Source organism: Arthrobacter ginkgonis (assembly GCF_039540195.1).
Classification (GTDB): Bacteria; Actinomycetota; Actinomycetes; order Actinomycetales; family Micrococcaceae; genus Zafaria; species Zafaria ginkgonis.
In genome coordinates, this window is the sequence record NZ_BAABEO010000008.1 from 512,871 (window position 1) to 567,679 (window position 54,809).

Below are 54,809 nucleotides of genomic sequence, written 5' to 3' on the forward strand. Positions count from 1 at the left end.
GGCGATGGCGGTCGGGCCGGCAAGCTGGCCATCGAACGCGTCGATGCCCGCTTCCTTGGCTGCAATACCAGTCAGGGTGTTCTTCACGACCGCGTACTTGGTCTCGAGACCAAGCGAGCGGCGCAGTTCCTTGAGCTGTGCAACGGAAAGCCCACGGTATTCGGTCAGGACAGCGGCGGACGACTCCTTGAAGTCGGCGGTGATTTCAGCGACAGCGGAAACCTTGTTCGGCGTTGCCATAACCCTCCTTCCGGGGAATTGTTCGGTGCCGGTCGTTCCGGTTCCCCGGCCCTGGGGCCACATAAAAAACGCCCCGCGCAGATGCACGGGGCTTCGTCCTCGCCCGGGCCGCAAAACGGCCCTGAAGGATAAGTTCGTTCACCTGCGCTGGCCGTCCTCTGCGAGGAACTTTCGGATCATCCACCCGGTGCAAGCACAGGGAGAATCATCGACCGACGGTCTTTGGTGCCTTAACCATACCCCGGGGCCCGGACGCGGGCCAAATCGGCGCCGCCGACGGGTCCGGGGGCACAAAAAAAGCGCGGCGGACCGCGCACGAACTTCGGGGCCAGACGTGGGGCCTGCACCCACTTCGGACATGCCGGGTGCAGATGGGCCCGGCACAGATGCGGGCCGTTCCCCGCCACTTGGGGGACGGCGGGGAACGGCCCGATCCAATTCGCCACGGTGCGGCTTGGGGGAACGCACCGTGACTCTTCCATGCCGGAGGGCTTGGGGGACCAAACCGACATGGTGGCGCTAAGCGCCTGCCGGCCTGTCGAAGCGCCAACGGCTAAAGCGTAGCAGGTCCGGGCACCTCACCTCCAGCACATTCCTCCCCGTGCGTTACGGAATTGGAAAACTTTTCGCGCTGACGGAAAAGGGCCCGCCCGGCGGATGCCGGACGGGCCCCAAGGTCCCGGGGACTAGGCCTCGATGACGACCTTGGTGACGTTCGGGTCAAGCGGGATGCCCGGGCCGAACGTGGTGGCCAGGGTGGCCTTCTGGATGTAGCGGCCCTTGGAAGCGGACGGCTTCAGGCGCAGCACCTCTTCGAGGGCGGCGGCGTAGTTCTCGGCCAGCTTGGTGGCGTCGAACGAGGTCTTGCCGATGATGAAGTGCAGGTTGGAGTGCTTGTCGACGCGGAAGTCGATCTTGCCGCCCTTGATGTCGTTGACGGCCTTGGCGACATCCATGGTCACGGTGCCGACCTTCGGGTTCGGCATCAGGTTGCGCGGGCCGAGGATCTTGCCCAGGCGTCCGACCTTGCCCATCAGGTCCGGGGTGGCGACGGCCGCGTCGAAGTCGGTCCAGCCGCCGGAGATCTTCTCGATCAGGTCGTCGGAGCCAACGAAGTCGGCGCCGGCGGCGATCGCGGCCTCGGCCTTGTCGCCGTTGGCGAACACCAGGACGCGGGCGGTCTTGCCCGTGCCGTTGGGGAGGTTCACCGTGCCGCGGACCATCTGGTCGGCCTTGCGCGGGTCGACGCCCAGGCGGAAGGCGACCTCAATGGTGGCGTCGATCTTGGAGGGGTTGGTCTCCTTGGCCAGCTCGATAGCCTCGACCGGTGCGTACAGCTTGTCGCCATCGATCTTGGCTACAGCTGCCTCGTATGCTTTGCTGCGCTTTGCCATCTGCGTTTTCTCCTTATGCAGTCGTGGTCTCGAATGGGTCGCGCTCGACCCTGCCACTGCGACGGCGCGGTTCCCGCGTACGGTGCGTCCCGCCGTCGTTCTTTGTTTATGGGGTGGGGTGCCTGGAAAGGCGGTGGGGACTAGCCCTCGACGGTGATGCCCATGGAGCGGGCGGTGCCGGCGATGATCTTCGCGGCGGCGGCGAGATCGTTGGCGTTCAGGTCCTCAAGCTTGGTCTGGGCGATTTCCTCGACCTGGGCCTGGGTCAGCTTGGCGACCTTGACGGTGTGCGGGGTGGCGGAGCCCTTCGGGACGCCCGCGGCCTTCTTGATCAGCTCGGCGGCCGGCGGGGTCTTGGTGATGAAGGTGAAGGAGCGGTCTTCGTAGACCGTGATCTCCACCGGGATGACGTTGCCGCGCTGGGCCTCCGTCGCGGCGTTGTACGCCTTGCAGAACTCCATGATGTTGACGCCGTGCTGACCAAGCGCCGGACCGATCGGCGGGGCCGGGTTGGCGGCGCCTGCCTGGATCTGCAGCTTGATGAGGCCGGTGACCTTCTTCTTGGGGGCCATTTCGGGTCCTTCTACTCATACGTTTCCCCGATGCACAGGAGCGTGCCCGGGGGGTTGGCCGCCGTGGCGCGGCGGCCGGATCGTCCCCTCCCGGTAAAGCGGCCGGGCGGGGACGAAGACTGTGTTACTGGATCTTGGTGACCTGGCTGAAGGACAGCGTCACCGGGGTCTCGCGCTCGAAGATGGAGACGAGGACCACCAGCTGCGAGGACTCCGGCTTGATCTCGGAGATCGTCGCCGGGAGGGTCTCGAACGGGCCGTCGTTGACGATCACGGATTCGCCGACCTCGAAGTCGATGTTGACTTCGGTGATCGGGATGCGGACCGCCTTGCCGGTCTCCGCGGCGGTGGCCTCGGCGATGACCGTGTGCTCCAGCATGGAGAAGACCTCGTCCAGGCTCAGCGGCACCGGGTCGTGGGCGTTGCCGACGAAGCCGGTGACGCCCGGGGTGTGGCGCACGGCGCCCCACGAGGCGTCGGTCAGCTCCATGCGGACCAGCACGTAGCCGGGAATGCGCACGCGGCGGACGATCTTGCGCGTGGTGTTCTTGATCTCCACGACCTCTTCCATGGGCACCTGGATTTCGTAGATGAAATCCTCCATGCCCAGGGTCTGGATGCGGGTCTCCAGGTTCACCTTCACGCGGTTCTCGTAGCCGGCGTAGGAGTGGATGACGTACCAGTCGCCCGGCTGGCGGCGGAGCTTGGCCTGGAAGTCGGCGACCGGGTCGACAGGCTCGGCTTCGGTCTCAGCTGCGTCGGCTTCAATCTCGGCGGAGCCCTCGGAGGCGGAGTCCTCAACGACGGAATCGGCCGACGCCTCTTCGGCGTCGACCTCGGCGGCCAGCTCAACGACCTCGTCGTTGGCCTGCGGTTCGAGTTCCTGCTCGGACACTGCGGTTCCTGCTTTCTTTGACTGGTTCACCAGAACTGTGGCGGCGCGGACGCCCGACGGTCTACTGCTCGGTCGGGTTCGTGAAGATCAGGATCGATCCGTTGCCGAACACGTAGTCGAGGGCGCTGACGATGAGCATGACCAGGACCACGAAACCGAGCACCACGAGCGTGTAGTTGACCAGTTCGCTGCGGGTCGGGGTGACGACCTTGCGCAACTCGGCAATCATCTGCCGAAAGAACAGCGCGATGCCCGCAAAGAAACCGGTCTTGGCCTGCTTCTTGTGATGGGGTGCCCCTTGGGAGCTACCTGCGGCCGTTTCGGTCACTGTCCCTCGTTTCACGTTCAAACCGTACTGAAACAACACGGTGTGCCGCAGCCTCAAGGGCTACGGCACACCGTGACTTGGATTTCGCCGAGCCGCCCCTGGGGGCTGCCACTGCGCAGGGCAGACAGGACTCGAACCTGCAACCTGCGGTTTTGGAGACCGCTGCGCTACCAATTGCGCCACTACCCTTCGGGCCAAGGCCCGTGGACGTCCCGCACCGAGCGCGGTCCATCCGCGGCGCTTTCCAGCACCGAGGAAACACTCTACTGCACATCAGGCCCGTAAGTCGAACCGGGCCCCGGAAGGTGTGTCGCAGAAGCCGCGACACAAGGTGACCATGGCGCGCGCCCGTGGCTAAGCTGGGAAGCGCCCAGCCCCTTTACCCAGGAAGCGCCATGTCACGCATCTCCCGCCGTATCGGTTCCATCGCCGAATCCGCCACCCTCGCCGTCGACGCCAAGGCGAAGGCCCTCAAGGCCGCGGGCCGCCCCGTGATCGGCTTCGGTGCGGGCGAGCCGGACTTCCCCACCCCCGACTACATCGTCGAGGCCGCCATCGCCGCCGCCCGCGACCCGCGATTCCACCGCTACTCCCCCGCGGCCGGGCTCCCCGAACTGAAGACCGCGATCGCCGCAAAGACGCTGCGTGATTCGGGCTACGCGATCGAGGCGTCCCAGGTCCTGGTGACCAACGGCGGCAAGCAGGCCGTGTACAACACCTTCGCCACCCTGCTCGATCCGGGCGACGAGGTCCTGGTCCCGTCGCCGTTCTGGACCACCTACCCGGAGGCCATCCGGCTGGCCGGCGGCGTGCCGGTCGACGTCTTCGCCGGGCCGGAGCAGGGCTACAAGGTCACCGTTGACCAGCTCGACGCGGCGCTGACGGAGCGGACCAAGGTCCTACTCTTCGTCTCCCCCTCCAACCCCACCGGCGCGGTCTACTCCCCGGAGCAGGTCAAGGAGATCGGCCAGTGGGCCGCCTCCAAGGGCCTCTGGGTCGTCACGGACGAGATCTACGAGCACCTGACCTACGACACCGCCGAATTCACCTCCATCGCCACCGCTGTGCCGGAACTGGGCGACAAGGTGGTCATCCTCAACGGCGTCGCCAAGACCTACGCGATGACCGGCTGGCGCGTGGGATGGATGGCCGGCCCGGCCGATGTCATCAAGGCCGCCACCAACCTGCAGTCCCACGCGACCTCCAACGTGGCCAACGTCTCCCAGATGGCCGCGCTCGCCGCCGTTTCCGGGCCGTTGGATGCCGTGCACGAGATGAAGAAGGCCTTCGACCGCCGCCGCCGCGCCATGGTCGAGGGGCTGAACGCCGTCGAGGGCATCTACTGCCCGACGCCGGAGGGCGCCTTCTACGCCTACGCCGACGTGCGTGCGCTGCTGGGCCGCGAGATCGCCGGCGCCCGTCCGGAAACGTCCGCCGAACTGGCGGCGCTGATCCTGGACAAGGTCGAGGTCGCCGTCGTTCCGGGCGAGGCGTTCGGTCCGTCCGGCTTCCTCCGCCTGTCCTACGCGCTGGGCGACGATGACCTGGCTGAGGGCGTGGGCCGCATCCAGAAGCTGCTGGCCTAGCAGCCTGCTCAGGCCAGAATCCCCCGGTGCCACGCACCGGGGGATTCTGCACTTTCCCCCGCATCCGCAGCTGAAACGCTCCTCTCCAGCACCAAAAGTTGACTCCTGCCACACCGGGTGCAGAATCGTCAGGATCGCTTCCCCCGGAACCAGGCTTCCACCTCACGGACCACGGCCTGCGGATCCTCCAACACCCATCGGGCCGGAATCCGCATCACAAACCGCCGCTTGAGGCTTGCGGCGTTTCCGCGACGCCGGTCCTCCTCGAAATCACGCGCGTCGGAGTGGTAGGTGCGCCCGTCGATCTCCACGAGCAGCACGCCGTCCACCTCGAGGTCCACGTGCCCGACGCCGGCAACCGGCACCTGGCTTCGCACCCGGTACCCCGCCCGCAGCAGCGCGTCCCGGGCCAGGGTTTCGGCCGGCGACTGGGCCTTGGGATCCACCTTTCGTACGATGCGCCGGGTCACGTCGCTGCCCCGACCCCGGCAGTCGTCGCGCAAGGCCGCCAGCGTCACCCGCTTCTTCACCACCGCCGACTCGACGATCACCAGGGCCTCCGGCTCGGGCAGGCACCGCATCACCTGCCGCAGCATCACCAAGTCCGGGACCAGGTATCCGTGACGCGCCTTGGTCCGGTGCATGACAATCCCCTCGGGGCACTCGAACGTTGTCGCCGAACTCAAATGCGTTCCGGACGGCGCCTTCCAGACCCACAGGCCCGTTTCCTTCGCCGCGCTCACGCAGGCCAGCGAGGACCGCCATGTCACGGTGTGGAGCAGTGCCCCGTCCACACCCGGCAGCAGATAGACGCCCGGGTTGCCCTTCCAGACCCGTCCCTCGGCGACGGCACGCTGGAGCGCTGCCGACCCTACGCCCAACCGGGCCAGGTCGGCGGCCCGCGCCGCGCCGCCGCGGCTGTTCAGGGCTTCCACCGGATCCCGTGACTTCATTCACCCAGCGTGCGGTCTTCGGCACCGCGTTGGGCTGGCCAAGCGGGGAATGTGGACAACAAGAATCTGCACTCGCGGCCGGTCTGGCCTGAAATCGCCGTCACAGCAGCCCCAAGGGGTTACCCCTTTCACCGCAAGTGCAGGATCGGCCTAGAGGATGCGCCTGTCCACGGCCCAGCGGGTGAGTTCGTGCCGGTTGGACAACTGCAGCTTGCGCAGCACCGAGGACACGTGCGTCTCCACGGTCTTCACCGAAATGAACAGGTCCTTGGCGACCTCCCGGTAGGTGTACCCGCGCGCGATCAGCCGCATGACCTCCAGCTCCCGCGCGGACAGCAGGTCGAGTTCGTCGTTCGAGCTCACCGCCTGCGTGCCGAACGCGTCCAGCACGAACCCGGCCAGTCGGGGGGAAAACACCGCGTCCCCGCCGGCCACGCGCTCGACGGCGTCGGAGATCTCCTGCCCCGACACGGACTTGGTCACGTAGCCGCGCGCGCCGGCCCGGATCACGGACACCACGTCCTCGGCGGCGTCGGAAACGCTCAAGGCCAGGAACCTCACCTGCCCCAGCAGGCCGCCGCACCCGGCGATCACTTCCGCTCCTCCCCCGCCGCGGCCGCCCGGCAGGTGCACGTCCAGCAGCACGACGGCGGGACGCAGCTCGTGCACGGTCCGCACCGCCTCCTCCACGGTGGCGGCCTCGCCGACCACCCGGATCCGCGCGTCCAGGTCGGCCTTCAGCCCGGACCGGAAGATGGCGTGGTCGTCGACCACCACAACGTCGATGGGTTCGTTCACGGGGTGTCCCTTTCCATGGGCATGTGCAGCTTGATTTCGGTGCCGTCGCCGCTGCGGATGGTGGCGGTGCCCCCGTTGCGCCGCATGCGCCCGACGATGGATTCGCGCACCCCCAGTCGGTCCTCGGCTACGGCGTCAGGATCGAACCCCGGGCCGCGGTCGCGGACGAAGACGTCCACGCCCGCGGGGCCCGCCTCGACGTACACGGAGACCGTGCCGCCGGCGTGCTTGACGGCGTTGAGCATGGCTTCCCGGGCGGCCTGCAGGAGCGCGTCGTGGCCGGGCAGCCCGGTCAGGGAACCGACCGCGACGACGTCGATGACGGCGCCGCGGCTGTCCTCCAGCTCCGCCGCCACGGCACGGACGGCCTCGCAGATCTCCCCCTCCGGGGCGGCTTCGTCCGTGTAGAGCCACTGGCGCAGCTCGCGCTCCTGGGCGCGGGCCAGGCGCACCACCTGGGCCTCGTCGCCGGCGCGCTTCTGGATCAGGGCCAGGGTCTGCAGCACCGAGTCGTGCAGGTGGGCGGCGATCTCCGCCCGCTCCGCGGCGCGGATCCGGGAGGAGCGTTCGGAAACGAAGTCGCGCCAGATGCGCACCGCGAACGGCAGCGCCACCAGGGACACCCCGGCCAGGACGGCCAGCGCCACGAGCAGCCCGGTCCACAGTTCCTCCCACGCGACCGCGCCGGAGACCAGCACCACCAGCCCGGCCACCACCAGGCCGAGTCCGGCCGCCAGCCGGACGACGCCGGCGGCGCCCGTGGCTCCCGCGCGGCGCCTGAGCCCTTCCCGGCTGACGGTGTCCAGCTGGAGCCACGCGATGATGGCCCCTCCCAGCACGGCCAGCACGGGCCAGAGGATCTGCCAGGCCACGTCCACCCCGGCCGCCTGGGCCGCGAGCAGCCCGGCCAGCAGCAGCAGCACGGCCCCAACGAGGATCTCCTTGCCCCCGAGGGCGCTTCCGGCCGGACCGGCGTACGGCACGCGGCGCAGTCCGGCCCGGCCCGCGGCGTCGCGGTCCGCCTCGCGGGCGGCGTCCTCGACGCTGGGGACCAGCAGCCACAGCCACACGTACAGCAGGACGCCGGCCCCGCCCAGCAGCGCGGAGGCCGCCATCACGATCCGGACCACCTTCACGGGCAGGCCCAGGTGCACGGCCAGGCCCGCGCAGACCCCGGCCAGCACGCGCGGGGTCCCGCGCAGCAGGGGCGGCCTGGCGTGGGCGGTTTCGGTCATGCTTCCATCCAAACACGTCCGGGCAGGCAGGGGGCCTTTTTCCGGGGTACCCCGGGAAGGATCAGGGACGCCTCAGGGGGTACCCCGATGGTGGCGGCCCCCGCCGCGCGGAACGATGGTGGGTATGAACACCGCACCTGTTGAACCCCCACCTGTTGAACACGGATTCTTCCGCTGGATCCGCGGCCTGGGCTTGCAGCGCAGCCAGGACCGCTGGATCGGCGGCGTCGCCGGGGGGCTGGGCCAACGCTTCGGGATCGACCCGCTGCTGGCCCGCGGCCTCGTCGTTGTCCTGGCCGTCTTTACGGGGGCCGGGCTGCTGCTGTACGGGCTTGCCTGGGCGCTGCTGCCCGAGCCGGACGGCCGCATCCACCTCCAGGAGGCCGGGCGCGGTCGCTGGACCGCGGGAATGTCCGGCGCACTGGTCTTCTTCCTCCTGGGCCTGATCGACCGCCCCACCCCGTTCGGCCACTGGAACGACGGCTGGTGGTACGGCACCCTGTGGACGCTCCTGGTTGTCGGCGGCGTCATCTGGTTCATCGTTTCGCGGCAGAAGCGGAACGACGGGGGCTCCTACCCCGGGGCCACGTTCCCCGCGGCGCCCTACCCGGCCGGCCCCGTGCCTCCGAATGGCGCCGCGTCCCCCAATGACACCGGGTCTTTCAACGACACCGTGCCCCTGAACGACGCCACACTCCGCAACGACACCGTCCCGGTCGGCCAGCCTCTGCCGCCGGCCGGTCCGCCCTACCCGGCCGCCTTCACCGCTCCGGTGCCGCAGGCGACCGGCGCCCCGTGGCCGCCGAACCAGCCACCCACGAAGGAGCCCCACCATCAAGGTCGGAGCTTTCAGCTCGCTGGAGGTGCCGGTCCCGGACAGCCGCCCGTGAAGCAGCCCCGCCCCGAACCGCCGCTGCCCGGATACAGCGTGGCCGTCGTCGTCGGCGTGGCCGTGCTGGTGGCCGGGACGATCGCGCTGCTGCACGTGATGGGCGTGGTCTCCCTCGCCGGAATCGTCGTCCCCGTCGCCATGGCCGCCGCCCTGGTGGTCATGGGCCTGGGCCTGGTGGCCGCGGCCCTGCGGCACACCACCGGCGGCGCGCTGACCGGCCTGACCATCGCCCTGCTGGTCTGCACGGTGCTGGCCTCCGGCGCCACGCTGAACAAGCCGCAGTGGGGCTGGGGCACGCCGATCACTGAACAGCAAGGCAACTCCTACACCAACGTCTTCGCGAACGGCACGGTAGACCTCAGCGGCTACTCCACCATCACCTCCGACACCACCGTCCAGATGGATGGGGCCTTCAGCTCGCTGGAGGTGCTGGTCCCGGACAACATCCCTGTGGTCGTCACCGGCGACGGCGCCTTCTACTCGCTGGAGGTCACCACCGAGAACGGGCAGCAGTCCCAGTCCGGCATCGGCAGCACCAGCGACATCGTCCTGAACGAGGGCGCGACCGGGCCGACTCTCACCGTCGAGATCGACGGCGCCTTCAACAGCATCACCGTCGAAACCGCGAAAGCGCAGGTCACCCCATGAGCGAACACACCACCCCTGAAACGCACGACGCCGAATCCCCCCGGGTGCCGGTCGGCACCCTGGTCTTCGGCTCCGTGGTGGTGGTCCTCGGACTGCTGCTGCTGGGCGGGCTCCTGTACGGATTCGCGCTCAACCCGGCGTACGTCGCCGTCGGACTGCTGGTGGGCGCCGGCGCCCTGATGATCATCGGCGGCATAGCCGCCGGGCGGCGCAGCCGCCGGTGACGGTTCCCCCACCCGTCTCCCTCGTGAAAGGCTCTACCCCATGGATAAGTTCTTCGATTCACTCCACGCCTTCCCCTTTCACCGGGGCCCCAAGCGCATGGTGGCCGGCATTGCCGGCGGCATTGCCGACAAGTTCGGCTGGGACGTGACGCTGGTGCGCATCGGCATGCTGCTGGCGTTCCTGCTTCCGGTGGTCAGCATCCCGCTGTACCTGGTGCTGTGGCTGCTGATCCCGGACCAGAACGGCACGATCGTGCTGGAACGGCTGATCGGCAAGCGCTGATTTGCTGGTCGCCATTGGGCCCACTGGCTAGACTCGTGACCGGTGGGCCCAGTGACGTGCCCCGGCACCTGCCCGCGCTGGCCTGGATTCCGGCGGGCACAGACCACTGACGAAAGCTGAGCCTGCGATGCGTATTGGAATCATGACCAGCGGCGGCGACTGTCCCGGCCTGAACGCGGTGATCCGCGGAGCGGTGCTTAAAGGCATCAAGACCCATGATCATGAATTCGTCGGGTTCCTCGACGGCTGGCGCGGAGTGGTGGAGGGCGACATCATCGACCTGCCGCGCGCCTCGGTGCGCGGCATCTCCAAGCAGGGCGGCACCATCCTGGGAACCTCCCGCACCAACCCGTACGACGGCGAGCAAGGCGGCCCGGACAACATCCGGGCCACGCTGGATCGGCTGGGGATCGACGCCGTGATCGCGATCGGCGGCGAGGGCACGTTGGCGGGGGCCAAGGAGCTGACCGATGCGGGGCTCCCGATCGTGGGGGTCCCCAAGACCATCGACAACGACCTCGACGCGACCGACTACACCTTCGGGTTCGACACCGCCGTGCAGATCGCCACCGAGGCCATCGACCGGCTGCGCACCACCGGCGAATCCCACCACCGCTGCATGGTCGCCGAGGTCATGGGACGCCATGTCGGGTGGATCGCGCTGCACGCCGGCATGGCCGCGGGCGCCCACGCCATCCTCATCCCCGAACAGCGCGTGAGCATGGAGCAGATCACCCACTGGGTCCGCGAGGCGCACGACCGCGGCCGCGCCCCGCTGGTTGTCGTCGCCGAGGGCTTCGTCCCGGAGGGTTCCTTCGAGCCCTATGCCGACCGCGGCCGCGATGCCGCCGGCCGGCCCCGGCTGGGCGGCGTGGGCGAGCGGCTGGCCCCGCTGATCGAAGAGGCCACCGGCCTTGAAACCCGCGCCACAGTGCTCGGCTACATCCAGCGCGGCGGAGTGCCCACCGCGTTCGACCGGGTGCTGGCCACCCGGCTGGGGATGGCCGCCGTGGATTCGGTCACCGACAAGGCGTGGGGAACCATGGTGGCGCTACGCGGCACCGACATCCACCGCGTGCCGTTCATCGCCGCCATAAACAACCTCAAGCGCGTGCCGCAGCACCGGTTCGACGAAGCCGCCGTCCTCTTCGGCTAGCGACTACCGTCCTCCCCGTTCACGGCCTGCCCCACACGCTTCGCGCGCGGGGACCCCTGGCTGCTCTCTTCCCTCGCTTCGCTCGGGGCGGGGCCCTCGGCCGCTAGTCTTAGGTTTTATGGACTTGGAGACGGGAACCCGCGCCATCATCGCGCTCGCCTGGGCACGCCGGTTCGGCCTGCCCGACACGGAACTGCACTACGCAGCCATGGGCGAGACGGCGCCGCGGGTCCTGGCCAGGGACGACACCACCGACAGCGTGCGGTTCCTGCGCCTGCTGCGCGGCTCCGCGCTCCACGGGCCGGGATGGGCGCTGGACGCGGCCGAACGGTACGACGACGACGAACTGGGCCTGGAGTCGACGCTGGTGCGGCTGGTGCGCGAGCACGGCGGGGGCAGGGACGCCCGCGGGCTGGGCGAAACCGCGCTGTATTATCTGGACGAGCCGCTGGACGTGGCCGAATCCGAATCCACGGTGGTCTCCTTCGACGTCGCCCACGCGCGGGAGCTGGAAGCGGCGTGCCCGCGCGACGACGTGGCGGAGGTGCGGCTCTCCGCGCGCGAACACCCCTTCACGCTGCTCGCCGAAGAGGGTCACAAGCCGCTGGCCGGGGCCGGATACGACATCTGGGAGGGAATGGTGGCCGACCTTTCGGCGCTCACCGCGCCCGCGCTGCGCCGGCACGGCCTGGCCTCCTACATCACCGCGGTCGCGATCGACGACGCGCTCACGCAGGGCCTCATTCCGCAGTGGCGTGCCGGGGTGAGTAACCGGGCGGCGCACCTGACAGCGCAGACCCTGGGGTTCGTGCTGGCCGGTTCGCTGACCGCGGCCAGCATCGGGGACACCCGCTTCTGAGTAGCGACCCAGCGCAGGGCCGTCGTTCCCCGCAAGCGCGGGGCAGCCGGGTCCCTGCGTGGCGACGAAGTCGACATGAAAGGGCCGTCGTTCCCGCAAGCGCGGGGCAGCCGGGTCCCTGCGTGGCGACGAAGTCGACACGAAAGGGCCTGCCCCGCGCGCTACCGGTGGCGCAGGAAGCCCTGCTGGCGGCCGACAACCTGGCCGGCGTCGGGCGCGACGATCGCCTCCTGGGCGGCCGCGTAGCGCTCCTCCCCGTCCACGACCACCAGGGCGGCGGCGGGATCGACGTTGCGCTTGATGATCGCCAGGGCGATCGGCCCGGCCTCGTGGTGCAGGGCCGCGGAGGTGATTCGTCCGACCGTCTTCTCCCCCAGCACGACGTCGCTGCCGGCGGCCGGCAGGGTGTGCAGGCTGCCGTCCAGGTGCAGGAAGACCAGGCGGCGTGGCGGATGGCCGAGGTTGTGCACCCGGGCCACGGTTTCCTGGCCCTTGTAGCAGCCCTTGGTCAGGTGCACGGCGGTGCGCATCAGGTCCAGTTCGTGGGGAATGGTCTTGTCGTCGGTTTCAAGGCCCAGCCGGGGGCGCCAGGCGGCGATGCGCAGGGCCTCCACGGCCATGGTCCCGGCCAGCGGCAGGCCCTCCACGGCGGCCTCCAGGTCCGCGGCGGGAACCAGGTATTCGAGCCAGACGCGTCCGGCGGCCGGATGCTCCGCTCCGGAATAGGAGTAGCCGCCCGGGAGCACACCCGGCCACGGGTCGCGCCACACGGTGCGTCCCGCCAGTTGCGGGATTTCCGCGGCGGCTCCCACGACGGCCCAGTCGGCGCTGGCATCGGCCACCTCGACCCGGAGCATGAACCGCATCGAGTCCAGCCAGGCGGCCAGCGGCGCGGCCTCTGCCGCCTCCACGAGCAGCCACGTGGTGGTTCCGTCGTCGACGACCCGGCAGTCGTGCTCGATGCGCCCCTGCACGTTCAGGAAGAGGGCCTCCGTGGACTCCCCCGGGGCCAGCCCCAGCAGGAGCTGGGTGGAGAGCGAGTTCAGCCAGGAGAGCCGGTCCGGCCCGGTGACGGTGACGACGCCGCGATGGGACAGGTCGGCCACGGCCTGGCCCGATTCCAGCCGGCGCTGTTCGGGCAGCGGGTCGCCATAGTGGGCGGCGACGCCGGCGTCGGCTCCGGAGCCTTCAACGGCGCCGGAGCGCCCAAGGAGCGGGGAAGGAAGGGGCATTGGATTTCCCTAGGGTCAGGCGATCTTTTTCAGGGCGGCCGAGGCGTGGGCGGCCAGTCCGCTGCCGCCGGCGGCCACGTCCCAGCGCCAGTAGAGGTCGCCGTTGACGAGCCCGTAGATGCGGGTGGCCGACGCGTACTCCTTGGAGTTGGTGCCGCGCATGACCAGGTCGGTGGCGAGTTCGATCTGCGGGCCCTTGATCCTGCCGTAGTAGAGCTCGCTGATCCCGCCCGGGTGGACGATGTTCACCTGGATGTCGAACCCGCCGAAGTCGTTCCGCAGTTCCTCGACCTCGTCGGCCGAACGCAGTGCCGGCACGATGTCGGCCGGAACCATGCCCGGGCCCCCGTCCGCGTCCACGCGGGGCCGGTCCAGCGCCCAGAAGCCGGTTTCAACAGCCAGCGGACGCAACCGGGTCCCGTCCTCGTCCACGAGCCAGCTTTCGGCCCGGTAATCGAGGTAGGGCAGGCCGTTTTGGGAGAACACCACGCGCTGGGAGAAGTGGGCGTCGTCGCCTTCGCCGGCACCGAGCCGTCCGGCGCCTTCCCACGTGCCCAGCAACCAGGACAGCGGAACGAGTTCCGGTGTCAGGTCGGTCGGGATCTCAATGGCCATGGTGGTGTCCTGCCGCTGCGGTACTGGTTACTTCTGGCCCTTGAAAAGACGGGCGACGACGAGGGCGGCGAACCCGGCCATGCCGAGGCTGGCGACCGCCAGGAGGCTGATGAAGAAGATTTCGAGCGCAACGTAATTGTGGTCCATGGGACCCATATTAGCCGGACGCCGGGAGTGCTGCCGCGCACCGGCGCGGGCAGGCGCGTAACACCGGCGCGGCGCCCGCCGCACGAGCAGCCCCATCACAGCTAACCCAGGAGCAGGCGTTCGAGGAAGTAGGCCAGGGTTCCGGAGCCCAGGACCGCGCACAGCCCGGTGGCGATCGCCGCCAGGGTGCCGCGCGGGCCGCCGGAGGAGACCACGAGCGCACGCACCCCGCCGATGACGGCGCCGGTCACGGCTCCGACGGCGAGCGCGGGCAGCAGCGGGGCGTCGCCGAAGGCCAGCGCGGCCAGGCCCGCTACGAGGATCGCGACGACGAAGGCCAGCGGGCCGACGATGCGGTCCGGCCAGCGGATGGTGCACACCAGGATGGCGGCGGCCATGGAAGCCCCGGCGGCGACCATGAGGGAGGAGTCCGCCGCGTTGGTGCCGATCCGGTCGATGGCGATCCACCCTGACCCGGAGGCCACCACCAGGGCGCCCGTGGCGGAGGAGAGCATGGATTCGAGCCGCAGCTTCTCTCCCGTGCCGCGCAGCAGCTGGACCAGGAAGGCGAGGATCAGTCCGATGGCGGCCGCGGGAGCCATCCAGAACAGGGGCTGCGGCATGGGCGCCAGGGCTGCGCCGGCGGCGGCGGCCAGGCCGGCGGCCCCGAGCACGGCCGCGATCGGAGCGGCGGCGGGCAGTCCGAAAAGCCGGGGCCAGCCGACCGCGAACAGCAGCGACAGGACGGACACGGCCACCCAGACCGCGATGGTTCCGGCGGCTCCCGGCCCGGCGTAGCTGGCCGCGACGATCAGGGCGACGGCGGCCAGGGCGGAGCCTGCAACGGTTTTGGTCCTCACCCCTCCATCCTGCCCTATCGGCGCGCGGTGGCCGCGCCGCACATGTTGCCCGTGTTTCCGGTCCGTGACGCGCAGGACAACCGGTCCGGGGCCCGCCAATCTATACTGGGGCTGATTCCCGAACCCAATGGCGCGTTTGGTCCACCCGGCTATTGAGGAGGTCTCGATAATGGCCAGCATCCTGCTTCTGACCAACGCGTCAGGGTCATCCGTGGAGATTCTGCCTGCCCTTGAGCTCCTCGCCCACTCCGTCCACATCCTTCCGGCCGAGGCCTCGGCCCTCCTGGACGCAGGGGACACCGACGTCGTTATGGTCGACGCGCGCCGGGACCTCTCCGGATCCCGGTCGCTGTGCCAGCTGCTGCGCACGACGGGCCTGGACGCGCCGATCCTGCTGGTGCTCACCGAGGGCGGCATGGCGGCCGTCTCGGCCCTGTGGCAGGCGGACGACGTCCTGCTGGACACCGCCGGCCCGGCCGAGGTGGAGGCGCGGCTGCGCCTGGCCACCGCCCGCTCCCGCGCCGAGACGGAAGCGGACACCTCGGAGATCCGGGCCGCCGGCGTCGTCATCGACGAGGCCAGCTACACCGCGAAGGTGCACGGCGAACCGCTGAACCTGACCTACAAGGAGTTCGAGCTCCTCAAGTACCTGGCGCAGCACCCGGGGCGCGTGTTCACCCGGGACCAGCTGCTGCACGAGGTCTGGGGCTACGACTACTACGGCGGCACCCGCACCGTGGACGTCCACGTGCGGCGCCTGCGCGCCAAGCTCGGCGCCGACCACGAGCAGCTCATCGGCACCGTGCGCAACGTCGGCTACCGCTTCACCCTGGCCCGGACGCTCGACGACGAGGACACCGCGCAAAACGTCGGCGCCTGAAGCCGGGGTCCGGAAACGCCCGCGCACGGGGCCCCGACACCCGGTGCCACCGGCTATCTTTGGTCCCATGAGCGCAGCCACGAGCACCGACTGGACCATCACCCTGCTTCCGGGCGTCCCGGACGCTGAGCTGCTGCGGCAGGTCCGCGCCTTGGCCGCCGCCGCGGAGGAATCCGACGGCAACCCGCCGCTGAGCGAGCAGACGCTGGTGCGGCTGCGCACCACCGACGACGCCGGCTCGCTGCTGGGTGCCTATGCGCGCCTTGCGGAGGGGAACGGCGAGGGGGCGCTGGTCGGCGTCGCCGTGGCGGTGCTGCCGCGGTCCGGTGAACCGGGCGTGCTCGAACTGGTGGTGCACCCCGACGCGCGCAACGACGGGATCGGCGGCGGCCTGATGGAGGCGCTGCGCGGCTCCACGGATTTGGCCGGGCTGCAGGCGTGGGCCCATGGCGGGCACGACGGCGCCGCCCGGCTGGCGGAGCGCTACGGCTTCGCGCCGGCGCGCGAACTGTGGAGGATGCGCCTGGTGCACCCGGTCGACCTGCCCGAGCCCGCCCTGCCGGAGGGTCTCACGCTGCGCGCCTTCGTGCCCGGCCGCGACGAGGACGCCTGGCTGGAGGCCAACCGCGCGGCCTTCGCGCACCATCCGGAGCAGGGGTCGTTGGGCCGGGCCGACCTGGAGGCCCGGATGGCCGAGGACTGGTTCGATCCGGCCGGGTTCCTGCTGGCGGTGGATGCGCAGGACCGGATCGCCGGCTTCCACTGGACCAAGGTCCACCCGCCGGCGGCCGGCCACGGGGCCCTCGGCGAGGTGTACGTGGTCGGCGTCGTCCCGGGCGCGCAGGGCGGCGGGCTGGGGCGTGCCCTGACCCTGGCCGGGATCCGGCACCTGCTCGGCCAGGGGATCCACGCCGTGATGCTCTACGTGGACGCGGACAACGAACCCGCCGTGCGCCTGTACAAGAGCCTGGGCTTCACCCGGTGGGACGTCGACACCATGTACGCGCACGTCGGCGGGACGGTCGAGGCCGGCGGCGCGCAGGTAGAGTGATTCCCGAGCGTCTTGCGCTGCGGTTCGCCGCGCAGGCAACGCCGCACCACCCCATCGGAAGGAACCCAGCCATGGACTCCCTGGCCGCGCAGACCTTCGGCGACAGCGATGTCCCCGCCTCCCGCGCCACGCAGGACCGCATCGAACTCCCCGACTTCGAGCCGACGCTCGGTCCCGAGGGCGACTTCACCCTGGACCGCTTCCTGGACCGCGAGATCAGCTGGCTGGATTTCAATTCGCGCGTGCTGGAACTGGCGGAAGACTCCGACCTGTTCCTGCTGGAGCGGGTGGGCTTCCTGTCCATCTTCGCGTCCAACCTGGACGAGTTCTTTATGGTGCGCGTGGCCGGCCTGAAGCGGCGCATCGCCACAGGCCTGGCCGTTCCCTCCGCTTCCGGAGTCAGCCCGCTGGACCAGCTGGACCACATCCTGGAGACCGCCCACCAGCTCCAGCGCCGGCATGCGCGGGTCTTCTCCGAGCAGGTGCGCCCGGCCCTGGCGGCCGAGGGAATCGCCATCACCCGGTGGAGCGAGCTCGACGACGACGCCCGGCAGGGCCTGAACCGCTGGTTCACCGACCAGGTGTTCCCCATCCTCACCCCGCTGGCGGTGGATCCGGCCCACCCGTTCCCCTACATCTCCGGGCTGTCCCTGAACCTGGCCGTGGTGGTGCGCAACCCCGTCAGCGGCAAGGAACTGTTCGCCCGCCTGAAGGTTCCGGACCAGCTGCCGCGCCTGATCTCGGTGGACGGCCCCCGTGCCGGGCACACGCCGGGCCGGGCCGCACGGTTCATCCCGCTCGAGGACGTCATCGCGGTGCACCTCGAGAACCTCTTCCCCGGCATGGAGGTCGTGGAGCACCACTCGTTCCGCGTCACCCGCAACGAGGACCTGGAGGTCGAGGAGGACGACGCCGAGAACCTCCTGCAGGCGCTGGAGAAGGAACTGCTGCGCCGCCGCTTCGGCCCGCCCGTCCGGCTCGAGGTGGCCACCGACATCAACCCGGCCGTGCGCTCGCTGCTGGTGCGCGAGCTCGGCGTCGAGGAGGAGGAGGTGTTCACCCTCCCGGCCCCGCTGGACCTGCGCGGGCTGAACGTCATCTCCGGCATCGAGCGCGCCGACCTGCACTACCCGCGGCACCTGGCCCACACCAGCCGCTTCCTGAACGAGTCGGAGACCTCCAAGGCGGCCAACGTCTTTGCCGCGATGCGCCGGCGCGACATCCTGCTGCACCATCCTTACGACTCCTTCTCCACCTCGGTCCAGGCGTTCCTCGAGCAGGCCGCCGCGGATCCCAAGGTGCAGGCCATCAAGCAGACGCTGTACCGCACCTCCGGGGACTCCCCGATCGTGGACGCGCTCATCGACGCCGCGGAGGCCGGCAAGCAGGTGCTGGCCCTGGTGGAGATCAAGGCCCGCTTCGACGAGCAGGCCAACATCAGCTGGGCCCGCAAGCTGGAACAGGCGGGAGTGCACGTGGTCTACGGCATCGTCGGGCTGAAAACGCACAGCAAGCTCTCCCTGGTGGTCCGCCGCGAAGGCGACCGGCTGCGCCGCTACTGCCACATCGGCACCGGCAACTACCACCCGCGCACGGCCCGCTACTACGAGGACCTGGGCCTGCTGACCTGCGACGACCAAGTGGGCGAGGACCTGTCCCGGCTTTTCAACCAGCTCTCCGGCTACGCCCCGCGGTCCACCTTCAAGCGGCTGCTCGTGGCGCCGCGCTCGCTGCGTTCGGGCCTGATCGACCACATCGAGCAGGAGATCGCCCACCGCAAGGCCGGCCTGGCCGCGCGGGTGGTCATCAAGGTCAACTCCATGGTGGACGAAGCCATCATCGACGCCCTCTACCGCGCCTCGCAGGCCGGGGTGCAGGTGGACGTGATCGTGCGCGGCATCTGCGCTCTGCGCCCGGGAGTGCCGGGGCTGAGCGAGAACATCCGCGTGCGCTCGGTATTGGGCCGCTTCCTGGAACACTCCCGCGTGTTCGCCTTCGGCAACGCCGGGCAGCCCATCGTCTACATCGGCTCGGCGGACATGATGCACCGCAACCTCGACCGCCGCGTCGAGGCCTTGGTGCGGCTCTCCAACCGCGAGGACGTCGCCGAACTGGTGTCGCTGCTGGACCGCTACCTCGATCCGCGCACCGCCAGCTGGCACCTGGACAACACGGGCGTCTGGAACCGCCACCACAAGGACGAGGACGGACGTCCGCTGACCGACATCCAGAGCTGGCTGCTCGATTCGCGCAGCCGCCAGCGCGGGGTGGCCCGGCGCTGATGGCCTTGCTTGTGCGTTCCTCCGACGGCCCGGACGTCGCCGGAGGCAGTTTTTCCGTGATCGCGGCCGGCGTCGTGCCGTGGCGGGTGAAGGGCAGGCAGCTGCAGGTGCTGCTCATCCACCGCGAGCGCTACGACGACTGGTCCTGGCCCAAGGGCAAGCTCGACGACGGCGAAACCGTCCCCGAGTGCGCGGTGCGCGAGGCCTACGAGGAGATCGGGCTGCGCGTCTGCCTGGGCATCCCGCTGCCGGCGATCACCTACCCCGTCGGCTCCGGGCCGAAGGTGGTCTACTACTGGGCCGCCCACGCCAACGGCGGCACCCCCGTGCCGGACGGCGTCGAAACCCACGATGTCCGCTGGGTGACCCCGGACGAGGCCCGCCCGATGCTTACCAACGCCTCGGACGTCGTCCCGCTCGATGCCCTGGTCCAGGCGCACGAGGCGGGCCTGCTCCAGACGCAGGCGTTCGTCGTCGTGCGCCACGCCAAGGCCAAGCCGCGCTCCAGCTGGACCCTGGCCGAGGGCAAGCGGCCGTTGGCCGCCACCGGCCAGCGGCAGGCCCTGGCCGTTGCCGACCTGCTCGCCGCCTGGGCTCCCAAGAAGGTGGCCAGCAGCCCGTGGACCCGGTGCATGCAAACGGTCTCCCCCTACGCCAGCCGCAACACCCTCGGGGTCAAGACCGTCGGCGAGCTCACCGAACACGCCGTCAAGCGCAACCCGGAGAAGGCGCGCAAGGCCATCGTCGCCCTGCTGGCCAAGCGGCGCTCGCAGGCGGTGTGCACGCACCGTCCCGTGCTGCCCTCCGTGCTGGCCGAGCTGCGCGACCGGCTGCCCTCCCGCCTGGCCGCGATCCTGCCCACGGAGGACCCCTACCTGCGACCGGGCGGGATCATCGTGGTGCACCAGCCGGTGGCTAAGCAGCGCAAGCTCGTCTCCGTGGAGCTGTACGAGCCGTTCGAGGACTAGGACCCGGACCGCGGCGGCCCCTTGGCCCCACAATTCCCGCCAACACCCGCACCTACGCGTCAGGATTCGGGGAGCACCCGCACTTACGCGTCAGGATTCGGGGTGCGGTCGGCGCGCAGCGAAGCCAGGTCCTCCAGCGCCCGGCGGCGGGACGCGCCCAGGTCCACGACCGGCTTCGGGTAGGCGGGGGTGCCGGCCTCGGGGACCCAGCGGCGGACGTACCGGCGCTCGGGGTCGAACTTCTTGGCCTGCGTGTCCGGGTTGAAGATGCGGAAGAAGGGCGCGGCGTCGGCTCCGCAGCCGGCAACCCACTGCCAGTTGGCCGGGTTCAGCGCCGCGTCCGCGTCCACCAGGGTGTCCCAGAACCAGGCTTCCCCTACCCTCCAGTGGATGCCCAGGTTCTTGACCAGGAAGCTGGCCGACACCATGCGCACCCGGTTGTGCATCCACCCGGTGGCCCACAGTTCCCGCTGGCCCGCATCCACCAGCTCGATGCCTGTGCGCCCGTGCCTCCAGCCGTCGGCCAGAGCCGCCTCGTCGCTGCCGTCCTGCGGCCAGGCCCAGGGGAACGCGTCGAATTCGGGGCGCAGGTTGGCGGTGGCCAGGTGCGGGTGCTCGTGCAGCTGATGCCAGCAGAATTCGCGCCATCCCAGCTGGGTGGCGAAGACCGAGGAGCCCGGCCCGCCGTCGGCCGACAGCAGCCGGTCGCGGACCTGGAACGGGGACAGGTGTCCCCAGCGCAGGTAGGGGGACAGCCGGCTGGTGCCGTCCATGTCCGGGCGGTCCCGGTCCTCGGCGTAGTCGCGGAGCGGACCGGAGGCGAAGTCCTCCAGCAGCCGCTCCCCCGCGGCCGCGCCCGGTTCCCACGCCTCGCGCAGTCCGCCGGCCCAGTCGGGCTTCTCCGGCAGCAAGCCCCACGCCTCCGCGCCCTCCGCGGCGGCCGCGGACAGGGCAGGGGGCAGCACGGCGCCGCGGCCGGCGTCGGGCGCGCCCCAGGCCGAGCGCACCGGCCGGGCCGAGGCCGCCTTCCAGAACGGGGTGAACACGCGGTAGGGCCCGCCCTGGCCGGTGCGCACGGTGCCGGGTTCGTGGAGCAGGTTCGCGGCGAAACTTTCGGCGTGGATCCCCTCCGCCGCCGCGCGGCGCTCCACCGCGGCGTCCACCTCCCGCTCCGGCCCGCCGTAGCGGCGGTTCCAGTACACGGCTTGCGCGTCGAGCGCGCCCCACACCTCGGCCACGACTTCGGCCGCGGGCCCGCGGCGCAGCAGCAGCGGGATGCCGAGACCGGCCAGCGCCCCGCGCAGGTCCTCCAGGCCGTGGTGCAGCCACCATTTTGCGGCCCCGCCCAGCGGGCGGACCCCGGGCGAGGCCTCGTCCAGGACGAACAGTCCGACGGCGGCGCCGTCGGCCACCGCGGCGAGCAGGGCGGGGTTGTCCCGCACGCGCAGGTCGTCGCGGAACCACACCAGGGAGGGTTTCATGGGTTGGGCCTTTCGGGCGGGGCGTTGCCGGGCTCGGCGGCGGACACTTCAGCGGATCAGGGCGTACCAGATCAGCAGCAGGGTGACGAGGAACCCGGTGAGGTAGTTCAGCCACAGGAAGCGCCGCCAGCCGGCGTTGGCGGCCGGGGATCCGGCGTCGTCGATGCGCAGGAAGGGGGCCACGTTGGCCACGTACGGCAGGGCCAGCAGCGCGGCCAGCGGGCCCGGCCGGTCCGTGGCCAGCATCAGCGCCCCGGCGGCCAGGTAGGCGCCCGCGGACAGCCACGCCGTCCGCCGGGCGCCGAGCACCGTGGCGACCGATCCCAGGCCCGCTTCCCGATCCGGAAGCACGTCCTGCACCGCCCCGAAGGCGTGGCTGGCCATGCCCCACAGGAAGAACGCGGCCAGCAGGGCCCACAGTCCCGGGGTGAACACCGTCCCGGCGAGCACGGCGCCATAGACGGCGGGCGAGACGAAGTGCGTGCTGGAGGTGGCCGAGTCCAGGAACGGGCGTTCCTTGAAGCGCAGGCCGGGGGCGCTGTACGCGTAGACCGCGAAGAGCGAAACGGCCAGCACCAGGGTCGCCCCCAACGTACCGCCGGCCACCAGGGCCACGATGAACGGAACGGTCGCCACCGCGCAGGAAACCAGGATGGCACGGTGGCGGGAGCGGTCCAGCAGCGCCCCCTCCGCTCCTCCCTTGCGCGGGTTGCGCAGGTCGGATTCGTGGTCGAAGACGTCGTTGATCCCGTACATCGCCAGGTTGTACGGGAAGAGGAAGAACAGGGTGCCGACCACGAACAGCCAGTCGATCCGCCCGGAGCCGAGCAGGTAGGCCGCCGCGAACGGGTAGGCGGTGTTCACCCAGGACACGGGCCGGGACGTGGCCAGCAGCGCCCGGGCCAGGCCCGCGGGCCGCTTCCCGGCGGGCAGCAGGGTGTTCGGCATGGTCTAGTCCCTGCCCTTTCCTCGAACGGTCAGAAGCATCCAAAGCGCGGGCAGCAGCAGGGCCGCCCCCAGCGGGTAGGCGAAGTCCTCCAAGGGGGCCAGGCCCACCCGGGCGCCGGCCAGGGCGTGGCCGGAGTAGTCGAAGAGCCCTGCGGCGATCATGGCGTTGTCGAACACCGCGGTCAGCACCAGCAGCACGGCCAGCGTGGCCGCCATGGCGGCACCCGCGTGCCGGAGGGAGCGCCGGTCGGGGCGTAGGACCACCGGCACCGCCAGCACCGCGGCGGCCGCGATCCCGAGGAACACGGCGTTCAGTTCCAGGTAGCTCATGCGGAATCCTCCGTTCCGGCGGGTTCCGTGGTGCGGGCGGGCGCGGGTGCCGGCCCCGGTACGGAGCGGCGGCGCAGGAGGGCCAGTGTCCCGGTGAAGAGGATCATGGCCTGGTAGCAGAGAAACGCCAGGAAAAAGGCCTCCTCCAGGGGCAGTTGCGGGGCCAGCATGATTCCGGTCATCAGCGGGGAGTCCCGATGCAGGAAGATGCCCTCCGCGATGGCCCGGACATCCCAGGCCAGGAAGTAGGCCATCCCGGCGGCCATGACCGCCGCGGCGGCCCAGGGCCGGGCCCAGAAAAACAGCTTCCAGCGGGCATCCAGCAGGGCCATGCAGCCGAGCAGGGCCAGAAGGACCAGCAGGTAGGTCACGCCGCACCGCCCGCGCCGGCACGTGCCCCCGGCGGTTGCGCCGCGGGGGCCTCCCCCACGGGCGGTTCCCCCACAGGTCCGGGCACCCGGTCCCCCCGGACGGCCTTGAGCACCAGCTCCGCGCTGATCAGGCACATCGGCACGCCGATGCCCGGACGGACCGAGGCGCCCGCGTAGAAGAGTCCTTCCACCCGGCGGCTGCGGATGCCCGGGCGCAGGAAGGCGCTCTGGCGCAGCGTGTGGGCGGCGCCCAATGCGCTGCCGTTCCAGGCGTTGAGGCTGTCGCGGAAGTCCGCCGGACCGAAGGTGCGCCGGACCGCGATGCGCCCGGCCAGTTCGGGAATGCCGGCCCAGCGCGCCAGCTGGGCGATCGCGGCGTCGGCGACCTGTTCCACCTTCGGCGATCCGCCGCCGTCGTGCCCGCCGTGGCCCCATTCCGGCACCGCCGGGGACGGGACCAGGATGAAGAGGTTTTCGTCACCGGCCGGTGCGACCCCCGGGTCCGTGGCGGAGGGCTTGCAGGCGTAGATCGAGGTCTCCGCCGCAAGGTCCCGGCCCGCGTCGATGCGCCCGAAGTTGTCCCGCCAGTCCGGGGTGAACAGCAGGTTGTGGTGGGCCAGCTCCGGCAGCGGGCCGTTGATGCCCAGGCAGACCAGCACCGCGCTGGGGCCGGGGTCGCGCCGGGCCCAGGCGGCCTCGGGGTGGCTGCGTTGCGGTTCCCCCAGCAGCCGGGTCTCGACATGGTGCAGGTCCGCGGCGCCGACGACGACGCGTGCGGCGGTGCGGTGCTCGGTGCCGTCGGCGTCCGTCCAGAGCACGGCCTCGCACTCTTCGGCCCCGCACTGTTCACCTCCGCACTGTTCACCTCCGCGCCGTTCGCCGTCGGGCCCGATCCCGCCGGGCCCGATCCCGCCGGCCGGGCCCGTGAGGATCCGCCGGGCCGTGGCCCCGGTGCGGATGTCCACGCCGTGCTCCCGGGCCAGGCGGGCCATCGCGTCCACGAGCGCGGCGAAGCCGCCGCGCGGGTAGAGCACCCCGTCCTCCAGGTCCAGGTGGCTCATCAGGTGGTACAGGGAGGGCGCCTTGAACGGGGTGGTGCCCAGGAACACCGCGGGATAGCCGAGGATCTGGCGCTGGCGCCGGTCGCGGAAGCGCTTGGCGACGAAGCGGTCCAGGGAGGTCCCCAGCATCCCCAGCAGCCGCGGCGCCGTGCGGAGCACGTCGGGGTGGAGCAGGCCGCGCAGGCTGTCGAAGTCGTCGTAGAGGAAGTGCCGCCGCGCCAGCCCGTAGGCTTGGCGCGCGGAGTCCAGGTAGCGGCGCAGCCGCGCGCCGGAACCGGTGTCCCAGTCCTCGAAGAGGGCCGCCACGCGCTCCGGATCGGAGGGGACGTCGGCCGGCGGGCCGTCGCCGGAGAACCACACCCGGTATCCGGGCTCGAGCCGGACCAGGTCCAGTTCCGCGGCCGCGCTGGTGCCCATGAGCCTGAACCAGTGGTCGATGACCTCCGGCATGAGGTACCAGGAGGGACCGATGTCGAAGGCGAAGCCGTCCTTCGCCCAGCGTCCGGCGCGCCCGCCCAGGGTGTCCTGCTGCTCCAGCAGGGTCACCCGGCGTCCGTCGCGGGCGAGCAGGGCGGCGGTGGCCAGCCCCGAGATGCCGCCGCCGATGACGACGACGGGCCCGTCCGCGGCCGGGCGCCCGGGCCGGTTCGGGCGGGCACGGTTTGGCCGAATCCTGTTTGGGCGGGCGCTGTTCAGTCGGTTCCGAGGCGCGGCGCCGCGGGCTGGTTCCCGCGCCGCCGTCATCGTGCGGCTCCCTGGAGGCCGGCCCGGGCGACGGATTCGGGGCGGGCCAGCACGCGCAGGGCGACGCGTGCCTTCCCGGGGCCGCCGACCCGGACGCGGGAGGTCAGCAGCTCGGCTGCCGGGACCTGTTCGATCCGGTCCGCGAGGGCGGAGAACAGGCCGTGGGCCAGGCCAACGGCGCGGCGCGCCCCGGGGGCGAGCAGCCCGATCCCGGGCGCCGCCGCGGCCAGGTCGGCCCGGATGTCGGCGACGAGCCCGTGCTTGCGCGCCTCGTCGAAGTCCGCGGGGCCGGCGTCGCTGAAGTAGGTGCGGCCCAGCTCGCGGGTATCGGCGGCGAGATCGCGCAGGAAGTTGACCTTCTGGAAGGCCGCGCCGAGGCTTCGGGCCGCCGCGGCCAGCTCGGCGTCGCGCCCCTGTGCGGCGCCGGGCAGCGTCTGGAAGACGCGCAGGCACATCAGTCCCACCACCTCGGCGGAGCCGTAGATGTACTCGCCGAGGCTTTCGGCGGAGTGCTCGGCCACGGTCAGGTCCGCGCGCATCGAGGCGAAGAAGGGTTCCACCAGGTCCATGCCGATCCCGGCGCTGCGGGCGCTGCCGGCGAACGCGTGGACAACCAGGTTGGTGCTGTAGCCGGTGCGCAGGGCGGCGGCCGTCTCCTGCTCCAGCCGGTCCAGCTGCTCCCCCACGGCGGCGGGGTCCAGCCCGGCGGCCGCGGCGGCCCCGTCGACGGCCTCGTCGGCGACCCTGACCAGGGCGTAGATGTTTTCGACGTCGCGCCGGGCCCCGGGCGGGAGCAGCCGGCAGGCGAGCCCGAAGGATGTCGAGTAGCGGGAAATCACCACCGCTGCGCTGCGGGTAGCGGTCTGCGTGTAGCGGGTCAGCGAATCCATCGGCCCTACCTCTCCCTGGTCAGGATGTGGTTGCAGATGCGGGTCAGTTCGGCGCGCAGGGGCGGGTCCAGTTCCAGCGCCGCGGTCAGCTCCAGGGCGGTGGAGACCAGCCCGTCGGCCACATCCAGCGCGTGGGCCTCCGCCCCGCCCCGCCGCAGCGCCTGGCGCACGCGGTCCACTCCCGCCTCGCCGCGGCGGAACGCGGCCAGGGCCGATTCGAAGTCCGCCTGCCCCGCGGCGTAGGCGGTAAGCACCGTGCGTTTGCCTTCGCGCAGGTCGGATTCGACGGACTTCCCGGTCGTCTCCGGTGTGCCGAAGGTCCCCAGCACGTCGTCGACCACCTGGTAGGCCACCCCGATGCGGCGTCCCACCTCGGCGAGCGCGGCGGCCTGCGCGGCGGTGGCCCCGGCCAGCAGCGCGCCGGCCTTCAACGGGGCCTCGAAGGAGTAGGCGGCGGTCTTGAGGCGCTCCATGTCCAGGACGTCCTGGAGCTCTGCGGCGTCGGGGGCGAGCGAGAACAGGAGGTCCTCCAGCTCTCCGGCGGCGGAGGCGAAGACGGCTTCGTGCACGACGTCGGCCACGGCACCTGCCGCGGGATGCTGGCCCCCTGCGGCGGCGGACAGCCGGAGCGAACCGGCCAGCAGCAGGTCACCGGCGATGATCGCGGCCGAGTGGCCGGCGTGTTCGGCCTCGGCCGGGGCCCGCCCGAGGGCGGCGGCCTGGTCCCGGTAGATGGCGCCCACGGTGGGGCGGCCGCGGCGGACGAAGTCGCGGTCGATCACGTCGTCGTGCACCACCAGGGCCGCGTGCAGCACCTCGAAGGCCGCGCCCAGCCGGGCACAGGCGGCCGGGTCCGTGCCCGCGAAGGCGGTATAGGCCAGGTGCACCAGGCGCGGGCGCATCCACTTCCCGCCCGCGACGGACTCCTCGAGGACCTCCCAGAGCCGGCCGAAGGAGGGCGCGAGGGCTTCGGCACGGCGGCGGGAGGAGCCGAAGAAGTCGCGTACTTCCCGCTCGACGGCGGGGCGGAAGGCCTCCCAGCCCGACGCCGGGTCGAGTCCGGCCGCCGGCGCGGCGGGATGCGTTGAGCGAAGTGCGGAGGCGGGCGAGCCTTCGGTGGCCGTGTGCGGTGACGCCGGTGTCATGGTTCCTCGCCTCCTTCGTGGGGAATGCCGGATGGGGAGCCCATCGGGCCATTCTTCGTGCTGGCGTGCGCGGCGTCCATCTCTCCGATCCGGCGTTCCACCGCGGCCACCACGCCCACCAGGTAGGAGACGACGTATTCCTGTCCTTGCCCGTCCATGGCCTTCACCAGGTCGTCCGCCTCGATGACCATCGGCATGAGCCGCGCCATCGCCTGGCGGGCGGATTCGGGGGTGGGTTCGACCAGCCATCGGCGGCGGTCCGAGGGGTGCGGGGCCCGCTGTGCGTGGCCCGAACGCACCAGCCGGTCGACGACGGTGGTGGTTGCCGCCGAGGTCAGGTGCAGCGCGGACGCCAAGGCTCCCGGGGTCATGGAGCCGTGCTTGAGCAGGTGTTGCATGGCCTGGAAGTCGGTCTCGTTGATCTTCATGTCCCGGCGCATCTGGTATTCCATCACCTCGTTGAGGACCAGGATCCTGCGCAGCAGCACGGACGCCTGGTGCATCTGCCGCCTGCCGCCCTGCCCGTTTTCCATCGCACCCCCCGTCGGCAACCTTGATAGTTAGAAAATCTAGAAACATACTGATCTAGGAAATTTGGTTTGTCGAGTACCCGGGTTTGCCGAACAACGCTGGCAGGAGGACACCATGGACACTGCTTCCAACCGCCGGGCCCGGTGGGGCCCTTGGACGGTCCTGCTCTGCGTCGCCGCCTCGATCGCGGCCGCATTCGCCGGCAGTGGCGCGCTGGGCGGCAGGCCCATCAAGGACGCGGCCGGAGGCTGGCTCTCCGCGGACGGCACGCCGCTGGCTCCCGGAACCGGCGCCTTCGCCATCTGGACCCTGATCTATGCGGGGCTGGCCGCCTATGCGGTGTGGCAGGCGCTCCCGGCCCAACTCAACTCCGACCGCCAGGCCGCACTGCGTCCCTGGGCCGCTGCGTCCGCGGCGCTGAATGGGCTGTGGATCTGGGTGGTGCAGGCCGGGTGGCTGGGGGCAAGCGTCCTGGTCATCGTCCTGCTGCTGGCCGTCCTGGCCCGCATCCTGGTGCTGCTGAACCGCTGGCCCGCCGGGAACGGCATCGAGCGGGCAGTGGCGGACGGGACCTTCGGGCTGTACCTGGGCTGGGTCACCGTGGCGACGCTGGCCAACGCCGCCGCGTGGCTGGGGTCAAAAGGGGTCGGGGCCTCCGGGTTTGACGCCTTCGGCCTGCCGGTGGAGGTCGCCGGGGGCGCCTTGCTTGCGGTAACCGCGCTGATCGGGGTGGCCACGGCGGCCTTCGGGGGCAAGCGCCTGGCCCCCGCCGTGGCCTTGGCTTGGGGCCTGGCCTGGATCGCCGCGGGCCGCCAGGACGGCGACCTCGAGTCGGTGGCGATTGCGTGGGCCGCTCGCCTCGCCGCCATCACCGTGCTCCTCGCCGCCGTGGCGCTGCGCATCGGGACGGAGCCAGACGGAACAGGGTCATTCGGTTCAGGGCCGCGCAGTACAGGACGGCGCAGTACAGGACGGCGCGGGGCAGGGCACCGCCCCGCCCCCACGGAGACGGCCCGATGAGCGTCATCGCGGTCACCGGGGCGACCGGGTACATCGGCGGCCGGCTGGTACCGCTGCTGCTGGAGCAGGGCCACAGCGTGCGGATCCTCACCCGCAGCGCCGCCAAGCTGCGCGACATCCCGTGGCACCGCGACGTCGGAATCGTCGAAGGGAACCTGGAGGACCCGGCCGCCGCCGCCGCGCTCTGCGACGGGGCCGACGTCGTCTACTACCTGATCCACTCCATGGGCGGCACCGGGGACTTCGAACGCACCGAACGCTCCTGCGCCCTCACCCTCGGCGCGGCCGCGAGGGAAGCCGGCGTGGGCCGGATCGTCTACCTGTCCGGGCTCCATCCGGAGGGCAACCTCAGCCGCCACCTGTCCTCGCGCACCGAGGTGGGCCGGATCCTTCAGGCCTCCGGGGTACCCGTCGCCATCCTGCAGGCCGGCCTGGTCATCGGCTCCGGATCGGCCAGCTTCGAGATGGTCCGGCACCTGACCGACGTGCTGCCGGTGATGCCCGCTCCGCGCTGGGTGCGCAACCGGATCCAGCCGATCGCCGTGCGCGATGCCCTCCACTACCTGGTGTCGGCGGCCGCCCTTCCCCCGGAGGCCTCCGGCGCCTTCGACATCGGGGGCCCCGACGTGCTCACCTATGCCGAGATGATGCGGATCTACGCCGACGTGGCCGGGCTGCGGCGGCCCTTGGTGCTGGCGTTGCCCGTACTGACCCCTTGGCTGGCCGCCCAGTGGGTGAACCTGGTCACCCCCATCCCCCGGTCCCTGGCCGTCCCGCTGGTGGAGTCGCTGCAGTACGACTGCGTGGTGCGCGACCGCCGCATCGACGCCCTCGTCCCGCCCCCGGCGGGCGGACCGACCGGGTACCGCCGCTCCGTGGAACTGGCGCTGGCGAAGATCGAGGCGGAAACCGTGGAGACGACCTGGGCCACCGCCCACCCCGTCACCGCCCCGGCCGACCCGCTGCCCTCGGACCCCGACTGGGCGGGCCGCACCGTGTTCACGGACGTACGCACCAAGGAAAGCGGGGCCGGGCCCGAACGGGTGTGGAAGGTCGTGGAGGGCATCGGCGGCGAGAACGGCTGGTATTCGATGCCGCTGGCCTGGGCGGTCCGCGGCCTGATGGACAAGCTCGGAGGCGGGGTGGGGCTGCGCCGCGGCCGGCGCAGCCGTTCCGCCCTCCACCTCAACGATGTGGTGGACTGGTGGAGGGTGGAGGAAATCGTCCCGGGCCGGCTGCTGCGGCTGCGCGCGGAGATGAAGGTTCCCGGCAAGGCCTGGCTGGAGATGGAGGTCCTGCCGGCCGACGGCGGCAGCCTGTTCCGCCAGCGCGCGATCTTCTTCCCCCGGGGCCTGGCCGGCCGCCTCTACTGGCTGGCCGTCCTGCCGTTCCACGGCTCCATCTTCAGCAGCATGGCCCACCGCATCACGGCGGCCGCCGAATCCCAGGGAGAACAATGACCGGGAAAACAACGACCAACCCCGCCCCCGTTGAACTGGTGGTGCTCCTCGCCGAGGACGGCACCCCCATCGGCGAGGCCCCGAAGGCCACGGTGCACGGCCGGGTGGACAGCACCGGGGACGGCGCCGGCACGCCGCTGCACCTGGCGTTTTCCTGCCACGTCTACTCCCCCGCCGGGGAACTGCTGCTCACCCGGCGGGCCCTGTCCAAGGCGACCTGGCCGGGCGTGTGGACCAACTCCTTCTGCGGCCATCCTGGTCCGGGCGAACGGCTCGAGGACGCCGTACGCCGGCGCGCCCGCGAGGAGTTGGGGCTGCGGCTGGACGCCGTCGAAAGCCTGCTCCCGGACTTCCGCTACCGCGCGGTGGACGCCGGTGGAACCGTGGAGAACGAGGTGTGCCCGGTGTTCCGGGCCATTGCCGCCGCGGACCCGGACCCCGCCCCCGGGGAGGTGGCCGAGTGGGCGTGGACGACGCCCGAAAAGGCGTCCGCGGCCATCGCCGCCGCCCCGTTCGCGTTCAGCCCTTGGCTGGTTTTGCAGCACGCGGCGGGAGCCCTGAAACACCCCGCCCACTAGGGAAAACCGGTGACGCGGTCCGCTGTGGCTAGACTTGACCGGTGACTATCCCGACCCCGTACGAGGACCTGCTGCGCGACGTGCTGGCCAACGGCACCCCCAAGGGCGACCGCACCGGCACCGGCACCCTGAGTGTTTTCGGGCGCCAGATCCGCTTCGACCTGGCCGGATCGTTTCCGCTGATCACCACCAAGCGCGTGCATTTCAAGTCGGTGGCGCTGGAACTGCTGTGGTTCCTGCGCGGGGACTCCAACGTGCGCTGGCTGCAGGAGCAGGGCGTCACCATCTGGAACGAATGGGCCGATGCCGACGGCGAACTGGGGCCGGTGTACGGCGTCCAGTGGCGCTCCTGGCCGACCCCGGACGGTGGCCACATCGACCAGATCACCCAGGTCGTGGAGTCCCTGCGCACCAACCCCGACTCCCGCCGTCACATCGTCTCCGCCTGGAACGTCGCCGAGATCGAAAACATGGCGCTGCCGCCCTGCCACGCCTTCTTCCAGTTCTACGTGGCCGACGGGAAGCTCTCCTGCCAGCTCTATCAGCGCTCCGCGGACATGTTCCTCGGGGTGCCGTTCAACATCGCCTCCTACGCACTCCTCACCCACATGGTCGCCCAGCAGGCCGGCCTCCAGGTGGGCGAGTTCGTGTGGACCGGGGGCGACTGCCATATTTACGACAACCATGTCGAGCAGGTGAAGGAACAGCTCACCCGTGAGCCGTACCCGTACCCGCAACTGGCGATCCACCGGAAGCCGGAGTCGATCCTCGACTACGCGCTCGAGGACTTCGAGGTCGCCGGCTACCAACATCACCCGACCATCAAGGCACCGATCGCGATATGAGCACCACCGAAAATCAAGCACCCACCACCCTGCCGGCAACGGCGGCGCACCGTGCGGAAGCGGCGATCCAGTCGCGCCTGGGCATGATCTGGGCCCGCTCCCTCGACGGCGTCATCGGCCACGAGGGCGGCATGCCGTGGCACCTGCCCGAGGACCTGGCCCACTTCAAGCGCACCACCGTGGGCCGTCCCGTCATCATGGGCCGACGCACCTGGGAGTCCCTCCCGGACGCGTTCCGTCCCCTGCCCGGCCGCACGAACATCGTGCTGACCTCGGACAAGTCGGCGGCCGCCGCGGCCACTGCGGCCGGCGCCGTCACCGCCGCCTCCCCGGAGGCCGCCCTTGAGGCCGCGCGCGCGGCCGAGGGTTCCGAGGAGATCTGGATCGTTGGCGGCGGCCAGGTCTACGCCGCCTTCGCGGAACTGGCCGACACCGCCGTCGTCACCGTGGTCAACGCGACCCCGGACGGCGACACCCGCGCCCCGGAACTGGGCGAGGGCTGGCAGCGCACGCTGGCCGAGCCCGACGCCGGCTGGCTGGCCTCGGCCTCCGGCCTCGAGTACCGCTACGAGCTGTGGGAGAAGTCGGCGTGAAAGAGGCCTTCAAGGCCCTCGCCAACCGTCCCGAGCCGCTGTTCGTGATCGGTTACATGCTCTGCCCGCTGCTGGCGCTGATCTGCGCCGGGCTGGGCCTGTGGATGATCCTGACAGGCCAGAAGGTCGGCGGCCTGATCGTGTTGCTGGTGGTCACCCAGGCATTCACGTTCAGCGCCCTGTGGGCGATCGCGCGCCGCCGCCGGCTGCTCGAGGCCGGCGACGGCGGGCCCCACGCGTAACCGAGGTACCTGCACGGGCGGCGCCCCATTACGATAGGTTGCATGACTTCTTCCGTTGGCTTCGTCGGTTACCGCGGCATGGTCGGCTCCGTCCTCATGCAGCGCATGCAGGATGAGGGCGACTTCGCCCACCTGGATCCCGTGTTCTTCTCCACCTCCAACGCCGGCGGCAAGGCCCCGGCCTTCGCCGAGGGCGCAGGCGCGCTGAAGGACGCCTACGACCTCGACGAGCTCGCCAAGCTGCCCATCATCGTCACCGCCCAGGGCGGCGACTACACCAAGGCGGTTCACGCGGACCTGCGCGGGCGCGGCTGGGACGGCCTGTGGATCGACGCGGCCTCCACCCTGCGCATGAACGACGACTCGATCATCGTTCTGGACCCGGTCAACCGCAACGTGATCGACGCCGGCTTGGCCAATGGCACCCGCGACTTCGTCGGCGGCAACTGCACCGTCTCCTGCATGCTCATGGGCCTGGGCGGCCTGTTCCGCAACGGCCTGGTCGAGTGGGGCACCTCGATGACCTACCAGGCCGCCTCCGGCGGCGGCGCCCGCCACATGCGCGAGCTGCTGACCCAGTTCGGCGACATCAACGGGACCGTGGCCTCCGAACTGGACGACGCGGCCTCCGCGATCCTGGAGATCGACCGCAAGGTGCTCGCCACCCAGCGCGGCGGCCTGGACGCCACCCAGTTCGGGGTGCCGCTGGCAGGTTCGCTGATCCCGTGGATCGACGCGGACCTGGGCAACGGCCAGTCCAAGGAGGAATGGAAGGCCGGGGTGGAGACCAACAAGATCCTGGGCACCTCCGAGGCCAACCGCATCGCGATGGACGGACTGTGCGTGCGCATCGGCGCCATGCGCTCCCACTCCCAGGCGCTGACGCTGAAGCTCAAGGAAGACCTCTCCGTTACGGAGATCGAGCGTCTGATCGACGCCGACAACCAGTGGGCGACGGTGGTGCCGAACACCAAGGAAGCCTCCATGAAGGGCCTGACCCCGGTCGCGGCCTCCGGCACCCTGGACATCCCGGTCGGCCGCATCCGCAAGCTGGAGATGGGCCCGGAATACATCTCCGCGTTCACCGTCGGCGACCAGCTGCTGTGGGGCGCGGCCGAGCCGCTGCGCCGCATGCTGCTGATCGCCCTCGGCCGGCTGTAGTCCCCACCGACCGACCCCAAGCGATCCCGCGTCCCCCAAGGGGGCGCGGGATCGCTTACGTTGCGGACGTGGGCGGCCCGAACCAGGTGCCCAACGCGTCCTCAAGCCCCGCCCGGCTCCCGTCCCCCACCCACGCCACATACCCGTCGGGCCGGACCAGTACGGCCGTGGGGGCGCTGACCGTGCCGATCACCGGCAGCTCCCAGGCGCCGGCGTAGGAGGCGTCCACCAACTGCACCCGGTCCCTCCACCGCCCCGCCCCGACGCTGCCCGGCTCGCCGAGGTTGAGCAGCGCTCCGCGGGCGCCGTGCAGCAGGGAAAACACCCGCAGCGTGCCCCTGGCGGTGGCCAGGTCGAGGTCGGGCATGCGCCGCCCGAGCAGTGGATGTTCCGGCAATGGATGTCCCCCACCGAGGTCGTAGCGGACGTCCAGGCCGGAGACGAGTCCGGCCAGCCGCTTCCGGGCCTCGTCGATCGTCAGCAGGTCGGTCACCACGTCGGCCAGCGCGCCGATGCGTGGGTCAACGCGCTGCACGACCGACAGCGCCATGGTGTGCTTCAGCGCGCGGGCCCCGGCCGGGTGCCGCTCGGCGTGGTAGGTGTCCAGCAGGCTCTCCGGCGACACGCCATTGACCACCTGGGCCAGCTTCCAGCCCAGGTTTACGGCGTCCTGGATGCCCAGCCCGATCCCCTGCCCGCCCGCCGGGGAATGGATGTGCGCGGCATCCCCGGCCAGCAGCACCCGGCCGCTGCGGTAGGCCTCGGCCTGCCGGGTGGCGTCGGTGAACCGCGAGATCCACGTCGGGCTGTGGACCCCGAAGTCCGTGCCATAGACCACGGTCAGGGCCTTGCCGAGGTCCGCCAGCGTTGGCTCGGAGGCCGGGCCGAGCTGCTGCTCGGTCACGATCACCCGCACGGTCCGCCCGTCCTCCATCGGGTGCAGCCCATGGATTCCCGTCTCGTCAATCCGGATGCCCGCCGGCGTCTCCTCGGCGACCTCCACCTCGGCGATCAGGCTGCTCCGTGTCGCGTCCCACCCCGGGAACCCGATGCCGGCGGCCTTGCGGATCGCACTGCGTCCGCCGTCGGCCGCAACCAGGTACCTCGCGCGCATCCGCTCGCCGCCGGCCAGGAGCACGTCGAGCCCGCCCTCGTCCTGGACGAAGCCGGCCACCTCGCGGCCCCGGTGGAGCGGCACGCCCAGCTCTCCGATCCAGCCGGCGAGGATCCGCTCGATGTGGTTCTGCCACAGGCCGAGCGAGTACGGATGCCGCGTCGGGAAGTCGCTGACGTCCAGCGTCGTGCCGGCGAAGGCCGCCGCCTGGACGGTTTGTCCCTCCGCGAGGAACCGATCCACGATCCCGCGCTGGTCCAGGACCTCGAGCGTGCGCGAGTGGAACCCGCCCGCGCGCGAACCCACCAGCTCCGGCGTCGGGCGGCGCTCCACGACCGCGACGTCGACCCCCGCCAGGGTCAACTCGCCCGCCAGCATCATCCCGGTCGGACCGCCCCCGGCAACGATCACATCAACCATCACAACCCCACCCCTCCGCGCCTTTTCTCGAAGGCCTCTTTCTGGCAGGCCTTTTCCGGCACGTCAGAGAAGTTTGGGGCACATGGGGGGCCTTGCGGCAAGCCCCCGTGGGGGCTATAACCTGAAAGTGGCAAGGAGCTGCGCTCCTTGCCATTCGCGTGTGGGCCCGCGGCCGGATCCGGCGCGAGCGCCACCGGCAGGCGAAACCCGAGGCGGGACGCTAGTTCTCCTTGCGGACCCGCTGGATGTCTTCGAAGGCGGCGTCGTAGAGGCGCTGGAGCGAGTCGAGCCGTTGGTCGTCGATGTCCCCCTCCGCATGCGACACCTTTGCGCGGTCGAGCAGGCGCTGGGCTTCCTTGAGGTTGCGTTCCGCCACATCGAGGGCGTGTTCACGGCTGGTCGTGTGTTCCATGGGCCCATGATGGACCCGCCCCGACCGGACTGTCCACACTCCCCTGGTCCCATCCCGCAGCCCCCTTCCGCGGTCCGCCGCAGTCAGTGCCGCGGCGCCGGATCAGAGGGCACAGTCGATGAGCAGCGGCTCGTTGTGCAGGTCGATTCCGAAGCGCTCGGTGACTCCCGCGCGCACGGCCCGGGCCACGGCGAGGATGTCCGCGGCGGTTGCTCCGCCGCGGTTGGTGATGGCCAGCGTGTGCTTGGTGGACAGGGAGGCGCGGCCCCCGGCCAGGTGTTCCCCCGCACTGCCGGGCAGGCCGTAGCCCTTGCCGAAGCCGGAACGGTCGATCAGCCAGGCGGCGGACAGCTTGACCAGCCCCTCGCCGGCCGGGTAGTTGGGGGCGTCGTCGGGCAGGGCGGCTGCCACCGCAGCGGGCACCACCGGGTTGGTGAAGAACGAGCCGGTGCTGAACGTGTCCCGATCGGCCGGGTCCAGCACCATGCCCTTGCCGGCACGGAGCCGAAGGACCTCGCGGCGCACGGCAGCGGCTTCGGCCCGCTCGCCGGGGCCGACGCCGAGGGCGCGGGCCAGTTCGGCGTAGGCGACCGGGGCGCTGAGCGTGCCGCCTTCCAGCCGGAACGTGACGGTGAGGACCACGTAGCGTGGGGAACCGTTGGTGGTGGTCCGCTTGAGGATCGAGTCCCGGTAGCCGAAGCCCAGCTCGGCGTTGGTGAAGGTCTTTACGGCCCCCGCCTCACGGTCCCAGGTGCGCACGCCCTCCAGGGTGTGGGACACGTCCGCGCCGTAGGCTCCGACGTTCTGGACGGGGGTGGCGCCGGTGGATCCGGGGATGCCGGAAAGGGCTTCGAGGCCGGAGAGCCCGTGCGCGACGGCGTGGGCCGCCACTTCGTCCCACGGATGCCCGGCCTGGACGGTGAGCAGCACGCTCCCGCCGCCGTCGTGTTCCTGGATGCCAGTGCTGGCGATACGCAGCACCGTCCCCGCGTACCCGGCGTCGGCCACGACCAGGTTGGATCCGCCGGCAACGATCAGCAGGTCGTCCCCGGCTTCGTCGGCCGCGCGCACGGCGGCAATGATCTCCGCTTCCGTGCGGGCTTCGACATAGCGGCCGGCGGGGCCGCCGACGGCAGTGGTGGTCAAGGACGAAAGCAGCTGCGAACTCACGGGTCTAAGCCTAACCGCCGAGGGACCCGCGCCGAGCGCAGCGAGGGGTGGGAGGCGGTGAGGCGCTAACCGCCGAGGGACCCGCGCCGAGCGCAGCGAGGGGTGGGAGGCGGTGAGGCGCTAACCGCCGAGGGACCCGCGCCGAGCGCAGCGAGGTGCGGGTCCCTTCAGGCCCTAACTGCCGACGTACGCCGCGAGGTGTTCGCCCGTGAGGGTGGAACGGGCCGCGACCAGGTCCGCGGGCGTGCCCTCGAAGACGATCCGGCCGCCGTCGTGCCCGGCCCCGGGGCCGATGTCGATGATCCAGTCGCCGTGCGCCATGACCGCCTGGTGGTGCTCGATCACCACCACCGACTTGCCCGAATCCACGAGGCGGTCCAGCAGCCCCAGCAGCTGCTCGACGTCGGCCAGGTGCAGGCCGGTGGTCGGCTCGTCGAGGACGTAGACGTCGCCCTTTTCGCCCATTTGGGTGGCCAGCTTGAGCCGCTGGCGCTCGCCGCCGGAGAGCGTGGTCAGCGGCTGGCCCAGGGTGAGGTAGCCGAGTCCGACGTCGGCGAGCCGAGAGAGGATCTTGTGCGCGGCCGACAGGCGCGCCTCGCCGTCGCCGAAGAACGCCTCGGCCTCGGCCACCGGCATCGCCAGCACCTCGCTGATGTCCTTGCCTCCCAGCGTGTACTCCAGCACCGAGGCGTCGAAGCGCTTGCCCTCGCACTCCTCGCACGTGGTTTCGACGGTGGCCATGACGCCCAGGTCGGTGTAGATGACGCCGGCGCCGTTGCAGGTGGGGCAGGCGCCCTCGGAGTTGGAGCTGAACAGCGCCGGCTTCACGCCGTTGGCCTTCGCGAACGCCTTGCGGATCGGCTCGAGCAGCCCCGTGTAGGTGGCCGGGTTGCTGCGCCGGGAACCCTTGATGGCTCCCTGGTCGATCACCACCACGCCCTCGCGGCCGGCAACCGAACCGTGCACCAGCGAACTCTTGCCGGAGCCGGCGACGCCGGTGACCACACACAGCACCCCCAACGGGATGTCGACGTCCACGTCCCGGAGGTTGTGCGTCGATGCTCCGCGGACCTCCAGCGCGCCCGAGGAGGAGCGCACGGACGCCTTCAGGCTGGCCCGGTCATCGAGGTGCCGGCCGGTGGTGGTGTCGCTGGTCCGCAGTCCCTCCACCGTGCCCTCGAAGCAGACGGTGCCGCCGGCGGTGCCGGCGCCCGGGCCGAGGTCCACGACGTGGTCCGCGATCGCGATCGCCTCGGGCTTGTGTTCGACGACCAGGACGGTGTTGCCCTTGTCCCGCAGCTGCAGCAGCAACTTGTTCATCCGCTCAATGTCGTGCGGGTGCAGTCCGATGGTCGGCTCGTCGAAGACATAGGTGACATCGGTGAGCGAGGATCCGAGGTGGCGGATCATCTTGGTGCGCTGGGCCTCGCCTCCGGACAGGGTGCCCGAGGACCGGTCCAGCGAGAGGTACCCCAACCCGATCTCCGCGAACGAGTCCAGGAGGTGCTGCAGGCCGGCCAGCAACGGGGCCGCCGACGGTTCGTCAACGTCCCGGAGCCACTGGGCCAGGTCGCTGATCTGCATCGCGCAGACGTCGGCGATGCTCTTTCCGTTGATCTTCGAGGACCGGGCCGCTGCGCTGAGCCGGGTGCCGCCGCACTCGGGGCAGGCGGTGAACGTGACGGCGCGTTCCACGAAGGCGCGGATGTGCGGCTGCATGGCGTCGACGTCCTTGGCCAGGAACGACTTCTGGATCTGGGGGATCAGGCCCAGGTAGGTCAGGTTGACCCCGTCGACCTTGATCTTGGTCGCCTCCTTGTGGAGCAGGTCGTCCAGTTCGGCCTTGGTGTAGTCGCGGATCGGCTTGTCGGGATCGAACCAGCCGCAACCGCGGTAGATGCGCCCGTACCAGCCCTCCATGCTGTAGCCGGGGATGGTGAGCGCGCCCTCGTTGAGCGACTTGTCCGCGTCGTACAGCACCGAAAGGTCGAAGTCGGTGACGGCGCCCCGACCCTCGCAGCGCGGACACATGCCGCCGGTGATGCTGAAGCTGCGCCGTTCCTTGACGGTCTTCCCGCCGCGCTCGAGCGTGACCGCCCCGGCCCCGCTGATGGAGGCGACGTTGAAGGAGAAGGCCTGGGGCGAGCCGACGTGCGGGGTGCCGAGCCGGCTGAAGAGGATGCGCAGCATCGCGTTCGCGTCCGTGACGGTGCCGACCGTGGAGCGTGGGTTGGCGCCCATCCGCTCCTGGTCCACGATGATCGCCGGGGTCAGCCCCTCAAGCACGTCGACCTCCGGCCGCGCCAGCGTGGGCATAAAGCCCTGGACGAAGGCGCTGTAGGTCTCGTTGATCATCCGCTGCGACTCGGCGGCGATCGTGGCGAACACCAGGGAACTCTTGCCCGAGCCGGAAACGCCGGTGAACACCGTCAGCCGGCGCTTGGGGATCTCGACGCTGATGTCCTTGAGGTTGTTCACCCGCGCACCCAGAACCCGGATCAGGTCGTGGTTGTCGGCGGCGTGCCGCGCGGGCGGCTGCGTTTCCGTCGTCGTGGCCGTGCTCATCGTGCCTCCATCCGTTGCGCAGCCGCTGTCCCGGCCGCCGTCGTCAGGGTCTATCTAACCAGCTTCGCGCAGGCCGGAAGGGGCGGCGCGGGCGTGGCGTCCGACGCCGGCGCGCCGGCCCGCGGCGGGGTCCCGGTGCCGGGACCCCGCCGCGGGCGCACGTGTCCTGGAACCGGACTGGCACCTGGGACTGATCTGGCAGCTAGAGCTGAACGAGCGCCTGCGCCTTGACGAGGACCTTCTGGCCCTCGACGGTGACGGTGAGGTCCACGCGGGCGGTGCGGGCCTCGGCGTCGAGCGCGCCGATGGTGCCCTCGATGCCGATCTCGGTGCCCGCGTAGTCGGAGGGATTGCTGCCGGCGGGGTCCTGGACCGGGACCGGCTTGGTGAAGCGGGTCTGGTAGTCGATGACCGCCGCCGGGTCCCCGGCCCAGTCGCTGACCAGCTGCACGGCCGAGCCCATGGTGAACATGCCGTGGGCGATGACGCCGGGCAGTCCGACCTCCTCGGCGAAGCGCTGGTTCCAGTGGATCGGGTTGAAGTCCCCGGAGGCCCCGGCGTAGCGGACCAGGTCGGCGCGGTTGACGCGGACGGTGGTGGCGCCGATGGACTGGCCCTTTTCGAGGGTTTCGAAGGCAATGGCGGGCATTACTGGTCCTCTCCGCGCACGAGCAGGGACGAGACGGTGGTGGCGACCCGGTCTCCGGCGGTGGTGGCGATTTCGGCGCGGGTGGTGATCATGGCGCCGCCGCCCATGGCGCGGACCTGGTCCACGTGCAGTTCGGCAACCAGTTCGTCGCCGGCAACGATCGGGCGGTGGTGGGTGAAGCGCTGGTCCGCGTGGACGACGCGGGAGAAGTCGATGCCGGACTCGGGATCCTCGATCAGCTGCGCGTCGGCGCGCTGGGCCACGATGATCGCGAAGGTCGGCGGCGCGACGACGTCGGCATGGCCGAGTTCGGCGGCGGCCGCGGGATCGTAGTGGGCCCGGTGGCTTGCCTTCACGGCGGCGGCGAACTCGCGGATCTTTTCGCGGCCGACGACGTAGGGCTCGCCGGCCGGGTACGTGCGCCCCTGGAGGGCGGGGTTGATGCTCATGGGGTCCTTTACTTGGGGCCGGGCTGGCGGCCCTGCGGTGGGTTCTGCTTGCGGTAGGCCTTCATGTCCCGGGTGCGGACCACCACGCCCACCATGTGGGTGAGCAGGCCCGCGAAGATGATCCCCACGGCGGTGTACATCAGCCCCCGGTTGCCGATGTTGGCTCCGATGAGGGCCAGCACGATGCCCAGTCCGGAAAGTGCCATCGAGGTGATGACGACCCTCTTGTACAGCGGAGAACCGGCTTCCCAGTACGTGTTGATCATGGCTCCGATTCTATCGGGGCCCGCAGCGCCCACCGGCACCGGCGCCGGAACGGCCCGCCCGGGCCGGCCACGAACCCGCAACACCTGGCTCGGCACACCTAGAACAGCGACTCCTGGACGGCCGGGGCCGCCGTCGCCTGGTTCCCGGGCCGCAGCAGTTTTCCCTTGAGCGAGGCCGCGTCCGCCACGAACGGGACCGGGCTGTCCGCCAGCCGCACCAGCAGGACCTGCCCGAGCACCGCGTCAACGGTGAACCCGTGGTCCCCCTCCCCCAGCCGTCCGGGCTTCGGGCGCCCCGGGTACGCCTGGGTCCGTCCCTCCCGCCAGGCCTGCAGCAGCGGCCGCGAAACCGCGGGCGAGGCCCATTCCTCCTCGGCCACGGTGAACGGTTCCCCTTCCGCGGCGCCGCGCCGGAAGTCGCGCAGGAAGCCGCGCACGGTGCCGGCCAGCCGCGCGTTCAGCGCGTCCGGAGCGCCGCCGTCGGCGGGCGCGGCGGCGAGGCCGGCGGCCTTCGCTGCCGCGCGCACGGCCTGCCCGATGCCCAGCCGGGCGGTGACCGCGTCCTCGAGCACGCGCACCGTGCGGCCGTCGGCGGCCAGGGCCACGTACCGGGCCGCGACCGCGCCCTGTTCGGCCAGGCGCCGCCACTTGCCAGGAGCCGCCGCGGTGCCCACCTTGGAGGCGCCGTGGGCGAAGGTGGCCACGTAGAGCCAGTGCTCCTGCGCCAGGTAGTCGCGCAGCCCGGGCGGGGCGATGCCGGAACGGTGGAAGTCGTGCATGTGGCGGGTGTCGTCGCGGGCGAAGCACGGGCCGCACTGGTGCCCGCGTTCGGCCGGGGCCCGGTCCGGGCAGGGCACGCTGGTGCGTTCGGTCCGGCTGGCCACGGTGGTGTAGCCCAGGCACCAGGTGCCGGGCAGCACCGCGAAGCCCAGGCGCGTGCCGGGGGCGAGCACGACGTCGGCCGGCGCGCCGTCAGCGGCGCGCAGGGCCAGGCGAGGGATGCCCTCGGATTCCGGCCAGGCGACCCCGTGGCAGAGCACCGGAGGGTTCTCCGGCGCCGGCTCTCCCGGGGTCACGGCTTCCCCTGGCTAGGAGAGGCCGTCGGCGACGGCCGCGGCCGCATGCAGCCAGGCGCGCCGGGTGCCCGGGCGCAGGGCCTGGTAGCGGATCTGGCCCTTCACCAGGGACGGGTCGAACGGGACGGTGACCACGGCGCGGGCCAGGCGGCGGAAGCCGGCGGCGATGCGGTCCAACTGGTCCTTGTTGCCGTTCTGCTGGTGCTGGCTGACGATCACGACGGCGTTGCGCGCCAGTTCGGCGTAGCGTCCGCCGCGGTTGGCCAGCGCCTCCAGCAGCAGGGCCGCGGCCTCGGCGTGCTCCTCCACCGTGGTGCTGGCGATCACCAACTGGTCGGTGTGGTCGATCATGCGCAGCCAGCGTTCGGCGGATTCGTCGTTGCCGGAGTCCACGATGGACAGCTGGAAGAACTTGCTCGCCGCCGCGTGCACGACGTCGAAGTCCGCGGCCGTCAGGTTCTGCTCGGAGGCCAGCAGCGTGGGGTCGGTGCGCAGGACGCTGTAGCGGTCCTCCGGCTGGTAGTGCACGTAGGCGTTGATGGCCGGGTCTCCGGCGGTGGTGCCCATGAGCTCGGGGGCGGCGTGCAGCAGGTCCAGGACGTGCGCGTCGTGGGAGGCCTTGACCGTGCGCCAGCCGAGCGTGCCGCGGGTGCCGTTGTTGTCCCAGACCAGGACCGGGTCGCCGCTGTTGCGGCCGAACACGGCGGAGAGGAGGACGGCGGTGGGGGTCTTGTTGGCCCCACCCTTGCCGTTGACCACCGAGACGGTGCGCGGGGCGGACAGGCGCTGGCCGATCGCGCGGCGCCACTGGCGCTCCTCCTTCTCCTCGGCGGAAGGCTCCACGGTGAAGCCGATGCGGGTGAGGAAGCCGCGCATGCCCCGCGTCGGCGGCAGGGTCTCGTCCTCCGGGCGCAGGAACGTCTCACGATCGGCCAACGAGTCGGCGGTTTCCTGGTCCGCCGCCGCGGGGTCCCGCTCGACGGCGGGCGCGGAGGCGGGGTTCGCGGAAGCGGGAGCCTCGACCGCGGGATGCGCCGCAGTGGGATCCTCGCAGGCTCCGTCGGAGGAAGCACGGCCTTCGGCGGGGGCGCTCTCGACCGCCTCCGCGTGCGGGCGGACGGCGAAACCCTCGTTCTCCGCGGAGGCCAGGGCGCTGTCGGGGTCGCTGTCCTCGGACTTACCGCCGTCGGGCTTGCTGCCGTTGGGCTCCGCGGCCGTGGTCCCGGCCCGCGTGTCCGCCGGCGTGTCCACCGGCCCGATCACGGGGAAAAGAGGCGCGAGCTCGGCCACGTCGTCGAACTCGTCGCGTTCCGGAAGCGCCACCCCCGGCCAGTCCCGCTCCGCCTGAAGGGTCGCCTGCGCCCCCTGGCTGCGCTGTGCCCCCTGGCTGCGCTGTGCACCTTCGCTTCGCGGCTGGTCCCCCTCGCTGCGGGACTGCTCCTCGGCGAGCCGCGCCCTGCGAAGTGCTGCCCTGGTCGGAAATTCCTGAGTCGGTTCCCCGGCTGCCATTCCCTGATTCCTCTCACCCGTTGTGGACACGTCGTGCGGCCGCCCGGATCGAATGGGGCGCGTCCGCCCGGGTCGGATAGGGCGCGGACGTGCCGTGGAGCGCTGCCCCTGCGTCGAATTCGGTCCCATTCTCTCATTAGTGCCCGGCAAAGGGACTCCGGTCCGGGGGCCGCGGCGCGTCGAACCGGTTCCGGCCCGCCCCGAGGGCTGCAGCAAAACACTACGTCAGACCCCGGAAAGGAGAAAGGCCCCCACCTCGTCGGCGCTGGGGCCGCCGAATCCGCGGCGTCGCGCACATCACGGGGCGCGCAAGGGCCCGCCCGGGGCCGGACGCTTCCTTGCCGGGCCTTGCGACAACGAAGCCCCGGCCCTGAAACAGGGCCGGGGCTTCGATCGGTAGCGGTGCCGGGACTCGATCCCGGGACCTCACGATTATGAGTCGTGCGCTCTAACCAGCTGAGCTACACCGCCACGAATGGAAAGGCCCGCGCCTGCGCCTGACGGACACTGACGCGGACTCCGCCATTCAGAGCCCCCCACGGGAATCGATCCCGTGACCTCAGTCTTACCAAGACTGCGCTCTACCACTGAGCTAGGGGGGCAACGAGGAAATACTCTACCAGCGCCCTGCCCTGAAGGCGAAATCGGGCCTGGAAGCGAAATCGGGCCCGGCGGCGATATGGGGCCCGCACCGAACCCGGGCCGGTACGGCATCTTGCGGAAACGAAAAGATCCCCGCTTCCTGTGGGAAGTCGGGGATCCGTCGGTAGCGGTGCCGGGACTCGATCCCGGGACCTCACGATTATGAGTCGTGCGCTCTAACCAGCTGAGCTACACCGCCACGAATGGAAAGGCCCACGTCTGCGTCTCTTGGACACAGACGCGGGCTCCGCCATTCAGAGCCCCCCACGGGAATCGATCCCGTGACCTCAGTCTTACCAAGACTGCGCTCTACCACTGAGCTAGGGGGGCAACGAGGAAATACATTACCCGAGGTGGGGGGCACTGTCCAATCGAGCGGGGCCTTTATGACGGAACACACACGAGGGCGTCCGAAAGGCCCGCCGGCAGGCAAAAGGACGGCCCGGACACGTGGTGTCCGGGCCGTCCTCCAAGGGTCCAGCAACGTCTCCCGCGGGCGTTTAGGCCCGCGGTGCGTCAGTAGCGGTTGCGACCGCCGCCGCGCGGCTTGCGGGGTCCCCCGAAGCGCTCGCCACGGTCCTCGCCGCCACGGTAGCCCCCGCGGTCCTCGCGGTCGTACCCGCCGCCTTCGCCTTCACGGCGGGGCTTGCGGAAGCCGCCGCGGTCTCCGCCACGGTAGCCGCCGCCCTCGTAGCCACCCTCGCCGCGCGGCTTGCGGCCGGAGTCCAGCTCGAGGTTGATCAGCTCGCCGCCGATGCGGGTGCGGGACAGGGCGCGCAGCTGGTCCTGGGACAGGTCCGCCGGCAGTTCGACCAGGGTGTGGTCGCTGCGGATGTCGATGCCGCCGATCTGGGCCGAGGACAGGCCACCCTCGTTGGCCAAGGCGCCGACGATCGAGCCGGGCATCACGCGCTGGCGGCGCCCCACCGCGAGGCGGTAGGTGGCGTTGCCTTCGGTCAGCGGACGGGACGGTCCGCGCGAGCCGAAGCCGTCGCGGGCACCCTTGGCCATGCGGGCCTGCTTGGCCGGCGGCACCGGCATCTCTTCCATCAGCAGCGGACGTCCACCCTGGGCCATGTGGGCCAGGGCGGCGGCGATCTCCACCTCGTTGAGGTCCTCGTGGTCCGCCGCGTACTTCTCCACCAGCCCGCGGAAGACCGTGAGGTCCTGCGAGGAGATGGTTTCGGTGATCCGCTCGGCGAACTTGGCCAGGCGCTTGTCGTTGACGATCTCCACGCTCGGCAGGTGCATCAGCTCCACCTCCTGGCGCGTGGTCTTCTCGATGGCCCGGAGCAGGTACTTCTCGCGCGGGGTCATAAAGAGGATGGCGTCGCCCTTGCGGCCGGCACGGCCGGTGCGGCCGATGCGGTGCACGTAGGACTCGGTGTCGTTCGGGATGTCGTAGTTAATGACGTGGCTGATGCGCTCCACGTCCAGGCCACGGGCCGCAACATCGGTGGCGACCAGGATGTCGATCTTGCCGTCGCGCAGGTTCTCCACCGTGCGTTCGCGCTGCTGCTGCGGGATGTCGCCGTTGATGGCCGCCGCGGTGTAGCCGCGCGCCTTGAGCTTGTCGGCGAGGTCCTCGGTGGCCATCTTGGTGCGCACGAAGGCGATGACGCCGTCGAACTCCTCGGCCTCCAGGATGCGGGTCATGGCATCGAGCTTGTGCGGGCCCATGACCTGCACGTAGCGCTGGCGGATGTTGGTGCCGGTGGTGGTCTGGGACTTGACCGTCACCTCCTGCGGGTTGCGCAGGTACTGCTTGGAGATGCGGCGGATGGAGGACGGCATGGTCGCGGAGAACAGGACCACCTGCTTGTCCTCGGGGGTGGCCTCGAGGATCTTGTCCACCTCTTCGGCAAAGCCCATGCGCAGCATCTCGTCCGCCTCGTCCAGCACCACGTACTGGAGGTCGGAGAGGTCCATCGAGCCCTTGTTGATGTGGTCGATCACGCGACCCGGGGTGCCGACGACCACCTGGGCGCCGCGGCGCAGGCCGGCCAGCTGCGGGCCGTAGGCGGAGCCGCCGTACACGGGCAGGACGGTGAAGTTGTCCAGGTACTTGGCGTAGGAGTTGAAGGCCTCCGCGACCTGCAGCGCCAGTTCGCGGGTCGGGGCGAGAACCAGCACCTGCGGGCTGCTGGCGGGGCCGTTCAGGTCGGCGAGCTCGGCCAGGCGGGACAGCGCCGGGATCGCGAACGCGGCGGTCTTGCCGGTGCCGGTCTGGGCGACGCCGACGACGTCGCGGCCCTCAAGCAGCAGCGGGATGGTAGCGGCCTGGATCGGGGACGGCTTCTCGTAGCCGAGGTCGACCACCGCGGAGAGGATGCGGCCGTCAATGCCGAGGTCGGCGAACATGACCTCGTCGGTGGCCCGCTCTGCGGCGTTCGGGGTTTCGGCGGTCTGGTTTTCGGGCATGTCTGTAGACACTGAGATTTACCTCATTCATAGGGGCGGTCCAGCCACTCGGTAGGAGCGGCAACCGCGGCACATACGGACTCAATCACTGATTGGTCCGGCGCTCCCCTATGAACTACTGACCGCTGATTGCGCGGTGGAACACACGTGGAGCTCCCGCCTCAAAAATTGGGCGGAATGCGAGGGAAGCCGGATGCAGTGAACACTTAATTCTACAGGACCGGCAGCCGCCCGGCGACGCCGGGGCTGTGGGATCCCGCACACGCCCCGCGTCAGAGGTAGCGCAGCACCTTCGGGGGCAGGTCCCACTCGCCGGATTCGAGGCCGGCGCGCAGCCGGTCCGCCTGCGCCTGGTCCAGGCCGCGGAAGACGTCGCGCACGCTCACTCCGTGGGCGGGGCGGTGCACGACGACGACGGGGTCGCCGGCGCGGACGGACCCCTTGCGCACCACCCTGAAGTAGCAGCCGGTGTCCCCGCGTTCGGCGAAGCGGGCCACCCAGTCGTTCTCGCCCATGGCGCGGGCGAAGGTGGAGCAGGGCACGCGCGGCAGGGTCGCCTCGAGGACGACGTCCCGGCCGATCCGCCACCGCTCCCCGACGATCGCATCGGAGACGTTGATCCCGCGGATGCGCAGGTTTTCGCCGAACAGGCCCGGCGGGATGTCCCGCCCCAGTTCGGCGGCCCAGCGCGCGGCGTCCTCTTCCGCGTAGGCGTAGACGGCCTGCTCCTCGCCGCCGTGGTGGGCCCTGTCCGCCTGGACGTCGGCGTAGACGCCCAGCGGGCCGACCTTGACCGCGCCCTCGGCCGGGCGCTTGTCGATGGCGGTCACCCCAACGGGCCCGGAATCCGGGCGCAGGGCATGGACGCGGCAAACGGCAACGAGTTCGCCGGTGGCGGTGCCGGGTACGGGATCGGAGGGTATCGCAGGGGCCATGCCACCAGCCTATAGGCTCGGGGCATGAAGGATTTCCCGGGAACCCTGCGGACCGCCGTGTGGTGGTGGTCGGTGTCGGCCGCGGCCCTGCTGGCCATGGCCATCGCCACGTTCGCCAACGCGCAGGCGGAGAACGCCACCGGCCCGGCCGGGCTCGTCACCCTTTCCCTGTTCCTGCTGGTCCTGGGGCTGGTGGTCGGCTACGGCGCCTGGCAGCTGTTCCGCGGCCGGCTCGCCGGGCGCGGCCTGCTGACCACCTTCGGGCTCATCGCGGGGCTGCCGCTGCTCTTCCGCGGACCCCGGCTGGGCGCCATGGCCGTGGCGCTGCTGGCCGGCGTCGTCCTGCTGTGGCTGCCGCCGAGCCTGCGCCACTTCAAGGCCCAGGCCGCCGCCGCCCGCGCCCAGCGCAACGCCGCACGCAAGGCCGCCGGCGCGGCCCGCCGCTAGCCCCCACCCCGGCGGACGCGGGGTCAATTGCCCGCGGAAGCACCCACGGCCGGTGGCATGAGGGGAGAAAGCGACTCCAACAGGCCGACGATGGGGGCCAGCTCCGGCGTCGCCCGGGCCGCCTCCAGCGCATCGGCGAGCGTCGCGTCGTGCACGGGCCGCGTGGCCTCCAGCAGCCTGCGCCCCTCCGGCGTGAGCTCCGTGTAGACGCCGCGCCGGTCGTCCAGGCACAGGATGCGCGTCAGGAGGGCGCGGTCCTCCAGCCGGTTCACCAGGCGCGTCGTGGCGCTGCTGCTCAGCGCGGCGGCGCGGGCCAGCTGCTGCATGCGCATGTGCCATCCGTCCTGCCGGCTCAGGGCGTCCAGCACCGTGTACTCGACGACGGACAGCTTGGCCTCGGCCTGCAGCGCGCGCTCCAGCTCGGCTTCGATCAGGCCGTGGAGGGCTGCCAGCGTGCGCCAGCCCTGGGCCCGCACTTCGACGGCGTCGTCCCTGATTCCCATGTGGCGTTCCTCTCGATCCTGTCCGGGCGCCGTCGACGCGCTTGTGCGAATACAACGCGCGTGCAACTATTTACCTAGCGTCTGCAACTAAGTGCGTCTGCAACTACCAGCGTTTGCACTTTCATCAAGTATACGAAGGAACGAGTTAGCATGCCTATCGGACTCTTGGCCCTGGCCCTTGGCGGCTTCGGGATCGGACTCACCGAGTTCGTCATCGCCGGCCTCTTGCCGGAGGTCGCCACCGACTTGCGCGTCGACGAGGCGGCCGCCGGATGGCTGATCTCCGGCTACGCGCTCGGCGTGGCTGCCGGCGCCGTCGCGCTGACCGCCGCCGTCATCCGCCAGCCGCGCAAGCGCGTGCTGCTGGGACTCATGGTGCTGTTCATCGCCGGAAACCTGGTCTCCGCGATGGCGCCCGACTACCGGCTCATGCTGATCGGACGCATCATCGCGTCCCTGTGCCACGGAGCCTTCTTCGGCATCGGGGCCGTCGTGGCCGCGGACATGGTGGCGAAGGACAGGCGCTCCGCCGCCATCGCGGTGATGTTCACCGGCCTCACCCTCGCCAACGTCCTCGGTGTTCCGTTCGGAACCTTCGTGGGCCAGGCCTTCGGATGGCGGGCCACGTTCTGGGCCATCACCGCCATCGGCGTCATCGCCTTCGCCGGCATTGCCACCCTGGTGCCGGCATCGGCCAACGGCGCCGGCACGGCGTCGCTGCGCGGGGAACTGCGGGCCTTCCGCTCCGGCCAGGTCTGGCTCTCGCTCCTGGTGACCATCCTCGGCTTCGGCGGCATGTTCGGCGCCTTCACCTACATCGCCTACACGCTGACGGAGGTGGGCGGTTTCCCGGCCGGGGCCGTTCCGTGGCTGCTGGTGCTGTTCGGCGCCGGCCTGTTCGCCGGCAACATCGCCGGGGGCAAGGCGGCGGACCGGGGGCTCGACGCGACACTGCTGGCCGTGCTCGCCGGGCTGGCGATCGTGCTGGCGGCCTTTGCCCTGCTCGCCGGCAGCCAGCCCGCCACCCTCCTGCTGCTGGTCCTCATGGGCGGATTCGGCTTCGCCACCGTCCCCGGACTGCAGACCCGCATCATGGCCTACGCGCCGAATGCCGCGACGCTCGCCTCCAGCGCCAACATCGCGGCGTTCAACGTCGGCAACGCGCTCGGTGCCTGGATCGGCGGCACCGCCATCGCCGCGGGGCTTGGCTACACCTCGCCACTGTGGGCCGGATCGGGACTGACCGTCGTCGCGCTGGCCGTGATGGCCGCGGCCGCCGTCTCCGCCACCCGCTCACGCCGCCGGGACGTCCCCGCGGACGCCGTGCCGGTCGGCGCCCCCTCCGCCTGACCCAATACCACCACTACCCAACACCCCATATCCCACCAAGGAGCCGTTATGCCCGTCATCGCCCCGAACACCATCACCCTGAACAATGGCATCGAGATGCCCCGGCTCGGCTTCGGCGTCTTCCAGGTGCCCGACGCCGAAACCACCGAGGCCGTCGCCTCGGCCCTGGACGCCGGATACCGCAGCATCGACACCGCCGCCATCTACGGAAACGAAGCCGGCGTCGGCCGGGCCATCGCCGAGTCCGGGATCGCCCGCGACGAACTCTTCGTCACCACCAAGCTGTGGAACACCGACCAGGGGTTCGACGCCGCCCTCGCGGCCTACGATGCCAGCCTCGCCAAGCTGGGCCTGGACTACGCCGACCTGTACCTGATCCACTGGCCGGCCCCGGCGCTGGGCCTCTACAAGGACACGTGGCGGGCCCTGGAGCGCCTGCTCGAGGAGGGCCGCGTCCGGGCGATCGGCGTTTCCAACTTCGAGCCGGAGCACTTGGAGGACCTGGCCGCCACGGCCGACGTCGTTCCCGCCGTCAATCAGATCGAGCTGCACCCGGCGCTCCAGCAGAGCCAGGCGCGCGCGGCCAACGCCGGACGCGGCATCGCCACCCAGGCCTGGAGCCCGCTGGCGCAAGGGGGCGTGCTGGACGATCCCGCGATTGCCGCAATCGCCGCCCGGCACGGCCGCACCCCCGCGCAGGTGGTCCTGCGCTGGCACCTCCAGCAGGACCGCATCGTGATCCCCAAGTCGGTCACGCCGTCGCGCATCCGGGAAAACCTCGACGTCTTCGGCTTCGAGCTGGACCCGGGGGAACTTTCGGCCATCGACGCGCTGGACCGCGGCGGACGGACGGGACCGGCCCCCCGCACGTTCAACGGCTGACCGGACGCGGCCCGCGACAGGGCCCGACGAAAGGACACCGGCGAATGGACGCCGGCAAGACGGAGGGTCCCCGGCACGAATGCCGGGGACCCTCCGTCGGTGTGTGCGCCGTGGCCGCTGGGCCTACAGCGCCGCGAACGCCTGCTCGAGGTCCGCGATGATGTCCTCCACGTCCTCGATGCCCACCGAGAAGCGCAGCAGGTTGACCGGGACGGCCAGCTCAGTGCCCTTCACGGACGCGTGGGTCATCTCCGAGGGGTAGTTCACCAGCGATTCGATGCCGCCGAGGGACTCCGCCAGGGTGAAGACCGTCGTGGACTCGGCGATCTTGCGGGCCGCGGCCTCGCCGCCGGCGAACTGCACGGACACCATGCCGCCGAAACCGCTCATCTGGCTCTTGGCCAGCTCGTGTCCCGGGTGCTCCGGCAGGCCCGGATAAAGGACCTTCTCCACCTCCGGGCGTCCGGTGAGCCATTCGGCCACGGCCTGCGCGTTGGCGGAGTGCTTCGCCATGCGCACGCCCAGGGTCTTCAGCCCGCGGGTGGTCAGGAACGCGTCCATCGGGCCGGACACGGCGCCGACGGCAAACTGCACGAATCCGATCTTTTCCGCCAGCTCGGCGTCGTTGACCACGATGGCGCCGCCGACGACGTCCGAGTGGCCGCCGATGTACTTGGTGGTGGAGTGGACCACGACGTCGGCGCCCAGGGACAGCGGCTGCTGCAGCGCCGGGGAGGCGAAGGTGTTGTCCACGACCAGCAGGGCGCCGGCCTCGTGGGCGATCTCGGCCAGGGCCGCGATGTCGGAGATCTTCATCAGCGGGTTGGAGGGGGTCTCCACCCACAGCAGCCGCGTCTGGTTCGCCGCGACGGCCGCGCGGACGGCGTCGTGGTCGGACATGTCCACGGGCGTGTTGCCGATGCCCCACGGGCCCAGGACCCGGCTGATCAGCCGGTAGGTGCCGCCGTAGGCGTCGTTGCCGAGGACGATGTGGTCGCCCGGACGGGCCACCGCCCGGATCAGGGAGTCCTCGGCGGCCAGGCCGGAGCCGAACGAGTAGGCGTGGGCGCCGCCCTCGACGGCGGCGAGCTGCTCCTGCAGCGAGTCGCGGGTGGGGTTGCCGCCGCGGCCGTACTCGTAGCCGTCACGCAGCCCACCGATCCCGTCCTGGGCGTAGGTGGAGCTGAAATGCAGCGGCGGGACAACGGCCCCGGTGCGCGGCTCGAAGGCCTGTCCTGCATGGATGGCGCGGGTGTTGAACCCGGGGTTCTCGGTGCTCATCACGTTCCTTAGTTGGTGAGGTAGGTCAGCAGGTCGTGGCGGGTCAGGACGCCGACGGGTTCGCCGCCGCGGGTGACCAGCAGCGCGTCGGCCTCCTGCAGCTTGCGTCGGGCCACGGAAATGGTCTCCAGCGCGCCGATCAGCGGCAGGACCGGGCCCACCTGGGCGCTGACCGGGTCGGTCAGCGACACCTCGCCCTTGAACAGGGCCGAGGTGAGGGTGCGTTCGTCCACGGTGCCGAGGACCTCGCCCATGCGGACCGGGGGCTCCTGGGAAAGCACCGGGAGGGAATCGACGCCGTATTCCTGCATCAGGGCGACCGCGTCGCGGATCGATTCGTTCGGGTGGGTGTGCACCAGCGCAGGGAGGGCGGAGGACTTGGCAGAGAGCACCTGCTCGACCGTTGCCTCCTCGCCGCCGGCCAGGAAGCCGTAGCTCCTCATCCAACTGTCGTTGAAGATCTTCGCCAGGTATCCGCGCCCGCCGTCGGGCAGGATGACCACGACGACGGCATCCTCGGGCAGGTCCTTGGCCGCGCGCAGCGCTGCGACGACAGCCATGCCGGAGGAGCCGCCCACGAGCAGGCCCTCCTCGCGGGCCAGCCGGCGGGTCATCGCGAACGCGTCGGCGTCGGTGACCGCCAGGACCTCGTCCGGCACGGACGGGTCGTAGTTGGCCGGCCACATGTCCTCGCCGACGCCCTCGACGAAGTACGGGCGGCCGGTGCCGCCGGAGTAGACGGAGCCGGCCGGGTCCGCGCCGATGATGCGCACGGGGCCGGAGGCGCGGTCTTTGGAGACATCCTTGAGGTAGCGCCCGGTGCCGGTGATGGTGCCGCCGGTTCCGGCGCCGATGACCACGTGGGTCACCGTGCCGTCGGTGTCCTCCCAGATCTCCGGGCCGGTGGACTCGTAGTGGCTCGCCGGGGCGGCCGGGTTGGAGAACTGGTCAGGCTTGTAGGCGCCGGGGATCTCGGTGACCAGGCGGTCGGAGACGCCGTAGTAGGACTCGGGGCTATCCGGGGCGACGGCGGTGGGGGTGACCACCACGTCGGCACCGTAGGCGCGCAGCACGTCGCGCTTCTCCTCGCCCACCTTGTCCGGGGTGACGAAGATCGTCTTGTAGCCCTTGAGCTGGCCGACCAGGGCCAGGCCGACGCCGGTGTTGCCGGAGGTCGGCTCGACGATCGTGCCCCCGGGCTTGAGCTCCCCGGACGCCTCGGCGTTCTCCACCATCTTCAGCGCGATGCGGTCCTTGATGGACCCGCCCGGATTCAGGTACTCGAGCTTCGCCAGGACGGTGGCGCTCACCCCCTCGGTGACCCTGTTGAGTTTCACCAGGGGCGTGTGGCCGATCAGGTCCAAAACGGAATTGGCGTATTTCATACGCCCGACTCTACCGGCGCCCGGTCCGGCGACGCAGCGCAAATTACGCCGCGGGAAACACGGCGCCGCCCGCCGGCACGGCCTGCCCCGTCCCCTCCGCACCGTCCGGTCCGCGGCGCAGCGCAGGGGGACCGGCCGTGGGAGCATGGGAGCGTGCCGAGCAGCGTTCATCCTTCCCCCCTCCGCGCCGGCGGCGACCCCGGAACGGCCCCGGCGGTCACCTCGGTATGGGTGGCCGAGGGCCCGTACTCGCTGGAGTCGTCGCTTTCCGTCCTGCAGCGCGGAACCCACGACCCCTGCACGCGGGTGGGCCGCGGCGAGGCGTGGCTGTGCTTTTCCACTGCGGAGGGGCCGGCGTCGTTGCGGCTGACCCAGTCCTCGGCCAGTCCGGGCACCGCCGAACCGGCGCCCCGCCCCTCCCCCGCAGGCCTCTCCCCCGGACCCCAGGTGCGGATCCGCGCCTGGGGTCCGGGAGCGCGGGCGGCCGTGGCCGGCGTGCCGCGGCTGCTAGGCGCCGGGGACGACTGGTCAGGCTTCGACGAGCCCGCGTTCCGGGCCACGCTTCCGCGGGCCGTGGACGAGGCTCGGCGGCGCAACCCGGGGCTGCGCCTGCCCGCCACCGGCCGCGTCTTCGACGCCCTGGTCCCGGCCATCCTGGAACAGAAGGTCACCGTCATCGAGGCCCGCTACGCCTGGCGCTACCTGGTGCGCCGCTTCGGCTCCCCCGCCCCCGGACCCGTGCCCGAAGGCATGGCGATCGCCCCCGACGCGCACGCGCTGCGCCGCGTCCCCAGCTGGGAATGGCACGCCGCGCGAGTGGACGCCAAACGCTCCACGACGATCCTGCGGGCCGCCGAGGTCGCGGCCGGGCTGGACCGCCTCGGGGCCCAGACGCTCGCGGATGGGGTCTCCGCCAAGCTGCAGACGGTGCCGGGCATCGGTCCGTGGACGGCGGCGGAGGTGCTCCAGCGCACCCATGGGGACCCGGACTCGGTCTCCGTGGGAGACTTCCACCTCGCCGCGTGGGTGGGGTACGCGCTGACCGGACGCAAAACAGACGACGCCGGCATGCTGCGCCTGCTCGAGCCGTGGTCGGGGCACCGGCAGCGCTTTGTGCGGATGCTGGGCCTTACCGGCTTCCGCAAGCCGTCGTTCGGCCCCCGCCTGGCGCCGACCGACCACCGCCGCCGCTGACGATGCCGCGGGCGCGCGGCGTCACGGCCGCGCGCCCGCCCGCGGTGCTACGTTGGGACCCACTTCATACAGGTCCCGACCGCCGGTGCCCGAGCGCACCGGCCCGCCCCGAGGGGAAGAACCACGCCATGTCCCACGAGAACGAGTCCGCCACCGTTCCGTCCGATACAGTCCCGTCCGCTGCGGTCCAGCCCGCCGGGGCCCTGCACCCCGAGGCCGCGGCCGGAATCCCGGGGCCGGCCTCCAACGTGGTGACGCTGCGCTTCCTGGCGGCGCCCATGGACCTGGGGCACAGCGGATCGGTCGACGCCGGCACCATCCTCGAGTGGGTGGACAAGGCGGCCTACGCGGCGGCGGTCGGATGGGCGAAGGCGTACTGCGTGACCGCATACGTGGGCAACATCCACTTCGCCGCCCCGGTGGAGGTCGGAGACATGGTGGAGGTGGAGGCCCGGATCGTCCACACCGGCCGCACCTCCATGCACATCCTGACCACCGTCACCTCGGGCGATCCGCGCACCTTCGGCAGTGTTCCGGCGGTGGCGCGGAGCCAGTGCCTGGTGATCTTCGTGGCCGTGGGCGACGACGGGAAGCCGGTGCCGGTGCCCGAGTTCGTGCCGGCCACGCCGCTGGAGATCCAG

The 54,809-nt window shown here is 71.0% G+C and carries 55 protein-coding genes and 5 tRNA genes (2 of these 60 cut by a window edge); 22 read left to right on the plus strand and 38 right to left on the minus strand.

What is annotated here, in order from left to right:
- From rplJ to ABD912_RS04960, 6 genes are all read right to left on the minus strand, one after another.
- Positions 1–240: the beginning of a 50S ribosomal protein L10 gene (rplJ, locus tag ABD912_RS04935; protein ID WP_345148916.1), read on the minus strand. 330 nt of this gene lie to the left of the window's left edge; the window shows 240 of its 570 coding nt (coding positions 1–240); it begins with the start codon at positions 238–240; its stop codon lies off the left edge, out of view.
- A 686-nt stretch (positions 241–926) separates the two neighbouring features.
- Entirely contained in the window at positions 927–1,634 is a 708-nt protein-coding gene (rplA, locus tag ABD912_RS04940; RefSeq protein ID WP_345148917.1) for a 50S ribosomal protein L1, read from the minus strand.
- Positions 1,635–1,774: 140 nt separating this feature from the next.
- The gene (gene rplK, locus ABD912_RS04945; protein WP_345148918.1) at positions 1,775–2,206 is read right to left on the minus strand and encodes a 50S ribosomal protein L11; all 432 of its coding nucleotides are present in this window, start codon (positions 2,204–2,206) and stop codon (positions 1,775–1,777) included.
- 124 nt (positions 2,207–2,330) lie between these two features.
- Positions 2,331–3,101, minus strand: a complete 771-nt coding sequence (gene nusG, locus ABD912_RS04950; RefSeq protein WP_345148919.1) for a transcription termination/antitermination protein NusG — start codon at positions 3,099–3,101, stop codon at positions 2,331–2,333.
- 61 nt (positions 3,102–3,162) lie between these two features.
- The gene (gene secE, locus ABD912_RS04955) at positions 3,163–3,429 is read right to left on the minus strand and encodes a preprotein translocase subunit SecE (protein ID WP_345149417.1); all 267 of its coding nucleotides are present in this window, start codon (positions 3,427–3,429) and stop codon (positions 3,163–3,165) included.
- A 116-nt stretch (positions 3,430–3,545) separates the two neighbouring features.
- Positions 3,546–3,618 (minus strand) — tRNA-Trp (locus ABD912_RS04960).
- Between the two features lie 206 nt (positions 3,619–3,824).
- Here ABD912_RS04960 and ABD912_RS04965 point away from each other — a divergent pair.
- Positions 3,825–5,015: a pyridoxal phosphate-dependent aminotransferase gene (locus ABD912_RS04965; RefSeq protein WP_345148920.1), complete on the plus strand. Its 1,191-nt coding sequence runs from the start codon at positions 3,825–3,827 to the stop codon at positions 5,013–5,015.
- Between the two features lie 128 nt (positions 5,016–5,143).
- Here ABD912_RS04965 and ABD912_RS04970 read toward each other — a convergent pair whose 3' ends face one another.
- The 3 genes from ABD912_RS04970 to ABD912_RS04980 all read right to left on the minus strand — a co-directional run bounded on the left by ABD912_RS04970 (position 5,144) and on the right by ABD912_RS04980 (position 8,001).
- The gene (locus ABD912_RS04970) at positions 5,144–5,968 is read right to left on the minus strand and encodes an endonuclease domain-containing protein (protein ID WP_345148921.1); all 825 of its coding nucleotides are present in this window, start codon (positions 5,966–5,968) and stop codon (positions 5,144–5,146) included.
- A 150-nt stretch (positions 5,969–6,118) separates the two neighbouring features.
- A complete protein-coding gene (locus ABD912_RS04975; protein ID WP_345148922.1) occupies positions 6,119–6,766 on the minus strand; it encodes a response regulator transcription factor in 648 nt (215 codons plus the stop codon).
- Positions 6,763–8,001: an ATP-binding protein gene (locus tag ABD912_RS04980; protein WP_345148923.1), complete on the minus strand. Its 1,239-nt coding sequence runs from the start codon at positions 7,999–8,001 to the stop codon at positions 6,763–6,765. Before ABD912_RS04980 ends, ABD912_RS04975 begins: the two co-directional genes overlap by 4 nt.
- Before the next feature lie 124 nt (positions 8,002–8,125).
- On the opposite strand from ABD912_RS04980, the gene ABD912_RS04985 reads away from it, so the two are divergent.
- The 5 genes from ABD912_RS04985 (at position 8,126) to ABD912_RS05005 (ending at position 12,063) form a co-directional block, all read left to right on the plus strand.
- A complete protein-coding gene (locus ABD912_RS04985) occupies positions 8,126–9,541 on the plus strand; it encodes a PspC domain-containing protein (RefSeq protein WP_345148924.1) in 1,416 nt (471 codons plus the stop codon).
- Entirely contained in the window at positions 9,538–9,765 is a 228-nt protein-coding gene (locus tag ABD912_RS04990; protein WP_345148925.1) for a hypothetical protein, read from the plus strand. Before ABD912_RS04985 ends, ABD912_RS04990 begins: the two co-directional genes overlap by 4 nt.
- A gap of 40 nt (positions 9,766–9,805) precedes the next feature.
- Positions 9,806–10,048: a PspC domain-containing protein gene (locus ABD912_RS04995; RefSeq protein WP_345148926.1), complete on the plus strand. Its 243-nt coding sequence runs from the start codon at positions 9,806–9,808 to the stop codon at positions 10,046–10,048.
- A gap of 127 nt (positions 10,049–10,175) precedes the next feature.
- Positions 10,176–11,204, plus strand: coding sequence for an ATP-dependent 6-phosphofructokinase (locus tag ABD912_RS05000; protein ID WP_345148927.1), 1,029 nt, complete (start codon positions 10,176–10,178; stop codon positions 11,202–11,204).
- Between the two features lie 118 nt (positions 11,205–11,322).
- Positions 11,323–12,063: a GNAT family N-acetyltransferase gene (locus ABD912_RS05005; protein ID WP_345148928.1), complete on the plus strand. Its 741-nt coding sequence runs from the start codon at positions 11,323–11,325 to the stop codon at positions 12,061–12,063.
- A 161-nt stretch (positions 12,064–12,224) separates the two neighbouring features.
- Here the strand turns inward: ABD912_RS05005 and ygfZ are convergent, their stop codons facing one another.
- The 3 genes from ygfZ to ABD912_RS05020 form a co-directional block, all read right to left on the minus strand.
- Positions 12,225–13,295 carry a CAF17-like 4Fe-4S cluster assembly/insertion protein YgfZ gene (ygfZ, locus tag ABD912_RS05010; protein ID WP_345148929.1) on the minus strand — a complete coding sequence of 357 codons (1,071 nt, stop codon included), beginning with the start codon at positions 13,293–13,295 and terminating at the stop codon, positions 12,225–12,227.
- A 15-nt stretch (positions 13,296–13,310) separates the two neighbouring features.
- Entirely contained in the window at positions 13,311–13,910 is a 600-nt protein-coding gene (locus ABD912_RS05015) for a nitrobindin family protein (RefSeq protein ID WP_345148930.1), read from the minus strand.
- 248 nt (positions 13,911–14,158) lie between these two features.
- A complete protein-coding gene (locus tag ABD912_RS05020; protein ID WP_345148932.1) occupies positions 14,159–14,917 on the minus strand; it encodes a hypothetical protein in 759 nt (252 codons plus the stop codon).
- 169 nt (positions 14,918–15,086) lie between these two features.
- Between ABD912_RS05020 and ABD912_RS05025 the strand changes: the two genes are divergently transcribed.
- From ABD912_RS05025 to ABD912_RS05040, 4 genes are all read left to right on the plus strand, one after another.
- Complete coding sequence (locus tag ABD912_RS05025) at positions 15,087–15,797, plus strand: winged helix-turn-helix transcriptional regulator (RefSeq protein ID WP_345148933.1); 711 nt, start codon at positions 15,087–15,089, stop codon at positions 15,795–15,797.
- A gap of 67 nt (positions 15,798–15,864) precedes the next feature.
- The gene (gene mshD, locus ABD912_RS05030) at positions 15,865–16,848 is read left to right on the plus strand and encodes a mycothiol synthase (RefSeq protein ID WP_345148934.1); all 984 of its coding nucleotides are present in this window, start codon (positions 15,865–15,867) and stop codon (positions 16,846–16,848) included.
- Positions 16,849–16,919: 71 nt separating this feature from the next.
- A complete protein-coding gene (locus ABD912_RS05035) occupies positions 16,920–19,130 on the plus strand; it encodes an RNA degradosome polyphosphate kinase (protein WP_345148935.1) in 2,211 nt (736 codons plus the stop codon).
- Positions 19,130–20,098, plus strand: a complete 969-nt coding sequence (locus tag ABD912_RS05040; protein ID WP_345148936.1) for an NUDIX hydrolase — start codon at positions 19,130–19,132, stop codon at positions 20,096–20,098. Before ABD912_RS05035 ends, ABD912_RS05040 begins: the two co-directional genes overlap by 1 nt.
- A gap of 83 nt (positions 20,099–20,181) precedes the next feature.
- Here ABD912_RS05040 and ABD912_RS05045 read toward each other — a convergent pair whose 3' ends face one another.
- From ABD912_RS05045 to ABD912_RS05080, 8 genes are read right to left on the minus strand one after another with little or no spacing between them, the layout of a single operon-like run.
- Positions 20,182–21,579: a cryptochrome/photolyase family protein gene (locus tag ABD912_RS05045; protein ID WP_345148937.1), complete on the minus strand. Its 1,398-nt coding sequence runs from the start codon at positions 21,577–21,579 to the stop codon at positions 20,182–20,184.
- Between the two features lie 48 nt (positions 21,580–21,627).
- Positions 21,628–22,527 carry a prenyltransferase gene (locus ABD912_RS05050; protein WP_345148938.1) on the minus strand — a complete coding sequence of 300 codons (900 nt, stop codon included), beginning with the start codon at positions 22,525–22,527 and terminating at the stop codon, positions 21,628–21,630.
- Between the two features lie 3 nt (positions 22,528–22,530).
- Complete coding sequence (locus ABD912_RS05055) at positions 22,531–22,857, minus strand: lycopene cyclase domain-containing protein (protein WP_345148939.1); 327 nt, start codon at positions 22,855–22,857, stop codon at positions 22,531–22,533.
- Positions 22,854–23,228, minus strand: coding sequence for a lycopene cyclase domain-containing protein (locus ABD912_RS05060; protein ID WP_345148940.1), 375 nt, complete (start codon positions 23,226–23,228; stop codon positions 22,854–22,856). Before ABD912_RS05060 ends, ABD912_RS05055 begins: the two co-directional genes overlap by 4 nt.
- Positions 23,225–25,033, minus strand: coding sequence for a phytoene desaturase family protein (gene crtI / locus ABD912_RS05065; RefSeq protein WP_345148942.1), 1,809 nt, complete (start codon positions 25,031–25,033; stop codon positions 23,225–23,227). Before crtI ends, ABD912_RS05060 begins: the two co-directional genes overlap by 4 nt.
- Positions 25,030–25,923, minus strand: a complete 894-nt coding sequence (locus ABD912_RS05070; protein WP_345148944.1) for a phytoene/squalene synthase family protein — start codon at positions 25,921–25,923, stop codon at positions 25,030–25,032. Before ABD912_RS05070 ends, crtI begins: the two co-directional genes overlap by 4 nt.
- 5 nt (positions 25,924–25,928) lie before the next feature.
- Complete coding sequence (locus ABD912_RS05075) at positions 25,929–27,068, minus strand: polyprenyl synthetase family protein (protein ID WP_345148946.1); 1,140 nt, start codon at positions 27,066–27,068, stop codon at positions 25,929–25,931.
- The gene (locus ABD912_RS05080; RefSeq protein WP_345148947.1) at positions 27,065–27,601 is read right to left on the minus strand and encodes a MarR family winged helix-turn-helix transcriptional regulator; all 537 of its coding nucleotides are present in this window, start codon (positions 27,599–27,601) and stop codon (positions 27,065–27,067) included. The genes ABD912_RS05075 and ABD912_RS05080 overlap by 4 nt, the downstream gene beginning before the upstream one ends.
- A 112-nt stretch (positions 27,602–27,713) precedes the next feature.
- On the opposite strand from ABD912_RS05080, the gene ABD912_RS05085 reads away from it, so the two are divergent.
- Genes ABD912_RS05085 through asd form a run of 7 tightly spaced genes read left to right on the plus strand, consistent with a single transcriptional unit; the run spans position 27,714 to position 33,498 of the window.
- Positions 27,714–28,619, plus strand: a complete 906-nt coding sequence (locus ABD912_RS05085; RefSeq protein WP_345148948.1) for a TspO/MBR family protein — start codon at positions 27,714–27,716, stop codon at positions 28,617–28,619.
- Complete coding sequence (locus ABD912_RS05090) at positions 28,616–30,079, plus strand: SDR family oxidoreductase (protein WP_345148949.1); 1,464 nt, start codon at positions 28,616–28,618, stop codon at positions 30,077–30,079. Before ABD912_RS05085 ends, ABD912_RS05090 begins: the two co-directional genes overlap by 4 nt.
- Entirely contained in the window at positions 30,076–30,657 is a 582-nt protein-coding gene (gene idi / locus ABD912_RS05095) for an isopentenyl-diphosphate Delta-isomerase (protein ID WP_345148951.1), read from the plus strand. The genes ABD912_RS05090 and idi overlap by 4 nt, the downstream gene beginning before the upstream one ends.
- 41 nt (positions 30,658–30,698) lie before the next feature.
- Positions 30,699–31,502, plus strand: a complete 804-nt coding sequence (locus ABD912_RS05100) for a thymidylate synthase (RefSeq protein WP_345148953.1) — start codon at positions 30,699–30,701, stop codon at positions 31,500–31,502.
- Positions 31,499–32,095, plus strand: a complete 597-nt coding sequence (locus ABD912_RS05105; RefSeq protein ID WP_345148955.1) for a dihydrofolate reductase — start codon at positions 31,499–31,501, stop codon at positions 32,093–32,095. The genes ABD912_RS05100 and ABD912_RS05105 overlap by 4 nt, the downstream gene beginning before the upstream one ends.
- Positions 32,092–32,337 carry an NF038396 family protein gene (locus ABD912_RS05110; RefSeq protein WP_345148956.1) on the plus strand — a complete coding sequence of 82 codons (246 nt, stop codon included), beginning with the start codon at positions 32,092–32,094 and terminating at the stop codon, positions 32,335–32,337. The genes ABD912_RS05105 and ABD912_RS05110 overlap by 4 nt, the downstream gene beginning before the upstream one ends.
- Positions 32,338–32,379: 42 nt before the next feature.
- On the plus strand, positions 32,380–33,498 hold the full coding sequence (asd, locus tag ABD912_RS05115; protein ID WP_345148958.1) for an aspartate-semialdehyde dehydrogenase: 1,119 nt from the start codon (positions 32,380–32,382) through the stop codon (positions 33,496–33,498).
- Between the two features lie 55 nt (positions 33,499–33,553).
- On the opposite strand, the gene ABD912_RS05120 is transcribed toward asd, so the two are convergent.
- From ABD912_RS05120 to ABD912_RS05190, 15 genes are all read right to left on the minus strand, one after another.
- Positions 33,554–35,032: an FAD-dependent monooxygenase gene (locus ABD912_RS05120; RefSeq protein ID WP_345148960.1), complete on the minus strand. Its 1,479-nt coding sequence runs from the start codon at positions 35,030–35,032 to the stop codon at positions 33,554–33,556.
- Positions 35,033–35,252: 220 nt separating this feature from the next.
- Positions 35,253–35,444: a hypothetical protein gene (locus tag ABD912_RS05125; RefSeq protein WP_345148961.1), complete on the minus strand. Its 192-nt coding sequence runs from the start codon at positions 35,442–35,444 to the stop codon at positions 35,253–35,255.
- A gap of 102 nt (positions 35,445–35,546) precedes the next feature.
- Positions 35,547–36,614 carry a UDP-N-acetylmuramate dehydrogenase gene (locus ABD912_RS05130; protein ID WP_345148963.1) on the minus strand — a complete coding sequence of 356 codons (1,068 nt, stop codon included), beginning with the start codon at positions 36,612–36,614 and terminating at the stop codon, positions 35,547–35,549.
- 174 nt (positions 36,615–36,788) lie between these two features.
- Entirely contained in the window at positions 36,789–39,179 is a 2,391-nt protein-coding gene (locus ABD912_RS05135) for an excinuclease ABC subunit UvrA (protein ID WP_345148965.1), read from the minus strand.
- A gap of 202 nt (positions 39,180–39,381) precedes the next feature.
- Complete coding sequence (locus tag ABD912_RS05140; RefSeq protein ID WP_345148967.1) at positions 39,382–39,828, minus strand: MaoC family dehydratase; 447 nt, start codon at positions 39,826–39,828, stop codon at positions 39,382–39,384.
- Positions 39,828–40,277 (minus strand): FAS1-like dehydratase domain-containing protein, encoded by a 450-nt coding sequence (locus ABD912_RS05145; protein ID WP_345148969.1) that lies wholly within the window; start codon positions 40,275–40,277, stop codon positions 39,828–39,830. The genes ABD912_RS05140 and ABD912_RS05145 overlap by 1 nt, the downstream gene beginning before the upstream one ends.
- An 8-nt stretch (positions 40,278–40,285) precedes the next feature.
- Positions 40,286–40,543, minus strand: coding sequence for a hypothetical protein (locus ABD912_RS05150; protein WP_345148971.1), 258 nt, complete (start codon positions 40,541–40,543; stop codon positions 40,286–40,288).
- A 98-nt stretch (positions 40,544–40,641) separates the two neighbouring features.
- Complete coding sequence (locus ABD912_RS05155) at positions 40,642–41,619, minus strand: DUF2797 domain-containing protein (RefSeq protein ID WP_345148973.1); 978 nt, start codon at positions 41,617–41,619, stop codon at positions 40,642–40,644.
- Between the two features lie 12 nt (positions 41,620–41,631).
- On the minus strand, positions 41,632–43,128 hold the full coding sequence (locus ABD912_RS05160) for a MinD/ParA family ATP-binding protein (protein WP_345148975.1): 1,497 nt from the start codon (positions 43,126–43,128) through the stop codon (positions 41,632–41,634).
- Between the two features lie 397 nt (positions 43,129–43,525).
- Positions 43,526–43,599 (minus strand) — tRNA-Met (locus ABD912_RS05165).
- A 59-nt stretch (positions 43,600–43,658) separates the two neighbouring features.
- Positions 43,659–43,730, minus strand: a tRNA-Thr gene (locus ABD912_RS05170).
- Positions 43,731–43,895: 165 nt separating this feature from the next.
- A tRNA-Met gene (locus tag ABD912_RS05175) sits at positions 43,896–43,969 on the minus strand.
- Between the two features lie 59 nt (positions 43,970–44,028).
- Positions 44,029–44,100: transfer RNA gene (locus ABD912_RS05180), tRNA-Thr, on the minus strand.
- Positions 44,101–44,286: 186 nt separating this feature from the next.
- On the minus strand, positions 44,287–46,191 hold the full coding sequence (locus ABD912_RS05185) for a DEAD/DEAH box helicase (RefSeq protein ID WP_425548019.1): 1,905 nt from the start codon (positions 46,189–46,191) through the stop codon (positions 44,287–44,289).
- Positions 46,192–46,463: 272 nt separating this feature from the next.
- Complete coding sequence (locus ABD912_RS05190; RefSeq protein ID WP_345148978.1) at positions 46,464–47,126, minus strand: MOSC domain-containing protein; 663 nt, start codon at positions 47,124–47,126, stop codon at positions 46,464–46,466.
- Between the two features lie 24 nt (positions 47,127–47,150).
- On the opposite strand from ABD912_RS05190, the gene ABD912_RS05195 reads away from it, so the two are divergent.
- Positions 47,151–47,573 carry a hypothetical protein gene (locus tag ABD912_RS05195; protein WP_345148981.1) on the plus strand — a complete coding sequence of 141 codons (423 nt, stop codon included), beginning with the start codon at positions 47,151–47,153 and terminating at the stop codon, positions 47,571–47,573.
- A gap of 23 nt (positions 47,574–47,596) precedes the next feature.
- Here the strand turns inward: ABD912_RS05195 and ABD912_RS05200 are convergent, their stop codons facing one another.
- Entirely contained in the window at positions 47,597–48,076 is a 480-nt protein-coding gene (locus ABD912_RS05200) for a MarR family winged helix-turn-helix transcriptional regulator (protein WP_345148983.1), read from the minus strand.
- 150 nt (positions 48,077–48,226) lie between these two features.
- Between ABD912_RS05200 and ABD912_RS05205 the strand changes: the two genes are divergently transcribed.
- Both ABD912_RS05205 and ABD912_RS05210 read left to right on the plus strand, forming a co-directional pair.
- A complete protein-coding gene (locus ABD912_RS05205; RefSeq protein ID WP_345148985.1) occupies positions 48,227–49,426 on the plus strand; it encodes an MFS transporter in 1,200 nt (399 codons plus the stop codon).
- Positions 49,427–49,474: 48 nt separating this feature from the next.
- Positions 49,475–50,308: an aldo/keto reductase gene (locus tag ABD912_RS05210; RefSeq protein WP_345148986.1), complete on the plus strand. Its 834-nt coding sequence runs from the start codon at positions 49,475–49,477 to the stop codon at positions 50,306–50,308.
- Positions 50,309–50,431: 123 nt separating this feature from the next.
- Here ABD912_RS05210 and ABD912_RS05215 read toward each other — a convergent pair whose 3' ends face one another.
- Both ABD912_RS05215 and ABD912_RS05220 read right to left on the minus strand, forming a co-directional pair.
- On the minus strand, positions 50,432–51,589 hold the full coding sequence (locus ABD912_RS05215; protein WP_425548020.1) for a cystathionine gamma-synthase: 1,158 nt from the start codon (positions 51,587–51,589) through the stop codon (positions 50,432–50,434).
- An 8-nt stretch (positions 51,590–51,597) separates the two neighbouring features.
- On the minus strand, positions 51,598–52,974 hold the full coding sequence (locus tag ABD912_RS05220; protein WP_345148988.1) for a cystathionine beta-synthase: 1,377 nt from the start codon (positions 52,972–52,974) through the stop codon (positions 51,598–51,600).
- Between the two features lie 153 nt (positions 52,975–53,127).
- Between ABD912_RS05220 and ABD912_RS05225 the strand changes: the two genes are divergently transcribed.
- On the plus strand, positions 53,128–54,168 hold the full coding sequence (locus ABD912_RS05225) for a DNA-3-methyladenine glycosylase family protein (RefSeq protein WP_345148989.1): 1,041 nt from the start codon (positions 53,128–53,130) through the stop codon (positions 54,166–54,168).
- A gap of 278 nt (positions 54,169–54,446) precedes the next feature.
- A protein-coding gene (locus tag ABD912_RS05230) for an acyl-CoA thioesterase (RefSeq protein ID WP_425548029.1) crosses the window boundary here: on the plus strand, positions 54,447–54,809 show its beginning. Its footprint extends 564 nt past the window's final position; only the first 363 of its 927 coding nucleotides appear in the window; it begins with the start codon at positions 54,447–54,449; its stop codon lies off the right edge, out of view.

Excerpts from the sequence above, each read along its gene's own strand:
- rplA (WP_345148917.1), bottom strand. The coding sequence starts at position 1,634 with ATGGCAAAGCGCAGCAAAGCATACGAGGCAGCTGTAGCCAAGATCGAT.
- rplK (WP_345148918.1), bottom strand. The coding sequence starts at position 2,206 with ATGGCCCCCAAGAAGAAGGTCACCGGCCTCATCAAGCTGCAGATCCAG.
- ABD912_RS04965 (WP_345148920.1), top strand. The coding sequence starts at position 3,825 with ATGTCACGCATCTCCCGCCGTATCGGTTCCATCGCCGAATCCGCCACC.
- ABD912_RS04970 (WP_345148921.1), bottom strand. The coding sequence starts at position 5,968 with ATGAAGTCACGGGATCCGGTGGAAGCCCTGAACAGCCGCGGCGGCGCG.
- ABD912_RS04980 (WP_345148923.1), bottom strand. The coding sequence starts at position 8,001 with ATGACCGAAACCGCCCACGCCAGGCCGCCCCTGCTGCGCGGGACCCCG.
- ABD912_RS04985 (WP_345148924.1), top strand. The coding sequence starts at position 8,126 with ATGAACACCGCACCTGTTGAACCCCCACCTGTTGAACACGGATTCTTC.
- ABD912_RS04990 (WP_345148925.1), top strand. The coding sequence starts at position 9,538 with ATGAGCGAACACACCACCCCTGAAACGCACGACGCCGAATCCCCCCGG.
- ABD912_RS04995 (WP_345148926.1), top strand. The coding sequence starts at position 9,806 with ATGGATAAGTTCTTCGATTCACTCCACGCCTTCCCCTTTCACCGGGGC.
- ABD912_RS05000 (WP_345148927.1), top strand. The coding sequence starts at position 10,176 with ATGCGTATTGGAATCATGACCAGCGGCGGCGACTGTCCCGGCCTGAAC.
- ABD912_RS05005 (WP_345148928.1), top strand. The coding sequence starts at position 11,323 with ATGGACTTGGAGACGGGAACCCGCGCCATCATCGCGCTCGCCTGGGCA.
- ygfZ (WP_345148929.1), bottom strand. The coding sequence starts at position 13,295 with ATGCCCCTTCCTTCCCCGCTCCTTGGGCGCTCCGGCGCCGTTGAAGGC.
- ABD912_RS05015 (WP_345148930.1), bottom strand. The coding sequence starts at position 13,910 with ATGGCCATTGAGATCCCGACCGACCTGACACCGGAACTCGTTCCGCTG.
- ABD912_RS05025 (WP_345148933.1), top strand. The coding sequence starts at position 15,087 with ATGGCCAGCATCCTGCTTCTGACCAACGCGTCAGGGTCATCCGTGGAG.
- mshD (WP_345148934.1), top strand. The coding sequence starts at position 15,865 with ATGAGCGCAGCCACGAGCACCGACTGGACCATCACCCTGCTTCCGGGC.
- ABD912_RS05035 (WP_345148935.1), top strand. The coding sequence starts at position 16,920 with ATGGACTCCCTGGCCGCGCAGACCTTCGGCGACAGCGATGTCCCCGCC.
- ABD912_RS05040 (WP_345148936.1), top strand. The coding sequence starts at position 19,130 with ATGGCCTTGCTTGTGCGTTCCTCCGACGGCCCGGACGTCGCCGGAGGC.
- ABD912_RS05045 (WP_345148937.1), bottom strand. The coding sequence starts at position 21,579 with ATGAAACCCTCCCTGGTGTGGTTCCGCGACGACCTGCGCGTGCGGGAC.
- ABD912_RS05050 (WP_345148938.1), bottom strand. The coding sequence starts at position 22,527 with ATGCCGAACACCCTGCTGCCCGCCGGGAAGCGGCCCGCGGGCCTGGCC.
- ABD912_RS05055 (WP_345148939.1), bottom strand. The coding sequence starts at position 22,857 with ATGAGCTACCTGGAACTGAACGCCGTGTTCCTCGGGATCGCGGCCGCC.
- crtI (WP_345148942.1), bottom strand. The coding sequence starts at position 25,033 with ATGACGGCGGCGCGGGAACCAGCCCGCGGCGCCGCGCCTCGGAACCGA.
- ABD912_RS05070 (WP_345148944.1), bottom strand. The coding sequence starts at position 25,923 with ATGGATTCGCTGACCCGCTACACGCAGACCGCTACCCGCAGCGCAGCG.
- ABD912_RS05075 (WP_345148946.1), bottom strand. The coding sequence starts at position 27,068 with ATGACACCGGCGTCACCGCACACGGCCACCGAAGGCTCGCCCGCCTCC.
- ABD912_RS05080 (WP_345148947.1), bottom strand. The coding sequence starts at position 27,601 with ATGGAAAACGGGCAGGGCGGCAGGCGGCAGATGCACCAGGCGTCCGTG.
- ABD912_RS05085 (WP_345148948.1), top strand. The coding sequence starts at position 27,714 with ATGGACACTGCTTCCAACCGCCGGGCCCGGTGGGGCCCTTGGACGGTC.
- ABD912_RS05090 (WP_345148949.1), top strand. The coding sequence starts at position 28,616 with ATGAGCGTCATCGCGGTCACCGGGGCGACCGGGTACATCGGCGGCCGG.
- idi (WP_345148951.1), top strand. The coding sequence starts at position 30,076 with ATGACCGGGAAAACAACGACCAACCCCGCCCCCGTTGAACTGGTGGTG.
- ABD912_RS05105 (WP_345148955.1), top strand. The coding sequence starts at position 31,499 with ATGAGCACCACCGAAAATCAAGCACCCACCACCCTGCCGGCAACGGCG.
- asd (WP_345148958.1), top strand. The coding sequence starts at position 32,380 with ATGACTTCTTCCGTTGGCTTCGTCGGTTACCGCGGCATGGTCGGCTCC.
- ABD912_RS05120 (WP_345148960.1), bottom strand. The coding sequence starts at position 35,032 with ATGGTTGATGTGATCGTTGCCGGGGGCGGTCCGACCGGGATGATGCTG.
- ABD912_RS05125 (WP_345148961.1), bottom strand. The coding sequence starts at position 35,444 with ATGGAACACACGACCAGCCGTGAACACGCCCTCGATGTGGCGGAACGC.
- ABD912_RS05135 (WP_345148965.1), bottom strand. The coding sequence starts at position 39,179 with ATGAGCACGGCCACGACGACGGAAACGCAGCCGCCCGCGCGGCACGCC.
- ABD912_RS05140 (WP_345148967.1), bottom strand. The coding sequence starts at position 39,828 with ATGCCCGCCATTGCCTTCGAAACCCTCGAAAAGGGCCAGTCCATCGGC.
- ABD912_RS05145 (WP_345148969.1), bottom strand. The coding sequence starts at position 40,277 with ATGAGCATCAACCCCGCCCTCCAGGGGCGCACGTACCCGGCCGGCGAG.
- ABD912_RS05150 (WP_345148971.1), bottom strand. The coding sequence starts at position 40,543 with ATGATCAACACGTACTGGGAAGCCGGTTCTCCGCTGTACAAGAGGGTC.
- ABD912_RS05160 (WP_345148975.1), bottom strand. The coding sequence starts at position 43,128 with ATGGCAGCCGGGGAACCGACTCAGGAATTTCCGACCAGGGCAGCACTT.
- ABD912_RS05185 (WP_425548019.1), bottom strand. The coding sequence starts at position 46,191 with ATGCCCGAAAACCAGACCGCCGAAACCCCGAACGCCGCAGAGCGGGCC.
- ABD912_RS05190 (WP_345148978.1), bottom strand. The coding sequence starts at position 47,126 with ATGGCCCCTGCGATACCCTCCGATCCCGTACCCGGCACCGCCACCGGC.
- ABD912_RS05195 (WP_345148981.1), top strand. The coding sequence starts at position 47,151 with ATGAAGGATTTCCCGGGAACCCTGCGGACCGCCGTGTGGTGGTGGTCG.
- ABD912_RS05200 (WP_345148983.1), bottom strand. The coding sequence starts at position 48,076 with ATGGGAATCAGGGACGACGCCGTCGAAGTGCGGGCCCAGGGCTGGCGC.
- ABD912_RS05205 (WP_345148985.1), top strand. The coding sequence starts at position 48,227 with ATGCCTATCGGACTCTTGGCCCTGGCCCTTGGCGGCTTCGGGATCGGA.
- ABD912_RS05210 (WP_345148986.1), top strand. The coding sequence starts at position 49,475 with ATGCCCGTCATCGCCCCGAACACCATCACCCTGAACAATGGCATCGAG.
- ABD912_RS05215 (WP_425548020.1), bottom strand. The coding sequence starts at position 51,589 with ATGAGCACCGAGAACCCCGGGTTCAACACCCGCGCCATCCATGCAGGA.
- ABD912_RS05220 (WP_345148988.1), bottom strand. The coding sequence starts at position 52,974 with ATGAAATACGCCAATTCCGTTTTGGACCTGATCGGCCACACGCCCCTG.